The following is a 55,471-nucleotide window of genomic DNA, read 5'->3' as shown; positions in this document are numbered from 1 at the left end:
GCGGTCCGGTGGGCTCGCTGCGGCTGGCCACCGGGCCGGAGGGCGGACCGTACAACGCCTTCGGGCGCTCCTTCACCGAGGCCGTGAACGCGAGCGGGCGCCTCACCCTCACTCCGGTGAGCAGCGCGGCGAGCGTGGACAACCTCCAACAGCTCGCCGACGGCTCGGTGGACCTCGCCCTCACCACGGCGGACGTCGCGGAGGACGCGGTGCTGGGCCACGACACATTCGACCACCCGCTCGGCCTGACGGCGCTGGCCCGGGTGTACGTCAACTACCTGCACCTGCTGGCGCCCGCCGACGGCCCGGTGCGCGAACTCGCCGACCTGGCGGGGCGCCGGGTGGCGACCGGCGCGGTGGGCTCCGGGCTCCAGGTGACCGCCGGGCGGCTGCTGCGACAGGCGGCGATCGGCGTGCGGCAGCAGTCGCTCGGACTGACCGAGTCGCTGGCAGCGCTGCGCGGCGGCGCTCTGGACGCGGTGTTCTGGTCCGGCGGCGTGCCGACGCCCGCCGTGTCCGCGCTCACCCGGGAGCTGCCGCTGCGGTTCGTACCGCTGGACGCGGTCGCCGCGCAGCTGCGCGAGCGCTACGGCCCGGTCTACACGGCGGTCACCCTGCCCGCCGGCGCGTACGGCCTGGGCAGTCCGGTCGCCACCCTCGGCGTCGGCAACTACCTGACCGCCCGGCCGGGCGTGCCCGGGGACGCCGTCCGGCAGCTGCTCGGCATCCTCTTCGACCGGTGGGCCACCCTGCTGCGCTCCGTGACGGCGGGCGCCCGGTTGGAGCCCCGGTTCGCCGTCTCCACCGGGGCCGTCCCGCTCCATCCGGGGGCCGCGGCCTACTACCGCTCGGTGTACGGGTGACCGGGCCCGGTGGGGAGCGTGACGATCCGGTGACACGGAATGCGTCATTCCGTCGACTGCCCGGACTAACTTCGATCGTGCACGCCACGCCGTCGCCCACCGGCCCCCGTCCGGGCCGGCCGGGCAACGGACGTGCCCTCACCCGTACTTCGTGCAGGAGACCCGCATGCCCTTCTCGACGACCCGCCGCGCCCCCGCCGTCCGCACGCTGGCCGGCACCGTCCTGACCGCCGCCCTGCTGGTGTCCGCCACCACGGCCTGCAGCAGCTCGTCCGGCACGAACGCCTCCGCCGCGCCGACCGCCACCACCGCCGGCACCCCGACTGCCACCACCGGCGCCTCCACCACGGCCGGCGCCACCGCACCCGCTGCCGCCGCGCCGCCCGCCACCCCGGGCACCCACGGCACCACCGCCTCGGCCGCCCCGACCGCCGCGCGCCGCAGCACCCCGCCGGCGAGCACCGGCAAGGAGACCAAGAGCCAAACCCTGCCGGACGGCAGCAAGGTCGAGATCCAGCAGCTCGGCGACCAGCACTACGTCGCCAAGCTCGTCCACGACGGCCAGGTCCTCGGCACGGTCGAGGCGAACGGCCACGACGCCGGGCTCGACGCCAACGACATGTTCGTCGTGCTCGCGATGGACGGCACGGTCCACGCCTGGATGGGCGGCTCCCACCAGGGACCGGGCACCTTCAAGCTCGCGGGCGGCTGGACGGCCAAGGTCACCAAGGTCGGCGAACTCCACTACCGCGCCGACATCATCGGCAACGAAGACGCGGTGATGGGCACCATGGAGTCCGACCAGCACGACGACGGGCTCGACGCCAACGGCGTGTACATCGTGCTCGGCGCCGGCGGCGAGATCAGCGCCCACGAGTAGGGCCCTGACTACGGCAGCCGGAACTCCACGGTCAGTCCGTGCGGCAGCGCGCCCGTGACGGCGAGCGATCCGCCGCCGGCTCGCGCCAGTTCGTCGGCGATGGCCAGGCCCAGGCCGGTGCCGGGGATGTTCTGGTGCTCCAGCGCGCGGGCGAACCTCCTGACCAGCAGCGGCAGTTGGCCGACCGGGACGCCCGGGCCCGTGTCGGTGACCCGGACCACGGCTCCGCCCTCGGGCGGGGCGGCGGCCACCACCCGGACGCGCTCCCCCGCCGGGACGAACTTGCTCGCGTTGTCCAGCAGTGCGTCCAGGATCCGGCCGGTCGCGTCCGGCAGCCCGAGGGCCCGCAGTCCGGGCGCGACGTCCGCCGTCAGCGCCAGTCCGCCCGCCTCGAACACCGGCGCCCAGGCGGCCACCCGCTCGGTCACGGCCGTGGAGACGTCCTGCTCCTCGATCGGGGCGGTGGCCGCCTCCAGCCGGGCCAACGCCAGGAGGCCGTCGAGCAGTTCGCCCAGCCGGTCCGCCTCGTCCAGGGCCAGCGCGTGCGCCTGCCGCCCGGGGCCCGGCCCGAGATGCGGCTCGGCGTTCTCCAGTTGCAGCACCAGGGTGGCCAGCGGGTTGCGCAGCTGGTGGGAGGCGTCGGCGACGAAGTCCCGCTGGCGGCGCAGCGATTCGGCGACGGCCTGTGCCATGCCGTCGAAGTGCCTTCGCAGTCTCCGTAGTTCGGGCGGGCCGGCGTCGGGCGCGTCGCGCGGCTCGAAGCGTCCGCCCGCCACCGTGGCCACCGCGCGGTCGAGTTCGTGGACGGGCCGCAGCAGCCAACGGGCGATCCCGGCCGCGACCAGTGCGGCGGCGCCGAAGGCGGTGACGGCGCCGACGGCGATCAGCGCCCAGCGGACCAGTACGTCGTGGCGCGCGGCGCCGGTGGGGACGGTCAACAGGACGGCTCCGCCGACCCGTTCGTCCTGGCCGACCGGTTCGGCCAGCACCACGGTGTCCGGCCCCCAGGGGCGGACGGTGGGCAGTTCCTCGGTGGAGCGGCCGGTGAGGGCGCGGTCCTGGGCCTTCCGCGCGGCCGTGCCGCTCGGGGCGGGCCCGGCCCGGCCCACGGTGTGGCCGGCGGTGTCGACGACGGTCACGGCCGCGCCGTAGAGCTGCGCGTAGCGGGTGAGCTCGGCGTCGAGTTCGCGGCGGTCGGCGTCGGTGCGGATCCGGTCGGCGAGTTCGGCGAAGCGGACGCCGTCGGCCCGGCGCTGCAGCAGCAGGTGTTCGGTGCGGCCGCGGGCGTAGGAGTCGGCCAGCGGGAGGGCGAGCAGCAGCACGGCCGTGCCGATGAGCGCGGTGAGCACGGCCAGCAGGCGGCGCCTCACTGACCGTCCAGGGCGCCGAGCTGGTAGCCGTAGCCGCGGATGGTGCGGATCAGGCCGGCCCGGCCGGTCTTGGCGCGGATGCCGGCCACGTGCACGTCCAGCGAGCGCGAGGAGGCGAGGAAGGCGTCGCCCCAGATCCGGTCGAGGATCTCCTCGCGGGAGCGGACGTCACCGGGCTGGGCGGCGAGCAGGGCGAGGACGTCGAACTCGCGGCGGGTGAGCCGCACGGGCGTGCCGTCGACGGTCACCGTGCGAGCGGCCGGGTCGATCGTCACGTCGCCGGTGCGCACCCGCCGCTGCCCGCCGCCGGGTTCGGGGGCGGAGCCGGTGCGGCGGCGCACGGTGTCGATCCGGGCGATGAGTTCGGCCATCCGGAACGGCTTGACCACGTAGTCGTCGGCGCCGGCCCGCAGCCCCTGGAGGACGTCCCGCTCCTCGCTGCGCGCGGTCACCACGATCAGCGGCAGGCTGCACACGCTACGGAGCTTGCGCAGCAGGTCGAGGCCGTCCAGGTCGGGCAGTCCGAGGTCGAGCAGCACGAACTCGGCCTCGCGGGCGTGCCGCAGCGCCTCCGCGGCGCGGACCACCCGGCGCACTGTGTGGCCGCGCCGGGCGAGCGCGGTGGCGAGGGCCTGGGCCATGCGGTCGTCGTCCTCGACGAGGAGCATGTGCACGGACCCTCCTTCGACGTCCTCCCCACCTGTGAGGTGACTACCGTACGGCCTCGGCCGCGGCCGGCCCCGCCGGGGCCTCCTCCGGGCTGAGCACGGCGTGCCGGGTGTCCGGCATCAGCACGTAGGCGACCAGGGAGACCAGCGCGCAGCCGGAGACGTACCAGAAGAAGCCGGACTCGTGCCCGCTGTTCTTGAACCAGAGCGCGACGTACTCGGCGGTGCCGCCGAACAGTGCGTTGGCGAGGGCGTACGGGAGGGCGACGCCGAGGGCGCGGATGCGGGTGGGGAAGAGTTCGGCCTTCACTGCCGCGTTGATCGAGGTGTAGCCGGTGACGATGACCAGCGCGACCAGCGAGATTCCCAGCGCGGACCAGTAGCCGGAGGCCGAGCCGAGCGCGGTCATCAGCGGGTAGGTGCCGACGGTGCAGCCGAGCGCGAAGGTGATCAGCAGCGGTCGGCGGCCGATCCGGTCGGAGAGCAGGCCGGCCAGGGGCTGGATCGCGGCGAACACGGCGAGCGCGGTGAAGCTGACCAGGGTGGCGGTGTTCTTGGCGAGCCCGGCGCTCCCGATCAGGTACTTGGTCAGGTAGGTGGTGTACGTGTAGTAGGCGACGGTGCCGCCGAGGGTGAGGGCCATCACCAGGACGGCCTGGCGCCGGTGCTCCCACAGGCTGCGCAGGGTGCCCCGGGCGCCGTCCTGCTCCCGGCCGCCGGCCTCGGCGGTGAACGCCTCGGTCTCCGGCAGCCGTCGGCGCAGCCACAGCACCACTCCGGCGAACACTGCACCGAGCAGGAACGGCACCCGCCAGCCCCAGGAGTGCAGTTGGGCGTTGCTCAGGGTGTGCTGCATGACGATGAGGATGCCGAGGCCGAGGAGCTGGCCGCAGGTCATCGACACGTACTGGAAGGAGGAGCCGAGGCCGCGCCGGTTCGGCGCGGAGGCCTCGGTCAGGTAGGTGGCGCTGGCCGCGTACTCGCCGCCGATGCTCATCCCCTGGAGCAGCCGGGCGAGCAGCAGCACGACGGCGCCGAGGTAGCCTGCCCGGGCGTAGGTCGGGGCGGCGGCGATCAGCACGGCGGCCGCGGACATCATGGTGACGGTCAGGGTGAGGGCGCTCTTGCGGCCGTGCCGGTCGGCGGCCCGGCCGAGCAGCCAGCCGCCGACCGGGCGCATCAGGAAGCCGACCGCGAAGATGCCGGCGGTGTTCATCAGCTTCGCGGTGGAGTTGCTGCCGGGGAAGAAGTCGTCGGCGAAGTAGACGGCGAAGCTGGCGTAGACGAACCAGTCGTACCACTCCACCAGGTTGCCCAGTGACCCGCCGATCAGGGCGAGCCGCCGCCGGGCGCGCTCCTCGCCGGGCGGCTGCGGACGGACGGCGGCGGACGGGCACATGGCGGCTCCCGGGAACTGGTGCGGTGGGTGGGTGCCCAGAGCGTGCCGCCGACCGCCGCGCTGCGGCAAGGACCGCCGCGCAGATCTAACGTTCCGCTAAGGAAGCCGGGCCACGGACCGTCCTCTCCCTCCCCGCTCATCGGGGCTGGCACGGCGGCAAGCGTTACATTGGGGCGGGAAGGGGCCCGATCACCGACGAGGTGTGGCCGATGCACTCGATCACCGACTGGCTGCGCGACCTGTCCGGCCCGGTCGTGTACGCGGTCGTCGGCGGCATGGTCCTCGCCGAGGACGCCCTGTTCTTCAGCTTCTTCGTCCCCGGCGAGAGCGCCGCCGTCCTCGGCGGCTTCCTCGCCCACCAGGGCAGTGTCTCCCTCGGCTGGATGGTCCTGGTCGTGGTCTGCGCGGCCGTTCTCGGGGACTCCGCCGGCTACGAGATCGGCCGTCACCTCGGCCCGCCGATCCTGCGCACCCGCCCGTTGCGGCGCCATGCGAAGCAGGTCGACTCGGTGCAGGACCTGATCCGCCGGCGCGGGCCGGCCGCCGTCTTCGTCGGCCGTTTCATCGCCTTCGTCCGCCCGCTGGTTCCCTCGCTGGCCGGGATGTCCCGCATGTCGTACTGCCGGTTCCTGTTCTTCAACGCCCTCGGCGGGCTCGCCTGGGGCGTCGGCTTCACCCTTCTGGGCTACTTCGCCGGAGCCGCCTACACCAGGGTGGAGGGCACCGTCGGCCGGGTCACCGCCATCGTGATCGGCGTGATCATCGCCGTCGCCCTCCTGGTCTGGTACCTGCGGCGGCACCACCCGCGCGGCCGTGACCAGTCCGACGAGCCGACCAACGAGCCCTCCGACGAGCCCTCCGAGCGGTCCGACGACCGCGGCGGACGGGAGCCCTGATCAGGGCGGCCCCGACCGGCGACGGGGTCCCGCCCCCGGATCGGGTGCCGCCCTGGTCACCGACCGCTACTGGAACGGCCGCTGGTCCGGTTCGCAGACCCGGCCGCGCGGCGGCAGTTCGCCGTCCACCAGGTACCGCTCCTCGTAGCCGCCCGCGCAGCCGCTCGGGTTGCCGAGCACGGTGTGTCCCTCGCCGTCGACGGTCAGCAGCCGCCCGCGGGCGAGTGTGTCCGCCAGGGCGCGGGAGCCCTCGTAGGGCCAGACCGGGTCGCCGGTGTTGGCGACGACGAGGACGGGCGCGGCGGTGCGCCGGTCCCACGGCCCGTCGTAGCGGTCCCGTGCGGCCTCGGCGGGCCAGCCGGCGCAGCGCTGGGTCTGCCAGACCCAGTACGGGCCGAGGTCACCGGAGCGTGACCGCGCGAGGTCGGCGAGCGCCGGGTAGTCCGCGCCCGCGGGCGGGTTGGCGGTGTCGGCGCACAGCACGCCGAGGACCTGCGTCTGGCCGGGCGCCGCGCCGGTCGGCAGCGGAGCCGCCGGGGTGTCGGGGGCGGTCCACAGGCTCTGCAGTTGCCGGCCCAGTCCGGCCCAGCCGGTGGTGCCGAACTGCGGCAGCGGCTGGGCCGCGTACAGCAGTCGCGCGACGGCGGAGACGGCGGTCGCCCGGTCGTGGGTGACGGGCTGCGGCCCGGTGCCGACGGTGATCGGCCCGCGGTCCAGACGGTTCATCAGTTCGGTGAACTTGGCCCGGGTCGCCTCCGGACTGCCCGCCGAGAAGGCGCAATTCGCCGGGGCGGCGGCACCGCAGCGGTCGAGGAAGGTGTCGAGGGCGCGGGCCGAACCGAGGTCGTTGCCGGTGCGCAGGAAGGGCGGCAGCGCGCCGTCCTGCGGGGTGCGGCCGGTGGACCAGGCGACCGGGTCGGCGGCGCTGTCCAGGACCATGGCGCGCACCCTGCCCGGGAAGAGGTTGGCGTAGGTGGCGCCGAGGTACGCCCCGTACGACGTGGCGAGGTAGCTCAGCCCGCGGTCGCCGACCGCCTGGCGCAGCAGGTCCAGGTCGCGGGCGACGTCAGCGGTGGACAGGTGGGCGAGCAGGCCGGTCCGGTCGTTCTCGGCGCACTGGCGGCCCAGTCGCCGATCCGGTGCGCCCGGTCGTCGGCGGGGCGGCGGATGAGCGCCAGCTCGACGGAACGGCCGTGCGGGTCACGGTAGTCCAGCGGCACCCGGGCCGTGTCGCACTGGAAGCCGGGGGTGCAGGGCTTCGTCCAGGTCAACTTCGGCACCGGCGGGGCGGACGCGGCGGCCGAGGCCGCGGCCGGGGTGAGGCCGGCCAGCAGCAGGCCGGCAGCCGCGGCAGCGGCGCGGAGGGTGGTGGTGAGGCGGGGTCGGGGCACGGGCACTCTCTCGTCGGTCGCAGGGGTCGGATGGATCGCAGGGAGCACCGCGGTCGCGTGGCTCTGCGGAATCCCAGAAGTCATCTGATCGGGTGTCACGGAGTCTTCCGCCCGCCACTGTCAGGACGCCGTCAGCTCGCCCTCGAGCCGCTGTCAGGCGCCGGTGCGCGCCACCGACCCGGTGATCGGGAACGCCGCCCCCTGCGCCGAACTGTTGTTGACGAAAAGTCAGCAACTTGCCCGCGGCGCCTTGACGGCGGACTGACACAGCCCTAGAACGTAGTCAGCGCCCCCGGTCCCCCAACCTCCCGGGAGCAGCGAAAGGTCGTCTTCTCGCCCCCTCATCGAGGAAGAGGCTTTCCCATGCGCGCACTCCCCCGCTGGACCGTTCCGGCCGCCCTCGCGGCCCTCGCCCTGGCCGCGGCGGCCCCCGCCTCCGCACTCCCGACCGATGCCGTCGGGTCCGTGTTGACCGCCGGCGGCGCCGCCGTCGCGGCGGGCGACGCCCTCGCCGCACCGCTCGCCGCGGGCACCAGCGCCACCTTCTACTCGACCGCAACCAGCACCACCGGCGTCACCTGCGCCACCTCCCAGCTCTCCGCCACCGTGCTGACCAACCCGGCCGCTCCCGGCGTCGCGACCGAATCCCTGACCGGGCTCACCTTCGACTCCTGCACCGCCAACGTCACGGGCGTCACCTCGGTGGAGAGCCTCACCGTCGACACGCTGCCCTACGGCGTCTCGGTCGACGACGGCACCGGCCTGCCGGTCACCCTCACCGGCGGCAGCGCCGGCCCGATCCAGGCCACCGCCGTCCTCGACAGCTGGTTCGGCACCATCACCTGCACCTACCAGCTCAGCGGCGCCTTCACCGGCTCCGCCGACAACGGCGCCAACGGTCTGACCTTCACCAACGAGCACTTCGCCAGGAGCGGCGGCTCCGGCCTCTGCCCCGCCGACGGCTACTTCTCGGCCGGCTACGGCCCGCTCACCGACACCAGCCGGTCCGGCGCTCCGGCAGTCTCGGTGAACTGACCGGCGCCCCGCACCGCTCTGCCCGGGTCGGGTCGATCCGGACCGGGCAAACAATCAGACCGGGGCAGAGACGGACCGATCCGGGCGGGATGGGACGATACCTGCCATGTCTAGCAAGTCTCCATCGGTCCGGGGTGACGAAGCCCCACCGGACCCGCTCCGCCGCCTGCTGCTCGAACTGGGCGAAGCCCTGCTGGGCGGTGGCCTCCCCGTCCATGACGTCGAGGAGGAGCTCCGCGGGCTGGGACGGGCGTTGGGGGCTCCCGACGTACGGGTCGCCGCACTCACCAACGGGCTGTTCGTCACCCTCGACCCGGCGGACGCCACCACGTTCCGGCCGGTCGACGCGGCGCTGCGGTTCGAGCAGACCGCCGACGTCCTCCACCTGGTGCACCGGCTGCGCGCCGGCGCGCTGGACGGGCCCCGGGCCCTGGCCGAACTGGACGCCATCCGCCGGGCACCGGCCCGCTGGCCCGCGTGGGTAGCCGACCTGGGAGCGCTGCCGGTCGGCGTGGGCGTCTGCCTGTTCCTCCAGCCCGGGACGGCGAACGTGCTGGCCGCCGGGGCCGGCTCGCTCATCGTGGCGGGACTGACCACGCTGGCGCGCCGACTGCCGCGACTGCGCCCGCTGTTGCCCGTCACCGCCGGGTTCCTGGTGGCACTGCTCGTGCTGTCGCTCACCCGGGCCGGTCTGCTGGACGGGCCGCTGCGCACCATCGTGGCCACCCTGGCGATCCTGCTGCCCGGCGGACTGCTGGTCACCGGGCTGTCGGAGGTCGCCGCGGGCTCAGCCAGCGCCGGGACGGCCCGGCTGGTCTCCGGCTCGGTGCAGCTCGCGCTGTTCCTGGCCGGGGTGGCCGCGGCCACCACCGCGATCGGCATGCCGGCCAGCGCGCTGGCCAACGTCCAGGTGGCCAAGCCGAGTTGGTGGGTGATCGGGATCGGACTCGCGATCGCCGTCGCCGGCGTCGTGGTCAACGTCAACACCCCGCCCCCGGCCATCCCGTGGATCGTCGCGGTGATCGCGGTCAGCGTCACCGTGCAGGTCGTGGTCGGACAGGTCCACGGCGCGGCGATCGGCGGCCTGGCCGGCGCCGTCAGCGCCGCGGTCGCGGCCACCGTCGTGCACTGGTTCCCGGGCGGTCCGCTCTGGCAGGTGCTCTACCTCCCTGCGTTCTGGATCGTGGTCCCGGGCTCCTTCGGACTGCTCAACACCGCACAGATCGAGGTCGGCAACGGGGCCCAGTCGGTGTTGGCCGCCGTGTCGGCGGTGTTCGGGGTGTCGATCGGCACCCTGATCGGCTCGGTGGTCAGCCGGATCCCGCGTCCCACCCTGCCCGTGCCGCAGCTGCCGGCCTGACCGGCGGCGTCCGGAGGGCGCCGGTCACCGGCGCCCCCGATACTGAGCGGGATCCCGAGGAGGAAATCGTGGACTACGGACTCGGCGTCCGGCTCGACCGGCCGTTCCAGCAGGTGGTGGCCGACGTCACCGCCGCGCTGAAGGAGCAGGGCTTCGGCGTGCTGACCACCATCGACGTGCGGGCGACCCTGCACGAGAAGCTCGGCGAGGAGCTGGAGGACTACCTGATCCTCGGCGCCTGCAACCCGGCCCTCGCCCACCGCGCACTCCAGGCCGACCGCCGGATCGGCCTGCTGCTGCCCTGCAACGTGGTGGTCCGCAGGGACGACGGGGCCACCGTGGTCGAGGCCGTCGACCCGCAGACGCTGGTCACCCTGGCGGGATCCGGCGGCGGCCTGGCCGAGGTCGCCGACGAGGCGGCCCGGCGGCTGTCCACGGCCCTCGCCTCCCTCTCCGCCTGACGGCTGCCCCCGGACAGGCCGTACCCGCCGAACGGCTACGGCTCAGCCGGAGGCCGTACCGCACTGCGCCGGACGGCCAGCAGGGCGGTGTCGTCCGTCCGGCGCCCGCCGGTGTGCCGGACGACGGCGGCGGCGACGGTCTCCACCAGGCGCTCGGGCGTGGTGGCGCCGGGCACGCCCACCAGCTCCTCCAGTCCGCCGCCAGGTAGCGGGCCGCCGAGTCGACCCCGCCCCACCCGGGCGGCACCGGGCGCAGCACCACCTGCCGGGTGGTGCTGCGCCCTGCAGACGGCGCACGTAGGCGGCGGCCTGCGCCCGGAACACGCTCAGCGGCAGGGCGAGGAGGCAGCCGGCGAGCACCAGGAGGAAGTCCTCGACCCCCTGGGACTTCGCCCAGATGCTGTCCAGCGCGGGGTAGACGACGACCTCGAGGCAGCAGAACACCACGGTGGCCGGCGGACCGCAGAGCCCGGCGGCGACCACCGGCACCAGGGCCAGCCAGCTGACGGACGCGAACGAGCTGGGCGTGAGCGCGTCCACAACCACCACCACCGCCACCAGCAGCACCGCGGGGATCAGCCAGGAGCGGTGCCCGTACCGCACCAGCACCGGCAGACCGCCCCAGGCCCCGACGGCGGCTGCGGCAGCTGGTTCACGTCCGCGGAACGCACCCGCACGCCGCCCCTCCGCTCCTCCGGTGTTCCGCCGACGTCCGCCCGGCCCGCCGCGCCGTGGGGCGGGGCCGTCCCGCCAACGTTAGGCGGCCGGGCCGACCGGGGCAGCCGGACCGGCCTTGAGGTCTCCGGCCATCGCCCGGTCGGCCCAGCCCACCGGCCCAGCCCACCGGGTCAGCCGACCTCCTCCTCTGGATCCACCGGGGGCTAACCTGGCCCCGCACCGAAAGCCCGTACGGGTTCGCGAACGAAAGGCCTCCGCGATGAGCACCCCCAGCACCCCCGTCGTCGAGCGGGCGGACGCCCTGCACCGGTACGAGATCCGAGTCGACGGCGAACTCGCCGGCTTCGCCGAGTACCTGGACCACGACGGGCAGCGCGTCTTCTACCACACCCTGGTCGAGGACGCCTTCGCCGGCCACGGCCTGGCCGGGCAGCTCGTCCGGGCGGCGCTGACGGACGTGCGCGCCGCCGGGAAGCGGATCGTCCCGATCTGCCCGTACGTGGCCAAGTTCCTGACCAAGCATGAGGAGTTCTCCGACATCACCGACGAGGTCACCCCGGAGGTCAAGGACTGGCTGCGCACCCAGCTTCGCTAGGACGGGTCCACCCGGCCCGGGTGCTGGGGTCGTTGGGCCCTCGACAACGCCCCGGGCCTGCCGGGATCCTGGTCGCCTGTCTCGCCGGACGAACGGGGCGGGCGGCGGTGAAAGGGCCTGGGTGATGGGCGGGTTGGTGACGGTGGAGGCGTTCGAGGGCGGTCCGGCGGGTGGGGCCCCGGCCGAGGCGCGGGGGCGGATCGCGGCGGCCGTGGCGGCCGCCGGCGAGGCGGGCACGCTGGTGGAGGCGCTGCGGATCCGGCTGGCCGCCGTGGCCGGCGGGGTGCTGGCGCAGGTGAACGCCGAGGTGGACGGCCGACGGATCCGGGTCCAGCGGGCGGCGGCCGAACGGGCCGACTCGCTCGACCGGGTGGCCGAGTCCCTGCTCGCCAGGATCCGGGCCGTCACCGGCCCCTGGACGCCCCGCCCGTGGCCGGCTCGGCGGGTCCCCGCTCTCCCGGCGGGGCCCGCGGGCGGGCGGCGGATCATCCGCCGCAAGGAGCCGTCACTCGTGTGGTGCACGCCCGAAGCGGCGGCCCGGACGATGGACGCGATGGACTACGACATCCACCTCTTCACCGACCCGGCGACCGAGACCGACGCCGTGGTCTACCGGGTCGGGCCGACCGGCTACCGCCTGGCCCGCACCGTCCCGGCCGGTCCCTCCGGCCGCCGCACGGCGCCGATCACGCTCAGCCCGCACGGCGCGCCGCCGCTCACCGAGCGGCAGGCCGTCGAGCGGCTGGAGGAGGCCGAGTTGCCGTTCCTGTTCTTCGCCCACCCGACCAGCGGCCGGGGCCGGGTCCTCTACCGGCGCTTCGACGGCCACCTCGGCCTGATCAGCGGCCGGGGCTGATCACGGTCACGGCCGGGCCTGGCCGCGGACGCCGTGGACCGTGCAGGGCCCCGGCGGGCGTTCGCCGCCCACCGGGGCCCTGTCGTCACGTCGCCACGTGCCACGTCGTCAAGCGGACCCGGGTCGTCACATGTTGATCATGTGACCGGCGAGGCCGTGGATGGCCTCCTTGACCGCCTCGCCCAGGGTCGGGTGGGCGTGCACGTTGCGGGCGACCTCGTGGACGGTGAGGTCCCACTGCTGGGCCAGCGTCAGCTCGGGCAGCAGCTCGGTGACCTCGGGGCCGATCAGGTGGGCGCCGAGCAGCTCGCCGTACTTGTTGTCGCTGATGACCTTGACGAAGCCGATCGGGTGGCCGAGGCCGTGGGCCTTGCCGTTCGCGGTGAACGGGAACTTGGCGACCTTGACGTCGTAGCCCTGCTCCCGGGCCTGCGCCTCGGTGTAGCCGAAGGAGGCGATCTGCGGCTGGCAGTAGGTGGCGCGCGGGATCATGACGAAGTCCACCTCCTGGGTCTCCACCCCGCCGATCGTCTCGGCGGCGATCACGGCCATCGTCTCGGCGGCGTGGGCGAGCATGAGCTTGGCGGTCACGTCACCGATCGCGAAGATGTGGTCGACGCTGGTTCGGCCGCGGCCGTCCACCGCGATGGCGTTGCGGTCGGTGAGCTTGACCCCGGCGTTCTCCAGACCGTAGCCGTTGACCCGCGGCGCGAAGCCGATCGCCTGGAGCACCTTGTCGGCCTCCAGCACCTGCTGCTGGCCGTTCTTGGTGACGGTGACCTTGACCTTGCTGTTCGGGTCGCTGTCGTCGATCGACTCCACCCGGGTGGAGGTGAGCACCTCGATGCCCAGCTTGCGGTACTGCTTGGCGAGCTCGGTGGAGACCTCGACGTCCTCCAGCGGCACCATGCGGTCCAGGAACTCGACGATGGTGACCTTCACGCCGTAGTTGTGCAGCACGTACGCGAACTCGACGCCGATCGCGCCGGCACCCGCGATGATGATGCTCTCCGGAAGCTCCTCGGTGAGGATCTGCTCCTCATAGGTGACCACGCGCTCGCTCAGGCTGGTGCCCGGCAGCAGACGGGTGGTGGCACCGGCGGCGATGATGCAGTGGTCGAAGGTGACCATGTCGAAGCCGCCGCCGCTGAGCGCGACCTGGAGGGTGTGGTCGTCGACGAAGGTGCCCCAGCCGTCGTACTCGGTGATGCCGTTCTTCTTCATCAGGTAGTGGACGCCCTTGACCCGGCCGTCGGCCACCGTACGGCTGCGGCGGAAGGCCTCGCCGAAGTCGAAGGTCACCTGGCCCTCGACCTTGATGCCGAAGGTCTTCGCCTCCTTGGTGAAGATGTGGGCGAGCTCGGCGTTGCGCAGCAGGGCCTTGGAGGGGATGCAGCCGACGTTGAGGCAGACGCCGCCCCAGTACTTGGCCTCGATGACCGCGACCTTCAGGCCCAGCTGCGCCGAGCGGACGGCGGCGGTGTAGCCGCCGGGGCCCGCGCCGAGGACGACGACGTCGTAGTGCGTGCTCATGTTGCTGACTCCTCCGAGGGTGTCACGGTGACGTGATCTCGGTCCCATGGTGTCAGGACCGGACCCGGCGCACCCACCGGGTCTCGGTGGATGGGCTCCGCGCGGCACCGTACAGGGATCGGGCCGGATTGTCGTCAGTGCGGTCCACTACGGTGGCTCGCACCACGCTCCACCAGGGGCGATGACGGAGGGAGGAGCGCGGAGGGGAGGGCGCGGATGGCCGGCAGGTGCACGGCGGGCGGGTGGGCCCGCCGCCCGAGGACGGCAGCGGGCCCACCCGGGCGTCAGGCCGTCGCCCCGTGGGCGTCGGATCCGGCCGTACCGGCACTGCCGGGGGTGCTCATACCCGCTCCGGCCGCCGCCTGACCGGCGGGGCGCCGGGCCGGTACGGGCTGCCGCAGCGAGGAGAGGTCCCAGGCGTAGGTGCCGACGGCGTGGGCGATCACGTCGATGTTGACGTCGAAGGCCGGCATGTCGATGTTGTCCAGGTCGTCGCAGGCCTTGTGGTAGCAGGGATCGAAGGCGGTGCCCGCCGTGCCGCCGTAACGGGTCTGCTGTTCGGGTGACTTGATCACTTCGGCGCCGGTGTCGGTGCCGCCGGCCGGGATGCCCGCGTCGATGAACGGTCCGTAGTCGGAACGGCCGTTGAAGGCGGACGGGTCGTGCGGGAGGCCGCGGCCGTCCAGGTACCCGGTGAGGTCCCGCTCGATCTGGGCCGAGCCCTCGGGGCCGGCGCTTCCGCCCGCGCTTCCGGAGCCGTTGTATACGAACTGCGCGTGGTTGGGGGATGCGATCATGTCGAAGTTGAGGTAGAGCCGGATCTTCTTCCGGTCCGCCTCGGAGAGCGACTTCACGTACGCCTCGGAGCCCTTGAGGCCGAACTCCTCGGCGGACCACCAGGCGAACCTGACCTTGTTCCTCCCCGGGCGGACTCCGAGGTTCTCGGCGACTTCGAGGATGCCGGCCGCGCCGGATCCGTTGTCGTTGACCCCGGGCCCGGCGGGCACCGAGTCCAGGTGCGCGCCGATCATCACGGTCTCGGCCGGGTCCCCGCCGCGGGTCTCGGCGATGACGTTCCAGGTATTGCGCGGCTCCATGACGGTCCGGATGTCCAGGTTCACCCGGACCGGCCCGGCGGCGGCCTTCGCGGCCAGCGCCTCACCGGCCGCCCTGGTGATCCCGCCGGTCGGGACCTTCCCGGCGGTGGGCTCGCCGAGGGTTCCGCTGAGCTCGCCGTCGGCGTTGTTGTAGATCAGCGCCCCGAGGGCGCCGGCCGCCGCCGCGGCCGCCTGCTTCTCGGCGAAGCCGCACCCGCCGCGCCGGATCAGCGCGATCCTGCCGGTGACGGAGCCCGCCGGGTATTCGGCGGGCGTGCAGCCGGTGGTGGCGCCGACCGGGGCGACGCCCAGCTCGGCCGTCAGACCCGCCTCCGGACCGCTCGTCGAGTAGGTCATGGCGGTCACCGGCACCGACTCGGCCTGCGGTGACACCACGTCCAGCCGCTGGGCGCGGGCCTCGAAGAAGGTGTACTCGAACTCCTGCCGGGAGACCTTGAGCCCGGCCCGCCGCGCCCGCTCGTAGACGTAGCGCGCCGATTCGTCGTGGCCCTTCGAACCGGCGGCTCTGGTACCGCCGTTGCGGTCGGCGATCCGTTGCAGCGCGACCAGGGTGTCGTGCGCGTCATCGGCACTGGCGGCCTCGACCAACCGCTCGGCCAGCTTGGCGCCCTGGCGTGCCGGGTCCGGATCGGCGCTGGCGCTGCCGGTGCCGACCAGCAGCAGTGGGGTGACCAGCGCGGCGACGGTGGGCGCGGCGCCTGTTCGGTTCCTGGTGCGCAGCTTCAAGGCGACTCCTTCCGACGGACCGTGAACTCACGATTTGACATGACCGGGATCGCCTTGCCAAGCCCGCCGCGCGCCCGCGACATGCGCGGAATGGTCTGCCCTGTGATCCTGGAGGGGTGGGGGCTTCTCATCCAGGAGGGTGACCACATGTCCATGCTGGATAAGCTCAAGAGCATGCTGAAGGGCCACGAGGACCAGGCGGAGAAGGGCGTCGACAAGGCGGGTGACACCTTCGACGAACGCACTCAGGGCAAGTACAGCAGCCAAACCGACGTGGCCCAGGACAAGCTGAAGGACCAGTTCCGCGATCAGCCGCCGCAGTAGCGGCCGGGACCGGGTCCGCCCGCCGGGCGGGGGCCGGCGGCGTTCAGCCGTCGCCCCGGCCCGGCTCCCGCTCCGACCCTTGCTCCGTCTCCGCGACCGCTTCCTCGTCCCCGTCCCCGTCCGCGCCGCAGTTCTCGCACGGCCCCGGGCCCGGCCGCTCGCGCAGCCGTCCGCACTCCGGGCACACCCGGTCCAGCCAGCAGGCCGACTCGCCGCCTTGGTCCATGCCTCCGATTCTGTCCGGCGGACGGCCGCCGAGGCGAGTAGACAGTGTCTACCGAGATCGGGTAGACAGTGTCCATGACCGAGACCATGAGCGGGCCCCCGACCGAACAGGACGGCGACCTGCGCGCCCGGCTGGTGGCCGCCGGCGTCGAACTGGTGGCCCGGGAGGGCGTCCACGCCCTCGGACTGCGCGAGATCGCCCGGCACGCCGGGGTCTCCCACGGGGCACCGCGCCGCCACTTCCCCACCCACCGCGAACTGCTCGCCGCCATCGCCCGCCAGGGCTTCGGCAGGCTCACCGACTCCCTCGCGGGCGCCGACGCCCTCGCCGTCACCACCGGCGCCGACGCACGCACCCGGATCGAGGCGCTCGCCCGCGCCTACCTGGGCTTCGCGGCGGCGAACCCCGGCATGTTCGAGCTGATGTTCCGCCACGACCTGCTGGAGGGCAGCGGCTCCGAGCTGCGCCGCACCTCCCTGCCGCTGTTCCTGACCCTCGCCGGCCTGGTCGCCGAAGCCCACCCCCGGTCCGACGACCCGACCGGCGCCACCGCCGCCCTCTGGGCCAACCTGCACGGCCTGGCCCAGCTGCGCGCCTGGGGCAGCCTGCGCCTGGCCACCGGCAGCGACGGCCTCGAATCACTGCTGCGCACCAGCCTGGACGCCCACCTCGGCCCGTCCACCCGGTGACGAGGCCCCCGGGGTCGACCTCCGCCACCCGCCCAGAACCCTTGTCAGGCCCGACGTGACCCCGCCGTGAATCTCTTGGTTCGTCGTCAATTCATCTTCTGAGCAATGACGTTGACGACGAGGTCACACTGCTGGCGGTGGCCGTCTCGGGCCGGTTCGGCCGTCGGCCCGGTATCGGCACCGGCGCGGAGGCAGGGTGGGGACGGCGCGGGGGCGGCACGGGATGCGCGGAGGTCTCCCGCCGGATGCCGTCCCCGATGTCACGTTCCCGAGCGCTGCCCGGTCGACCCTGCGGGCGCGGACGTTCCGCACCCCCGCGATCGCGGAGCGAAGGGAGCATCACCATGAAGGCCGTCATCGTGTGCGTCTCGGTGTCCCACGGCAACACCCGGCGGATCGCCGACGCCATGGGCCAGGCCCTGGCCGCCCCGGTGGTCGAACCCGAGGAGCTGGACCCGGCCGACCTGGCCGGTTACGACCTGGTCGGCTTCGGCTCCGGCGTCTTCACCGGCCGGCTGCACCCCCGCCTGCGCGACTTCGTGCGCACCCTCCCGTCGGCCCAACGGCCCCGCCGGGCCTTCGTCTTCGCCACCAGCGGACTGCCCGAGCCCGGCTTCCGCCCCTTCACCCGCCCGCTGGCGCGGCTCCTGGAGCCGAAGGGCTTCGAGGTGGTCGGCAACTTCACGACCCGCGGGCACGACACCTGGCTCCCCTTCAAACTGGTCGGCGGCATCAACAAGCACCGCCCGGACGCCGGCGATCTGGCGGCTGCCCGCACCTTCGCCACCGGTCTGCGCGCCCGGCCCGGCAGGGCGTCCTGAAGCCCCGCACCGAGCGGTCCCCCGCGCCTGAAGGTTGCCGACGGCACCGACCCCACGCCGCGTCAGCGCCAGCAGCAACCCCAACTGCACCGCCGCCCCCACCACTTGCCCCCACCACACCCCGGCCACCCCCAGCGTCCCCGAGAGCGCGATCGCGGCCCCGAGCTGGGCACCGAGCCCGAACACCGCCGCCAGCACCAGCGCCCGCCCCGCGCCGGTCGCCTGGTGGAAGCCGCCGAGGACGACGGCCGGGGCGTACGGGAGGAGGTACAGGGCCGTCAGGTGCAGGAAGCCGACGGCCTGGGCGGACACGGCGGGGTCGTCGGTGAACCGGGCGGCCAGCGGGCCGGCGCAGCCGGCCGCCAGCAGCCCCGCGCCCGCGCCCAGTCCGACGGCGAGGCGGGCGGCGGCCCGGTGGAGCGCCCGCAGGTCGGCGGCCGCTCCGGCGCCGGTGAGGCGGGCGGACTGGATGGCGGTGGCCTGGCGCAGCGCGTAGAAGGCCATGGTGAGGAGGAGCAGGAGCCGGTAGCCGATGCCGTATCCGGCCACGGCCGCGACCCCGAAGCCCGCGACCAGGGCCAGTTGGGCCGTGCCGACGGCCATCCGGGCGGTGAAGTCCAGGCCGAACGGAGCGCCGGCCCGCAGGATGCGGAGGGCTGCCGCGCCGACGCCCCGGACCGTGCCGCCGGTTCGGGGCCGCAGCCGCAGGGTGACGGCGAGGGCGACCGCCCGGGAGGTGGTGAGGGCGAGCGCCGCCCCGGTCACGCCCAGGGCGGGCAGCGGGCCGGGGCCGAGGACCAGCAGCGGGTCGAGGACCAGGAGCAGGGCGTTGGAGAGCAGGGCGACCCGCATCGGGGTGCGGGTGTCGCCCGCCCCCTTGAAGAGTTCGTCGGCGACGCGCTGGGCGAAGAACAGGACGAACGCCGGGAAGGCGACGGTGAGGTAGTCGGCCGCCCGGGTGGCGGCCTCGCCGTCGAGGAAGGCGGCCGCGAGCCGGTCCCGGAGCAGGAAGCCGGGGACGGCGAGGGCGAGGCTGCCGAGCACGCAGAGGCGCCAGGCGGCCCGGGTGATGCGGGCGGCCTCGGGCCGGTCGCCCGCGCCGAGGGCCCGGGCGAGGCGGACGCTGATGCCGGAGGCCACCACCAGGACGAGCCCGAGCAGCAGGTTCTCGACGGTCCCGGCCAGGGTGACGGCGGCGACGGCGGAGCCGCCGAGGCTCGCCACCCAGAGCGTGCCGATCACCGTGGCGATCACCCCGGAGAGCAGTTCGGCGTAGACCGGTCCGGCCAGTGCGGCCAGCCGGGACAGCTGCTCGCGCATGGTCCCCCCTCGTTCCGCCGCCCGCACGGTGCGGCCAGCTACCTCGAATGGATATACCTCGATTAGAGACACCTCGGCAAGAGGTAACATGGCCGCGCCATGGGGCGCACTCCGACGAAAGGGCTCCGACTGTGCTGACCCTCGCGATCCTCGGCTTCCTGTACGACCAGCCGCTGCACGGCTACGAACTCAAGTCCCGGATCACGGGGTTGACCGGTCACGTCCGGCCGGTCAGCGACGGCGCGCTCTACCCCGCGATCACCCGGCTGGAGAAGGCCGGCCTGCTGCGCCGCCGCACCGAACCCGGCAGCGGGGCCGCGCCGCGACAGACCCTGGAACTGACCGGCGAGGGCCGGGCCGAGCTGCTGCGCCGACTGGCCGACCCGGAGCAGGCCGAGATCACCGACCAGATCCGGTTCTTCACCCTCGCCGCCTTCCTCCACCACCTCGCCGACCCCCTCCGGCAGGCCGCCGTGCTCCGCCGCCGACTGGCCTTCCTGGAGGCGCCGAGCAGCTTCTTCTACGACGGGGACGGCCGCCCGGTCACCGCCGAACGGGAGCCGAACCCGTTCCGGCGCGGCATGCTGCTGGTCGCCCGGGCCTCCGGCGCCGCCGAACGGGCCTGGCTGGCCGAGACCATCACCGGGCTGGCGGGCGCGAACGGTCCGGAAAGCCCCTGAAGGGCAGCCCCGACGGACCGGGCATCGCTATGATGATCGGCCTCACGACCACGGCGCCCCTCCGCGGCGTGATCCACCACCGCGCTCCGCCCGTCCTCTGGAGGCAGCCGTGCCCAGTGAAGCGATCGCCGCCGCCCGCCGCGCTCCGCAGAAGCGGGACGACATCCCCGGCTGGTTCTTCGGGCTGGACCGGGCCGCCTTCTCGCACCTGCTGTCCACCCAGACGGCAGCCGGGGTCACCGGGGACATCCTGGAGCTCGGCAGCTACCTCGGTCGCAGCGCCGTGCTGCTCGGGGACCACCTGCAGCCGGGCGAACGGCTGACCGTCTGCGACCTGTTCGACTCCGAGGCGGGCGACGCCGACAACGCCGCCGAGATGACCATGTCCTACCGCAAGACGCTCACCCGCAGCGCCTTCGAGGCCAACTACCTCGCCTTCCACGGCCAGTTGCCGGAGATCGTCCAGGCGCCCACCTCGGCGCTGGCCGACGGCCGGATCCCGGCGGGCAGCTGCCGGTTCGTCCACGTCGACGCCTCGCACCTGTACGAACACGTCAGCGGGGACATCCTGGTGGCCAGGTCCGCGCTCACCGAGGACGGCCTGGTCTCGCTGGACGACTACCGCTCCGAGCACACCCCGGGCGTCTCGGCAGCGGTGTGGGAGGCGGTCTTCACCGGCGGTCTGCGGCCGGTGCTGCTCACCCCGATGAAGTTCTACGGCACCTGGGGGGACGCCGGAGCCGCCCGCCGGACCCTGCTGGAACGCGACTGGCCGGCCGAGGGCTACACCGTCGACGAGGACACCATCGCCGGCCACCACGTGCTGCGGCTCAACTACCGGGTCAAGGCGCCCGCGCAGATCCCCCGTTCCACCCCGCGCCGCCTGGCCCTGGACCTCCTCCCGCCGGTCGCCACCCGCGCCACCCGCCGGGTCCTGCGCACCCTGCGCGAGCGCCGCGCCGTCCCTCCGGCGCGCAGCGCCTGAACCCCCGGCGCGGAGTTCCGGACCGGCGGCGATCAGCCGACCGGCCGCGCCGCCAGCGCCCGGACGATCCCCCGGCGGAGGTGGGTCGAGGCACCGGGCAGGTGGCCGAGCCAGTTCAGCCGCTCGGCCGGCAGCTCCGGCCGCCGGGCCAGTTCCAGCACCGCCGCGTACGGGCGGTCGCCCTCCCTCAGGCGCGCGGCCAGCAACGGGACCAGCCCGTCCAGATCGGCGCCGGTCAGGGCGGGGTGGGCGACGATCAGCTGGAGCAGGCAGTTGTCGTTCCAGGTGCTGTGCCGCCGAGCCGACAGCGGGACCAGCAGATCGGCGGGCGCGGCGGCGTTCCGGGCGATCGCGTGCCAGACGAACGGGTAGTCCGCCAGGGCCAGTCGGCGCAGGACGTCGGGGTCCGCGGTCCGTTCCGCCAGCCGCCGGTAGTCCCCGCCGTCGTGCAGCCGCCGCAGCGCTTCGACGTCGTCCGCCTCGCTGTTCCCGTGCTCGTCCATGTCGGCACGACAGGCTAGCAGCGGTCAGCCCCGGGCGACCGGGGGCGCTGAGGACGGTGTCCGGCAGGACGGGCAGTGGCCCGGGGATCCGGGCAAGCGGTTCCCGCCCGCCCGACGCTGCCGTACGCGCCCGGTCCCGTTCCGCTCAGCCCAGCGCGCGCACCGCCGCCAGCACGTCCAGGCCGAGCGCCTGGTCCGCGTCCTCGGGCAGGTGGACGGACAGCCGGGTGACCAGCCCCGCGTACCGGCGGTGGATCTCCCGCGCGACCTCCTCGACCGTGCCGGACACCGCGAAGGCGTCGAACACCTCGTCGGAGATCAGCGCCGTCATCTCCGCCCAGCGCCCGCGCACCGAGTGGCTGTGCAGTTCCTCCTGGAGGTCCTCCCAGCCGTGCTGCGCCAGCACCGGGCGGTAGGCCGGGGTGGAGGCGTAGAACGCGAGCCGCTCCCGCACCCCGGCCCGGTTGGCCGCCAGCTCCTCCTCGGTGCGGCCGGTGGCGGTGAGCACGTTGCCGACGATCTCGAAAGGCCGCCTCGTCCACTCGGCGCCCTCGGCCTCGGCCTGCCGGCGCGCCTCGGCCAGCCCGGGCAGCACCTGCTCGGCCAGGTAGGCGGTGGAGGAGAACGGGTGGCCGAGGAATCCGTCGGCCACCGCCCCGGCGGTGCGGGTCATCAGCGGTCCGACTCCGGCCAGCAGGATCCGGGGCACCCCGGCCGGGACCGGGTCGGGCGAGAAGACCGGTGTCATCACCGTGTGGGTGTAGAACTCGCCCCGGAAGCGCAGCCGTTCGCCGGTCTGCCAGCTGTGCCAGATCGCCCGCACCGCGTGCACGTACTCGCGCATCCGGGCGGCTGGGCGGTCCCAGGGCATCCCGAAGCGCTTCTCGATGTGCGGCTTGACCTGCGAGCCCAGCCCGATGACGGCCCGCCCGCCGGAGGCCGCGTGCAGCCCCCAGGCCTGGTAGGCGAGGGTCATCGGGGTGCGGGCGAAGGCCACCGCGATGCCGGTCGCCAGCTCGATCGACTCGGTGCGGTCGGCGGCCCGGGCGAGCTGGAGGAACGGGTCGTACGCGGTCTCGGCGACCACCAGCCGGTCCATGCCCCGGCGTTCGGCCTTCTCGGCGGCGTCGAGGATGCGCGCCGGGTGCCCGGAGGCGTTGGCGTCGAGGCGGAGGGCGGCGGGTCGGTCCATGCGGGTGCTCCTGGTCGCGGGTCTGGCGTCGTGCGGTCGGGCATCGTACCGGTCCGGCGTCGTGCGGTCGGGCGTCGTACGGAGCTGACGTCGTGCCGACCGCTGCCAGCCAGCCTGCCACGCCGTCACGGGGCGGCGGACCCGCCCTCCCCCGCGAACAGCCCGTCCAGGTGCCGGTCGACGGCGGTGAGCACGGCGGCCGGCTCGACCACGCCCAGTTCCAGCAGCGTGGTGAACCCGGTGAGCGCGAGCAGCAGGTCCGTCTCCACCACCGGGTCGCGGTCGGCCGCGATCAGTCCGTCGGCGAGCGCCTGCCGGACGACCTGTTCCACCGCGCCGCGCCCCTGCACCAGGGCGCCCCGCGCCCGCGCGTGGACCTCCTCGTCGTGCAGCGCCTCCAGCACGTAGGCGGCGCTCATCCGGCTGGTGACGCGCGAACCGGCGTGCAGGGGCAGCAGTTCGACCAGCATGGCCCGCAACACCGCCCGCGGGTGCGGCCGTTCGCCCAGCTCCGCCAGGGCCCGGCCGACCCGCCGCGCGCTCTGCTCGCCGGCCAGGTCCATCGCGAAGCCGAGCAGTTCCGCCCGGGAGCCGAAGTAGTGCTGCAACTGTCCGAGCGAGATCCCCGCCTCCCGGGCCACCTCACGCAGCGTCAGCTCCGTGGCACCGCGTCGTTCCACGACCCGCCACAGCGCCCGGGCGATGGTCTCGCGGCGCTCCTGGTGGTCCACCTGTTTGGGCATGGCCCGGCTCTCCTCGAACGACTCCCCCAGCTTTTCCAATACGCTTGACATAATACACCTGACCGATAACCCTGGGAGCATTCCGAGGGATGGAGTGTCCAGATGCCCGTACAGCCCGTCGCCCACACCACCGAGGGAGCCGTCCGCGGCACGGTGGACCGCGGACTCGCGGTCTTCCGCGGCCTGTCGTACGCCCGCCCGCCGGTCGGACCGCTCCGCTTCGCCGCCCCCGCCCCGCCCGAGCGCTGGGACGGCATCCGCGAGGCCGTCGAGTTCGGGCCCGTCGTCCCACAGTCCGGGCCGCTGCCCGCCGGGCCGAGCCGCGGCACCGACTGGCTGACGCTCAACGTCTGCACCCCGCACCCGGGCAGGGCCGGCCTGCCGGTGCTGGTCTGGCTCCACGGCGGCGGGTTCATCTCGGGCACCTCGGGCGACCCGCTGTACGACCCGGTCGAGCTCTCCCGGGCCGGGATCGTCGTGGTGACCGTCAACTACCGGGTCGGCGCGGAGGGTTTCGCGCTCATCGAGGGCACCCCAGCCAACCGCGCCTTCCTCGACCAGATCGCCGCCCTGGAATGGGTTCGGCGCAACATCGCCGCGTTCGGCGGCGACCCCGACCGGGTGACCATCGCCGGCCAATCGGCCGGGGCTTCCTCGGTCGCCGCGCTGCTGACGATGCCCCGGGCCAGCGGCCTGTTCCGGCGGGCCGTCGCCCACAGCGTCGGGGCCAACCTCTGCACCCCCGCGCTGGCCGCCGAGGTCACCGCCGCCCTGGCGGAGCAGCTCGGCACGGCCCCCACCACCGCCGCCCTCGCCGAGGTCGACCCCTGGCGCCTGGCCGCGACCGTCACCGACCTCGACAGCACGCTCCCCGGGCGCCTGGCGCGCTGGGGGCGGCTCGCCCACACGGGCGTCGCCACCGTCCCGGTGGTCGACGGCGAGGTCCTCACCGAGGCTCCCTGGGCCGCGCCGGCCGCCGGAGGGGCCCGCGGCGTCGAGCTGCTGGTCGGCCACACCCGCAACGAGTTCCGACTGTTCTCCGTCCTCGCCGGCCGGCACGGCACCTTCACCGAGGAGGACGCCCGCACCGCCCTGGAGCTGCTCGCCCCGCACCCGGACGGCCCGGACGCCTACCGCTCCGCGCTCCCCGGGGCCACACCCGAGGAACTGCTCGAAACCGTCTTCTCCGACGCCCTGTTCCGGATGCCCTCGCTCCACCTCGCCGAGCGCAACGCGGCGGCCGGCGGCACCTCGTACCTCTTCGAACTCGCCTACCCCGCCCCCGCCATGGGCGGGGTGTTCGGCCCCTGCCACGGCCTGGACCTCCCCCTGGCCTTCGGCAGCCTGGACAGCCCGATGGGCCGGCACTTCCTCGGCGACCCGCCCGCCCCGGAGGCCGTCGAACTCTCCCGCGAGCTTCAGCAGGCCTGGATCCGGTTCGTCACCACCGGCGAGCCCGGGTGGGCCGCCCACGAGCCGGAGCGGCAGCTCACCCGGGTCCTGGACGCCCGCCCGGAGACCGTCCGCTACCCCGAGCAGGCCTCTCGCACCATCTGGGCGGGGCACTCCCCCACCGCCTTCGACCTCGGCTGAGGCGAGAAGGTGAGCAGGCGAGCGACCGGCCGGAACCGCTGCGGCACCCACGAGCCCGTAGCAACAGGGCGTGTGCCCGGCCTGCACGGTGATCTCCGCCCTGGGAGCCACGGTGTCCTCGCCTGCCACCGGCGCATCCGAGCCGTGGCCGGGTCGCGGGAGCGGCTCCGGAGCGGTTGGGTGGGAGACGGAGCGGCGGGTCCGCTCCCCTCCACGGAAGGAAACCGGCTGTGGAGCAGCGATCGGAGCAGCCGCCGAGGGTGGGGTTCTTCACCGACACGTCGGTGTGCATCGGGTGCAAGGCCTGCGAGGTGGCGTGCAAGGAGTGGAACGCCGTTCCCGACCAAGGCCTCGAACTCGGACCGGTACGGGGGCTGCGGGCGGCCGTGAGTCCGCTTCATCGACCGGGCGACCGGGATCAGATCGCCAGGTCCCGTCGCTCCAGCAGCCGGAAGGCCGCCAGCAGTCCGAGCAGCCCCACCCCGAGCAGCACCGCCAGCGACGCCCAGGGCAGGCCGCCGTGCGCGAGCGCGTCGCCGGGCGCGTAGTAGTGGAACGGGCTGAGGTAGCGCAGCGGTTCGGCCGGGGACCAGGCCAGGGCGACGAAGTTGAGCGCGAAGCCGCCCGCGCCGAACACGACGGCGGCGCCCACCACGTGCGCCCGCCGCCGGCTCAGCGCGGACACCGCCAGCACCGGCCCGATCAGGCAGAACGTGAGGGCGCAGCCCAGCAGTCCGGCGGTCAGCACCCCGCCCTCCGGGACGGCGGCGCGCAGCTTCGGGGAGAACGCCACCCCGAGCGCGACGGCCAGCGTGGCGGCGGCGTTGAGCAGCACCGAGGCCGCGATCAGCGCGCCGGCCCGCTCGGCGAGCAGGCGGCGCCGGGAGACCGGACGGGTCATCAGCAGCTCGATGGTGCCGGACTCCACGTCGGCCGCGACGGCGGCGGCGCCCAGCGAGCCGATCACGGTCAGCTGGAGGGCGATCCAGACCGGGTGGGTGAGCCCGGCGCCCAGCAGTCCGGGGTAGCTGGCGATCGAGACGTCGCCGTTGGAACCGCTGAAGGCCTTGAACGCGCCCGGCGGGGTGCGGCGGGCACCGAACAGCTCACTGGTCGGCACGGTTGCGGCGATCACCACGATCAGGGTCTCGAAGACGACCACGGCGACCATCAGGGTGAGCAGCATCCGGCGCCGCCGGTGCAGGGCGAGCCAGACCAGCGGGAGGCGACGGCTGACGGTGCCCGGGGTCACGGCCGGTCCTCCTGCCCACCGGTGCGGTAGAGGTCGAGGAAGGCCTCGTCCAAGCCGGCCTCCTCCACCGTCAGGTCGGCCACCGGCAGTTCGGCCAGCAGCCCCCGCACCGCCGGGACCACCTCGTCGGGCGGCACCAGCAGCTCCACCCGCCTTCCCTCCCAGCGCGGGGACCAGCGCTCCGCGGCCCCGAGCGGCCGGGCGCCGCACCCGTCGTCGAACACCAGGCGCACCCGGCGCGCCCGGGCCCGGCGCAGCTCGGCCACCGAGCGGACGGTCACCAGCCGCCCCCGGCGCACGATCGCGACCCGGCCGCAGGTCCGCTGCACCTCGGGCAGCACGTGGCTGGAGAGCAGCACGGTGCGCCCGGCGGCGGTCTCCTCGGCGAGCAGTTCGAAGAAGGTCTCCTGGAGCAGCGGGTCCAGGCCCTCGCTGGGTTCGTCCAGCACCACCACGGGGGGCCGGTGCTGGAGCGACTGGACCAGCCCCAGCTTCTGCTTCATTCCGCGCGAGTACTGCCCCACCGGGCGGGCCAGTTCGGCCGGGGTGAGCTGCAGCCGTTCGCACAGCTCGCGCTGGCGGGGCACCGGCGCGCCCTGGAGGGCGGCGAGGAGGTCGAGGGTCTGCTGCCCGGTGAGTTCCGGGTAGAGGCGCAGCTCGCCGGGCAGGTAGCCGAGCGCGGGGGCGAGCCGGGCGTGGTCGGCCACCGGGTCCAGGCCGAGCACCCGCACCCGGCCCCCGCTGGGGCCGAGCAGGCCGACCAGGCAGCGCAGGGTGGTCGTCTTCCCGGCGCCGTTGGGACCGAGCAGGCCGAACACCTCGCCGGCCTCGACCGTGACGTCGAGGTCCTCGATGCCGGTCGTGGTGCCGTAGCGCTTGGTGAGCGCGCGCAGCTCGATCACCGGCCCGGCCGTGTTCCCCGGCATGCCCACCTCCTGTGACTGGCGCTGTGACCGGCGCTGTGACCCGCGCTGGGACCAGCGCTGTGACCGGCACGTCGGACCACCATGGCGCGCCCGGCCCGGGCGGGTCGCGGGACGCGCCCGGGCCGGGCGGCGGCTCACCCGCTCATCCCTTGCACACTCCCAGCGGCACCAGCCGGGCGACCTGCCGGGCCAGTCCGGCTGCCTCGGTGACGGCGGCCACCGCGTCCACGTCCTTGTACGCCTCGGGAACCTCCTCGGCCAGGGCCCGCATCGAGGCGGGCCGGACGGCGATGCCGCGCGCCTCCAGCTCGCCCTTGAGCTGCTCCCCGCGCACCGTGCGCAGCGCCTGGTGGCGGCTCCACACCCGGCCGGCGCCGTGGCAGGCCGAGTGGAAGGCCTCGTTGCCGGGCAGGCCGACCATGACGTACGAGGCGGTGCCCATCGTCCCCGGGACCAGCACCGGCTGCCCGGCTCCGGCCAGGTCGGCGGGCAGGTCCGGGTCGCCGGGCGGCAGGGCGCGGGTGGCGCCCTTGCGGTGGACACACAGTTTCCGTGCCTCGCCGTCCACCTCGTGGGTCTCCAGCTTGGCGAGGTTGTGCGAGACGTCGTAGACCAGCTCCAGTCCGACGCCGAGGGCGGTGGCGAAGGCCCTCCGGGCGGCTTCGGAGAGCAACTGCCGATTGGCCCGCCCGTAGTTGGCCGCGGCGGTCATGGCGCCGAGGTAGGCGCGGCCGCGCGGGGAGTCGACCGGGGTGCAGGCGAGTTGGCGATCCGGGAGGTCGATCCGGTAGCGGTGCAGCTCGCGGTCCATGGCGCGGACGTGGTCGGTGCAGATCTGGTGGCCGAGTCCGCGCGAGCCGCAGTGGATCATGACGCACACCTGGCCGGCCCGGAGTCCGAAGGCGGCGGCCGTCCGCGGGTCGTGCACCCGGTCGACGGCCTGCACCTCCAGGAAGTGGTTGGCCGAGCCGAGGCTACCGACCTGCTGGAGGCCCCGCTCGACGGCCCGGGTGCTCACCTCGCCGGGGGCCGCACCGGCCAGCACTCCACTGTCCTCGCAGCGCTCCAGGTCGCGGGGCACGCCGTGGCCGTGCTCGACGGCGTAGCGGGCGCCGCCGAGCAGCAGCTCGTCCAGTTCCTCCGGCCCGGCCAGGTGCCACAGCCCGCCGCGGCCGAGCCCGCGCGGGACGGTGCGGTCCAGCAGGTCCATCAGGTGGCGGATCCGCCCGGCGTCGAGCTCGTCCCGGCCGACGTCGGCGGCGAGCAGCCGGACCCCGCAGGAGATGTCGAAGCCGACCCCGCCCGGCGAGACCACCCCGCCCTGCTCGACGTCGGTGGCGGCGACCCCGCCGATCGGGAAGCCGTAGCCCCAGTGCACGTCGGGCATCGCGTAGGAGGCGCGGACGATACCGGGCAGCGTCGCCACGTTCGCGACCTGCTCCAGCGCGCGGTCCCCGGCGGCCTGCGGCAGCAGCGCGCCGGTCGCGAAGACCACGCCCGGTACCCGCATCGGCGGGCGCGGTTCGATCCGCCAGCGGCAGTGGCCCGCCTCGGCCAGTGCGATCTCCATCTGGCTCACCCCGCTCCCTCGGCGCGCGTCTCAGACGTCCACGGTGGCGGCGCAGGTCCAGCCGCCGGGACCTCGGCCCAGCTCCAGGCCCTGCAGCGAGACGGCCTTCGGCACGGCGCCGACCAGGGCGACGGTCGCCGTGTCCGCCATCCGGAAGCGCACCTCGACGCTGCGGGCGCCGTCCAGGCCGCGGACCGGCCCGAGGGCGAGCGCCGCGGGCAGTTCGCCGGCGGCGTCCATCCGGTAGATGACCTCCTCCAGGACGCCCGCGAGCAGGTCCGGGTCGCTGACCCCGAGCACGGTGCAGGAGCGCTCGCCGACGATCCGGGCGCCGGACAGGTCGGCGAAGCTGCCGACGACGGCGTGCACCAGCTCGCCGATGCAGCCCTGGGCCGTCGGTGCCCATGCCTCCACCCGCAGGTCCGCCGTGTGCGGCACGCTCCGGTGGCCGCGGTCGGACCGCTCTGCGGGCTCGCGACCGTTCACGAGCGACGCCTCCCGCACCCGTTGCCGTCCTCCCTCCAGCGTCGTCCCGGGGGCGGGGCGGGGGCAAGTGGGGATCTGCCGCCGGGTGCGGTCCGGCCCGTCGGTCCGCCGAGCGGGCGGTGGGAGCCCGGGGCCTCAGCTTCCGATCGAGGAGAGGTAGGCAGCGGTGAGCTCGGGCGTGGCCAGCCAGGCGGCGTGGTCGCTCGGTTCGGCGTAGGTGTTGGCGAGCCGGCGGGCGACCGCCGGATACCGGGCGGCGGCCGCGAAGACGCCCTGGACGTGGTCCGGCACGGTCAGCATGGCGGCGGTGAACTCCACGGTGTGGCGCCCGTGTTGCTGCCAGAACCGCTCGGCGGTGCGGCACATCCAGTCCGCCGTGAACGGGGCGTCGCCGTGCTCGCGGATCGCCTGCCGGTAGGCGTCCGCCGCGCGGGCGGCGCCGTTGGCGCCCTGGCCGGTGATCGGATCGTTGACCACCACCGCGTCGCCCAGGCCCAGGACGTGCACGGCGTCGACACCCGAGCCCAGTTCCGCCACCGGGCGGCGGACCGTCGGGGTGACCGCGCCCCAGAGCCCGGCCCCGGCGTCGGTCGGTTCGGCATCCCGCCAGTGCTCCGCCTCCCACGGCAGGTACTCGGCCAACAGGGCGCGGATCCGGTCGAGTTGGACGCCGACCTCGGGACCGTCACCGAACGCGTCCAGCGGGCTTCCGGGCAGCGCCTCCCAGAGCAGGATGTCGCAGGGGCCGGAGTGGGTCAGGGCCGGTTGCAGGTAGAGCTCGCCCAGGCCGGGCAGGGCGTGCATCCGGGCCCGGGGTCCGGCGGCCGGGTCGGGCGAGCCGACGCCGTGCGCGTACAGGCAGGACAGCGCACGCTGCGGCCGGTCGAAGGGCGAGCGGGCGGCGTTCCGTTCGAAGATCCCCGCCAACTCGCCGCGCCCGGCCGCGACCACGGTCAGCTCGTGCCGCCGGGCCAGCGCGTGCAGCCCGGCCCGGTCCAGCGAGCGGTACTCGACCCGGCCGCCGCGCTCGGCGAACAGCTCCGACCAGCGGGCCAGCTTGATGCGTTGGTCGACCGAGCGAGCGGGCTCGTCCAGGGTCATGGTGAACTCCAGGACGCGGGTGGCCGGCGGCGCCACGAGCGCCGCGTCGACCGAGGACACCGGCGGGGCCTGCTCCGCCCACAGGTCCAGCCCGGCCGCCGCCTCGATCCGCAGCGCCGGACCGAACATCGCCTGGGTGGACAGCACCCGCCCGCCCCGCACCTGTTCGGGGGTGCGCTCGGCGACCAGCGTCACCTCGCACCCGTCGGCCAGCAGCCCGAGCGCGAGCTGCAGGCCGGCCTGGCCCGCTCCGACGACGGCGATTCGGCGCATACGGGGTCCTCCCGGTGGTCTGCTGACGGTCTGTCGGCTGCTCGAACACGGTGCGTCAAGCAGGCACAGTAGTCGAGCCGCCGGGCCACGGGCAGGGGCCGGGACCGGGCACGAGGAAACCGGCGGGCGCCGCCCGGGCGGCCGCAGACGCCGCCTCTTGAGTTCTCCGCATATTCATGCACCAGCGATTCCGTCGCTGACGGCGATCAACCCGCCCCGTACCGCTGGGGGCCTGCATCCGGTATCAACATTGACCGTCGTGCGATGACTGATGTATTCAGAGATTCGCAAACTCATTCACGGTCCTGCGGCTCGGGTCGACCGGCGCGCCCCGGACCGGGACCCACGCGGAGAGGGAACGATCGACCATGCAGCCTGCCGTGCCCCGGGGCTTCCGGGCCATCACCACCAACATGGGCATCAAGGAAGTCGAGGACGACTTCGCGGCGGTCATCTCCGAGGTCCCGTGCCGGTCCGCGGCGGTCTTCACCCGCTCGCGCTTCGCCGGCCCCAGCGTCGTGCTCAGCCGCGAGGCGGCCGCGCTCCAGCACAGCCGCGGAATGGTCGTGCTGTCCCGCAACGCCAACGTGGCCACCGGGCGCACCGGCGCGGAGAACGCCGCGGAGGTGCGCCGCCGGGTCGCCGAGATCGCCGGCATCTCCCCGGAGGAGCTGGTCATCGGCTCCACCGGCGTGATCGGGCGCCCCTATCCCATGGAGGGCATCCGCGCCGGGCTCGACGCCATGACCTGGCCGTTCCCGGAGGCCGACTACCCGGCCGCGGCCAGGGCGATCATGACCACGGACACCCGCCCCAAGTACGTCCACGCGCGCTGCGGCGACGCCGTGCTCGTCGGCATCGCCAAGGGCGTCGGCATGATCGAACCCAACATGGCGACGCTGCTGACGTTCTTCTTCACCGACGCCGACCTGCCCGCCGCCGAACTCGACAGCCTCTTCCGCCGGGTGATGGACCGCACGTTCAACGCGCTGAGCATCGACACCGACACCTCCACCAGCGACACCGCCGCGATCTTCGCCAACGGACTCGCCGGAGCGGTGGACCTGCCCGCCTTCGAGCAGGCGCTGCACGAGTGCGCGCTGCACCTCGTACGGGACATCGCCTCGGACGGCGAGGGAGCCTCCAAGCTGATCGAGGTCCGGGTCACCGGGGCCCGCGACGCGGCGCAGGCCAAGCGCGTCGGCAAGAGCGTGGTCAACTCCCCGCTGGTCAAGGCGGCCGTGCACGGCGCCGACCCGAACTGGGGCCGCGTCACCATGGCCATCGGGAAGCTCGACGACGAGACCGACATCGACCCGGCGGCCGTCCGGATCCGCTTCGACGACCTCCCGATGTACCCCGAGGAGCCGGGCGACGCCCTGCTCGAACAGGCCCGCCGGTACCTGGAGGGCGACGAGGTGGTCATCCGGATCGACCTGGGCATCGCCGACGGCGCGTTCACGGTGTACGGCTGCGACCTCACCGAGGAGTACGTGAAGCTCAACGCCGACTACACCACCTGACCCTCCCGGGCGTCCGGCGGGGAGTCACCGCCCGCTGCCCCGGTCGGGTCACCGGGGCAGCGGGCGGGCCGGAGGCTCAGCCGCGCAGGTGCGCGGTGAGCAGCCGCACCACGGCGTCGACCTGCTCCGCCACGTAGAAGTGCCCGCCCGGGAAGACCCGGAGGCTGAAGCCGCCGCTGGTGTGCCGCTCCCACTGGGCGGCCTGCTCGACCGTGGCGTTGGCGTCCGTCTCCCCCACCAGGGCGGTGATCGGCTGCGGGACGACGGCGTCCGGCGCGGCCTGGTAGGTCTCGATGGCGGTGTAGTCGGCCCGCAGTGCCGGCATGATCAGCTCGCGCAGGGCCGACACGTCGAGGATCCGCTCGTCCGTCCCTCCCAGTCGGATGACCTCCTCGAGCATGCGGTCGTCCGACAGCTTGTGGACGGCGGTGTCCCGGGGCAGCGAGGGCGCCCGACCGGCGGACACGAACAGCCGCTCCGGACCGGCCAGGCCGTCGCGGGCGAAGCAGCGGGTGACCTCGAAGGCGACCGCCGCGCCCATGCTGTGCCCGAAGAAGACGATCGGACGGTCCACCCACGCCCGCAGCTCCCGGTAGACCTGCTCGGCCAGTTCCGGCACCGAGTCGATCGTGGGCTCCGCGAAGCGGTTCTGCCGGCCCGGGTACTGGACGGCCAGCACGTCGGCGTACGGCGCGAGCGCCTTGGCGTACTCCATGTAGTAGCTGGCCGATCCGCCGGCGTGCGGGAAGATCACGATCCGGGCGGGAGCGAAGTCGGACGGGTTGAACCGGCGGAACCACGGGTTGTCGTCGGCAGCGCTGCTGGGCATGCGGGGTGTGACCTCTCTCCCTGATGGAATCTGCTTCCCCCAGTCTCGCAGCGCGCTCGCGCCACCGGGGGCGATCACGGTGCGCTAACCGGTTTTCCGCACTCCGGCCGCCCGAGCCGGGTCACGCCCCGTCAGTCCTCCTCCGGCTCGTCCGGACCGATCCCCCACGGGTCCTCGCCCGGGTCCGGCGCCGTCACCCAGCCGGCTGCCAGGACCAGCCCGGAGAACCGGTGGACGGCCAGGAAGCCGAACGGGCGGTTGAAGTGCACACCGACGTAGCGCTGGAGGTACGGCGGTTTCCGGCTGCTGCCCGCGCCGCCGGCCGCGATCCCCACGGCCGTCACCGAGGCGGCCCGGAATCCGCGGGCGGAGAAGGACACGGTGGCCTTCTGGCGCGCGCTGTTGACGAACAGTGGCGGATCGCCGTCCGAGAGGCCGGGCAGTCGGTCCTCGATCGCGGACGGGGTGGCGAGCGTCTCCAGGCCGAAGATCCCGCGGCGGGCGAGCAGGTCGTGGTCGGCCTCGACGGTGAACTTCGGGACGCTCACGAACAGGCGGTCCTCCGGCTCGTAGCACCGCACCGCCTCGATCGTCAGCCCGGGACCGGCGGCGCCGAAGGGCAGCCGGTCGGCGGTGCTCCGGTGGTACCGCTGCGGGAGCACCCCGATCCCGGCGGACAGCACCTCGCCGGGTGCGGCGTCGGACTCGCCGAGCAGCAGGTGGACGCTGATGTCGCCGTACCCGAGCACCCGCAACTCGGTCACCGGCCCGGCGGGCGTCTCCAGCAGGGCGGCGCGGTCCACCAGGGACGTCACCCGGGTCAGCTGGTGGACGGCCCGGCCCCAACCGTCCGTCCCGTCCTGCCGGCAGGCGCCGTAGTCCGTGAACGGCTTGATCTTCCGTCCGGACGGTGAGCGCCGCGGCCAGCACCAGGCGGGTGTCCGGGTCCAGTTCGACCGGCATCTCCCGGATCCGGCCGCCCGTACGTTCGACCGCCCAGGCGTCCAGCAGCGCACGGTCCCGCTCCGCGTCACCCGTCAGCCGGCCGACCAGGTCCGCCGGGACGGAGGCCAGCCACTCCGGACTCAGCCGCAGCCGGTCGTCGCTCCAGACACCGAGCGCGGACCGCACCGCGGGGATGTCCCGGAGCAGGCCGAGCAGGCTGGACCCGCCCGTCGCCGATCCAGCGCATCACCTCGGGGTCGGCGTTGACGGCCGCCATCGCCGGTACGTCGTGTTCGCGCCAGCGTCGCAGCACCAGGCGGGGAGTCCCGATCGTCACCATGTGCTCACGCCCTCCGCACGGCCAGGACGACCGCACTGCCCGGTGCGGTCCGCACCTCGGTGGCCTCCAGGCCGGGGTGCGTCAGGTAGTGCAGGCGCAGCCGGTCGACCTCGCCGCCGAAGCGCGGGGGCCAGTGCGGCGAGGGCGTGAAGTCGTCCATCAGCAACAGGCCGCCCGGGGAGAGCAGTTCGACCACCCGGTCGGGGTCGTCGCGTTTGCCGCCGCCGTCGCAGAAGAACACGTCGAACGGCGCGTGCTCCTCCAGCAGCCGCCAGTCCCCGTGCAACACCCGCACGCGCGCATCGCCCGCGAACAACTCCGCCGAACCACGGGCAAGTTCGGCATCCCGCTCGACCGTGACCAGCCGGGCGCCCGGGCCGAGTCCACTGCGCAGCCAGGCCGTACCGACCCCCGCGCCGGTGCCGCTCTCCGCGACCGTCCCGCCCGGCTTGGCCGCCGCGGCGAACGCCAGCAGCCGGCCGACCTCCCGGGTGCAGCTCTTGCCGAACCCCAGCCGGGCGGCGGCCCGCTCGGCTGCCGACACCCCTGCGGGGACCCCGCGTTCCTCGTCGTCCGTCATCCGCTCGAAAACCCCTCCGACTCCGTACGACTCCGTGCCATCATGCCGTCATGACCGAGTGGGTCACCATCGCCGCCTGCCGGAACCTGACCGGCCGCCCGACGCCCGCGGCCGCCCTCCGCGCTTGACTGCGTGACCGGGGCATCGGCTGGACGCCCTTCCCGCCGGAGGCCGTCCGGTGGGACGCGTCCTGCGGCATCGGTCCCGACGGTCACTGGCAGTGCTGGTTCGCCGTGCGGATCGACGCCGAGGCCCTGCGCCCCCTCGGGCTCCACCCCGATCAGCCGACCTCCGCCGTCAACGGGCCCTCACCTCCGGGCTGGTGGCATGCGGAAGCGGAGCGCCTGGCCCGCCGCCACCAAGCCTCACATCACCCCACCGAAACGGACCGCCTCCGCCCGGGAGCGGGAGACCGCGTCGAGCAGCAGGACGGAGGCCGCCTCCGGGGTCGGCTCCGGTGCGCCGGAGCGCGCGTGCCGGGTGAACTCCGCCAACAGCCGCCCCAGGCCTCGGCGGTGGCGGGCGAAGACCCGGGCGGAGGCGTGCCGCCCGCGCGCCCGCTGGCCGTCGAGGGCGGTGGCGGCGCCGACGTCGAGCAGCACCAGGTGCAGTTCGCGCCCTCCTCGACCGGCTTCCCGGGCGAGCCAGCGCCGCATCCAGGCGCGGCTGCCGCAGTCGTGCACCAGCAGGGGCCCGCCCCGCCGCACCGAGGAGCGCAGCAGCCGGAAGTGCTCCAGCCGCGCCCACGGCCGGTACACCGCGTACGGCAGGCGGGCGGGCATCAGCGCCTCACAGGCCTCGTGCACCGTCCGCGGGTCCACCGTCGGAACGGCCCCGGCCGTCGCCCAGCGCCGCAGCAGCGTGCTCTTGCCCGCCCCCGGCAGACCCGACACCACCACCACGGCGTCAGCCGGGTACGCCACGACGAGCCCCGCCCCGGTCTCACCCCGCAGGTCCACCACCCCGCGCGGCACCACGACCAACGCCTCCACCCCGCCGCCCACCGCTCCCCCGTCCGTGTCCGACCGGAGACCCTAGCAAGTCCGGTCCCGACTCGGTCCGGTCCGGCCCAGGTGATGGGCGTCAGGAGGATCCGGATGTGGCCGCACAGAACTTGATCGCCTCGGTCGGCGGGACCAGATGGCAATCGTCGAGGGGCACAGTGTGTTCCCCAATCAGCTCGAGGAGCCGCTGCGGAGCCACCCGGACGTCCGCGAGGCGGTGATGTTCTCGGGTTCCGGCCCGGACCGGCTGGAGCGCGTGCACGCCGCGGTCGCCGTCCGACCGGGTGCGCGGGTGACGGCGGAGCAGCTGCGCGGCTGGGCGCGGGAGCACGGGGACGCCCGGTGCGCCCCGGACACCGTGCCGGTCCTCCCGGCGATCCCGTTGAACGGCCTCGGCGAACCCGACCTGTCGGCGCTCCGCGCCCTGGCCGGTGAGCATCGGGCGGCCGGTCACCGCACTGGGGGCGCGCGAGGTGGTGTGACGCGCCCTGCGCGTGCTTCGAGCGCCCGCGTAGACCACCTGTCGCGCGGCGGACCGCGGGAAGAGACCGAGCGTGGGCACTCGACCGTGCGGGCCGAGCTGCCGATACACCCCGGCGGCGCTCCCTCGCACCGTCCCCAGGAGGCACTACCGTGACCTGGCTCCGCATCCTGACCGCACTGGGCATCCTCGCCCTGGCGGCCGGTACCCTGCTCGTCTTCGCCCGCGTCACCGCGACCCCCCGGGGCGAGCACGCCGCCGGGGCCGCGCCGCCCGACCTCCGGAAGGACGCCGAGGGCAGCGGCCTCTTCCCGAGGACGGGCGGCGACGGCTGAGTCCGGGTCAGCCCTCCGCGACGTCGTCCGGGCGGACCTCGATGTGGTCGGCCGCGAGGTCGACCGCCACCCGGTGCTCCATGCCGAGCGCCTCCAGGAACTTGACCGGCAGCTGCACCCGACCGGTGCGGTCCAGCATCACGTACTCGCGCTCGTTCACCGACTCCTCGCCGTGCTCGTCCGTCACGGTGCGGCGCAGCACCTCGCTGCTGGTCCGCCCGTCCCGGATGGCCACCGTGCGGCGGACCTCGCCCGCGACCATCGGGTCGTGGGTGACGATCACGACGGTGGTGCCGAGCTCCCGGTTGACGGTGCGGAAGGACTCGAAGATCACTCCCGCGGTCTCGGAGTCCAGCTCACCGGTCGGCTCGTCGGCGAGCAGCACCGGCGGGTTGTTGGCCATCGCCACGGCGATCGCCACCCGCTGCTGCTGGCCGCCGGAGAGCTCGTTGGGCCGCCGGTGGGCGAGGTTCCCGATCTCCAGCGCCTCCATCAGCTCGGCCACCCGGGCGGCCCGGCCCTTGGAGCCGACCGCGCCGGCCCGGCGGCCGCGCAGCTGCATCGGCAGGGCGATGTTCTCGGCGGCGGTCAGGAACGGCAGCAGGTTGCGGGCGGTCTGCTGCCAGATGAAGCCGACCACCTCGCGCCGGTAGCGCAGCCGCTCCTTGGCGGACATCTCCAGCAGGTCGCAGCCCGCGACGGTCGCGGTGCCGGCGGTGGGCACGTCCAGCCCGGCGAGGATGGTGAGCAGGGTGGACTTGCCGCTGCCGGAGGCGCCGACCAGGGCGACCAGGTCGCCCTGCTGGATGGTCAGCTCCAGGCCCTGGAGCGCCTGGACCTCGATCCCCTCGGCACTGAAGATCCGCACCAGCCGGTCGCAGACGATGGCCGCGCCCTCTCCGTACGCCTTGGGCGAGGCGGCGGCGAGGGCCCGCTGCCGGAGCTCCTGGAGGCTGGGGGCCTCCACGGCCGGCCGCTCCTGGGGAGTGCTCTTCACCGCTGGTCTCCTGTCTCGACGGTCTGTCCGGTTCCGGCCGTGCGCCGGGTGCTGTGCGCTGTGAGGGTCCGGTTCGCTGGTGCCGCTGTCACGCCTGTTCCCCTGCCCGCAGTTCGGTGGCGATCCGGCGTCGGCCGGCGACCAGGGTCTCCAGCACGACTGCGAGGCCGACCAGCAGGGCCAGGCCCGCGGTGGGGAGCAGGACCGGCATCGGGGCGGGGGTGATGACGTCCCCGACCTGGGCGCCGACCAGGGTCGAGATGTCGAAGGCGCCGCCGAGCAGGGCGACCGCGGCGAGTGCGACCAGGCCGCCGCCGACGGCGGCCGCGAGGGTCTGGGGCAGGGCCTCGGTCATGATCAGTGCCAGTGCCTGGCGGGGTCGCAGGCCCATGGTGCGCAGTCGGGCGAGGACGGCGGTGCGCTCGGGTGCGGCGCGGAAGAGGGTCAGCAGGACGGCGAGCAGGGCGAACCCGGCCCCGGCGGCCGCCGCGTACCGGAACAGCCGTCCGGCGGCGTGCTGGAGCGGGTCGTCGGCGAGCGCGGCGGCACTCTCGCGACTGCTGTGCACCGTGTACCCGGCGGGCAGGCCGTGGGTGGCCTTGCCGGCGGCCGCGGCATCCTCGGAGATCAGCTTGGCGATGCCGCTCGGCTGGCCTCCGCTCCCGCCGTTGTTCCGCAGTGTCGCCCTGACCTGCTCGGGATCGACGTCGCCGACGGCGAACCACTTGTTGATCCGCTTGACGTCCGGCAGCCGCTCCCAGGCGGGGCCGGCGGGCACCACCACGAACGGCTTGCCCGGGTCCGGCAGCGCGGGGGTGGCCGGGACGATCCCGGCGACCGTGGTGCGCAGGCCGTTGCCGTTGGGCGTGCGCACCTCGGCCGGACCGGCAACCAGTCGCTTAGCCAGACTGCGGCTGAACAACGCGGGCACCGGGGTGTCCCGCCCGCCGGACGTCCCCGCCAGCTTCGCCGCATCGAACTCGCCGACCCCGACGGTCCGGGCGATCTCGGCGTACGCCACCGGATCGACCACCACGAGGTAGGCGTCGGTGTAGTCCTGATCGGCGCCGACGAAGCGGGCCTTGGGCTCGACCCAGGCCCCGGTCGAGGCCCGGACGCCCGGCAGTGCGGCGGCGGCCTTGGCGAAGGACTCGGGCAGGGTGGCGTAGTCGGGCAGGGAGACGCCGATGTCCCCGCCCGTGGCGATGCGCGCGGCGCGGGCGCGGACGTGGTCGACGGTGTCGAGCACGGTGGCGCCGAAGCCGGTGGTGGTGACGGCGATCAGCAGGGCGAGCAGCGGCAGCGCGGAGGGCCTGCGCCGGCCCGTGGTGTCGCGGGCGGCGCGGGCCAGGCCGAGGAAGGCGATCAGGCCGCGGCCCCGGCCGGCGAGGGCGGCCAGCCGGCCCACCAGCAGCGGTTCGAGCCTGGCCAGCAGCAGCCCGCCGGTGACGGCGAGCAGCAGCGGGGCGGCGACCAGCAGCGGATCCAGTCCGCCCCCGGTACCGACACCCCGGCGCCGGACCTCGGCCACGGCCGCGACGGTGACCACCAGGACGGCGAGTTCGCCGACCAGTCGGCGCCGGTGGCCGACCGCCCTGCGACGCGCCCACAGCAGGGCGGCGCGGGCCGGGAAGGCCAGCAGGGCCAGCAGGGCCGCGGCCAGAGCCGCCAGCACCGCCTGTCCCCACCGTGGGGTGGGCAGCAGGACCAGGGCGAGCGTGGTGGCGAGGACGGCGGCGGGCAGGACGGTGGCCGCTCCTTCCCCGATCAGCCGCAGCAGCACCCCGGTGCGGGAGCCGCCACGGGCCCGGAGCAGCTGGATCTCGCCGGTGCGCCGGTCGGTGGTCAGGGCCGCGGCCAGGCACAGCACCACGGTGGCCACGCCCGCGACCCCGGCCGGGCCGATCGTGCTGAGCGGCAGCGAGGCCTGGTAGCGCTCGTCCGCCCGGGTGAGGAGGTCGGACAGGCCGGACGAGGTGTGCAGGTCCGCGCGCCGGGTCGCGTCGATCAGGTCGGTGGCACCGGACCCGGTCTGGAAGGATCTGACGGTGTTGCGGGTCCGGTCGAGCTGGTCGGCCCGCAGCGAGGCGGGATCGACGGGCAGCCGCCAGAAGTCCTCGGCGCTCGATCCCCAGTGGGCCATCGCGGCCAGGCTGTCACCGCTGACGAATCCGCTGGTCATCCAGTGCTCGTGGGCGGAGGTGGCGTTCAGGCAGGCACGCGCCGGGCAGCCGAGGTCGTCCCAGAACGGGTCCTGGGGGCTGTTGACCTGGTAGAGACCGACCACCACGGTGGCCCGCTGGGCGCCCGAGCCCTCGACACCGTTGTCGATGACGTCACCGAGCTTGATGTGGATGGTGTCGGCGGCCTGCTTGCTGATCACGATCGGCAGCGGACCGCCGCCCGTGCCCCGGGTCGGCCATGCGCCGTCGGTGAGGGTGGCCCGGGCCTCCAGGTCGTGCAGGTAGAGCAGGCTGAGCATGGGTGGGTCCGCGTCGGAGATCCGCGCGTATCCCGGATTTCCCATGCCGCGGTCGCCCAGGGCTCGGGCACCGTAGGCCCGGCCCGGCTGGGACAGCGTCAGCTGCTGTCCGACCTTCTCGGTGAGCTGCTGCTGCACCCGGTCGAGCTCGGCGGCGTCGTCGTGGTCCCGGGTCTTGGAACTGCTCTGCAGGCTGGTCGGGTTGAGGCCCTTCTGGCTGACGAACTCCCGCAGCGCCGCGTCCGCTCCCCGGTCCGTGACGCGGGGGAAGGCCGCCGCGAGGAAGACGGTGACGAAGGCGAGCGCCGCCATGAGCACCGCGGCCGACGGACTCGCCCGCAGCCTGGTACGGACCCAGGGCGCCGGGCGGTGGGCGGTCTCACGGGTGGGCACACTGGTGCTCTCAGGGGTGGGCACACTCGTGCCGGCCTGGGTGGTCACATCTCCTCCACGTGGCGCAGCCGGTCGGCCACGTCTCGACGGCGGCGTCCGATGAGGAAGGCCGACAGCAGCGGGGCGACGGCGATCGCGGCCGCGAACAGCAGGGCCTCGCCGACCGGCAGCTCGATCAGTGCCTCGGGCATCGGTTGGCGGGCGGCGGGCGTCAGGACGACGAAGGGCACGATCAGGTGGACGAGCAGGGCGCCCAGGGCGAGCCCGACCGTCCCGCCGAGCCCCACCAGCAGCGCCTGTTCGGCCGCGACCGTGCGGCCGACCTGCTTGCGCGGCGCGCCCAGCGCCAGCAGCAGCGCCGAGTCCCGGGCCCGCTCGTGGGCGGAGCCGGCCACCGCGGCGACGAAACCGATCGCGGCCAGCAGCGCCGTGACGATCGCGATCGCCATCAGCGCGTTCTGCGGGGCCGCGCCCACCGGGTCGCTGAGCATGCCCTCGGCGACCTCCGAGTAGAGCCGGACGTCCTGGGAGCCGGGGGCGGCCCGCAGCGCGGCGGCGGCCTCTGCCGGAGCCCGGTCATCCGGCCCGGTCGCGGGCAGCCACCACTCGGCGTGGCTGGGCAGGGAACGCCCCTGCGCGGCCAACAGCCGTGCCACGGTACCCAGATCGATGACCAGTGCATTGCGACCGGCCACCGGCACGGCCTCGACCACCCCGGTGACCTTGACCGGAAGGGTGATCCCGGCGAACGGCACCCGCATGGTTTCGCCCACCGAGCCACCGGTGAGCTTCAGGTAGTCCTGGGTGGCGACGCCGGACACCGCCGTCGGGGCGCTCGCCCCGACCGGGGTGAGGACGGCTCGGAAGGTGTCTCCGGTGCCGTTCGCTGCGCTGTACCCGACGGTGAACAGCCGCTCGGCGCCGGCCGGTTCGGACCGGACGGCGGCCGGCTGCCGGGACTGGCTGCTCCCGACCGTCCAGGAGAGCCCGGTCGGCAGCGGGACGTCGGCCGCCGGACCGTCGGCGCTGTCGGACACGGCCAACCCGCGCACGGTGACCTCTCCGTCGGCGCGGTCGCTGTAGGACACGGTCGCCCCGACCAGGGTCAGCGGGGCGGCGGCGGAGCCCATCGGGGCGTCGACCAGCGTGCTCAGCGGGGCGGAGGCGCGGAGCTCGCCGGCGACCGGCAGGCCCGCGAACGGCACCTTGTGGATGTAGCCGAAGCGGTCCCGCAGCAGCAGCGCCACTTCCGGAGGAGCGTCGGCCATCATGTGCACGGTGCCGGGCAGCTGGACCTGTCCTCGGAAGGTCTGGCGGATGGTCAGGTCGGCATCGATCCGCAGCGGGCGGCCGGGCAGGGGCACCCCTGCCGCCGCCCCGGCCGGAGCGGGCTCGGCGAGCGGGCGGAACAGGTCCCCGGCGGAGTGCCCGTCGAGCAGGTCGCTGCGGACCGGCACGCGGTCGACGAGGGCGGCGGTGTCGACGGCGAGCAGCTGTCCGGTGCCGTTCGGGAGGGCCTGCACCTCGCGGGCCACGGGGACCATCCGGTCGCCGCCGGGCAGTGCGCCGTAGCGGCCGCCCTGGCCCATCAGGGCGCTGTGTGAGGCGGAGATCCGCAGACCGCCACCGGTGTCGAACGCGGCCTGGTCACGCTGCGAGGCCGTCCAGGTCGCGTGCTGGCCCAGTGCGAGCACCCCGGTGGCCACGGCCATGACCAGCAGCAGGACGGGCCCGGTGGCCCGGGCGGGCTGACGGGCCAGCTGCCAGCCGACCATGGCCGGGCCCAGGCCCCGGCCCCGGGCGGCGACCCGGGCGCCGAGCCGTGCGACCAGCGGCAGCAGCCGCAGCACCACCAGGGTTCCCGCACACAGCGCCAGGGTGGGGGTGGCGACCAGCAGCAGGTCGACGCCGAGCTTGCCGGAGGAGTCGGTGGACAGGCCGCCGCCGTACTGGTCGAGCTGCTGGTAGGCGAGCACGGCCAGGGCCAGGACCGCGAGGTCGCCGCCGTTGCGGGCGATGCCGGAGACCACCGCCTGACGGCGGCCGGCCCTGCGGCGCAGGGCCGCTCCGGCGCCGCGCAGCAGGCTGGGCACGGTGGCCAGCACGGTGCACACCAGGGCGCAGAGCACGGCCACCGGCCACAGCGTCCAGCGCAGTTGGGTGTCCAGGGCGACCTGGTGGGCGCGGCCGAGACCGGCCAGGACGTGGACCAGGAACGGAGTGAGCAGCGGCGCGAACACCGCCGCCGGAAGGGCGAGCAGGACCGACTCCACAGCGGTGAAACCGCCCAGTCGGGCGCCGGAGGCGCCGCGGGCGGCGAGCAGTTCGTTCTCCCGCTCCTGGCGGGTCGAGATCAGCCGGACGACCAGCAGCAGGGCCGCAGCGGCGAGCACGGCCAGCTGGAGCGCGCCGATCAGCAGGGTGGAGCGGGCGACCATCAGACTGGCCGACAGCTCGCGCACCACGTCCGGCAGTTGCGTGGTCGCGCTGAGCGAGGACGTCTTCCGCAGCTCGTCGGCCAGGCTGGGGGCCCGGTCGCCGATGGCCTCGGCCGTGCTCTGGTCGACGCCCGCGAAGTCGGCGTCCAGCAGCCAGCCGCGGCTGCTCTGCGCCAGGCCGCCCGAGGTGAAGGCGCTCCGGTCGACCAACATCGGGCCGTACGTGGTGAACCCGCCGACCTCGATCTCGTGACCGCCGACCGGATCGATGCGCCAGTACGGGGCGAACGGGTCGACGGCCCGGTAGGTACCGGTGATCCGCACGCTCAGCGGCTTGCCATCCAGCCGGTCGGCCAGCTCGATGTCCGCCGGCAGCGCCTGGGTGGTCAGCCCGAGCCGGGCCAGCATGGTCTGCGGCACCGCCACCTGCGGGGCGGAGGACCGAACGGGCCCGGTGACGCCGTCCGGCCAGGCACCGGCGGTCAGCCGGACCTGGTTGCGGTCGAGGTCGGCGAGGACGGTCAGATCGACCCGTGCCGTGCTGCTCTGACCGCTCGCCGGGGCTCCGTCCGCCGCGGCGCCGCCGCCCGGCAGGCCGTACGAACGGCTGCGCAGCAGGCTGTCGGTGCGTACGGGCAGATCACCGAAGAGCTTGTGCCGGTAGGAGGCGAGCGCCTCCTCGTCCTTCTGCCGCTGGTCCAGGCCGTGTTCGGCGGTCACCATCACCGTGGTGCGGGCATGGCCCGGGCCCTGTAGCGCCTGCCGCAGACCGGCCTGACCGACGCCGCGGTTGAAGGTCACCAGGGCGGTCAGCACCGCCGTGGTGATCAGCACCGTCAACAGGACGGCAGCAGCCAGCGGCAGTCGCCCGCGCTGCCTGCGCACGACGAAGCCGAGCATCAAGTTCCTCCCCCGGTCTCGTCCCCGGTCGCAGCCCAGCCCCACCCGTCGATCCGGCACCATCCGGGCACATTTCAGCCACAGATGGACACTTCACGGGCACACCGGCACAGTGATCACCGGCAATCGGTCGCCGGATAGCGGACGACTCTGTCAGATTCGATCCGGGAACGGAAGGGACTTGCGCGAATCAAGTAAGCAATGAGCAAATTCCTTGATTGATAGGATCCGCGCCGGCGGCAAGCCGTTGAAATGCCATGCACACTTCACAACTCCGGCTTCACCACCAGCCCTTGACCAGGGAACTCCTCTTTCTCGAATTCTCTGCCCGGGCGGTGAACCCACGAACCCACCTCAACCGTTGACCCGGGCAGGACCGGGTATCCACCGCCCAACAGGGGGACGCCGCATGACGCAGCACCAAGCCGCCGACACCGCCCTGACGACCAACGGCCCGATGGTGGCCGTGACCGATCTCCGGCGCAGCTTCGGCACCGGCGAGCGAACCGTCCATGCCCTGCGCGGCATCAGCTTCTCGGTCGAGCGCGGTGAACTCACCGCGCTCAAGGGCCGTTCCGGCTCCGGAAAGACCACCCTGCTCAACCTGGTCGGCGGCCTGGACGCGCCGACCAGCGGTCGCATCGCGCTGGACGGCATCGACCTCGGCGGGCTGGACGAGGACGGCCGGCTCGCCCTGCGGCGGGAGCGGATCGGCTTCGTGTTCCAGTCCTTCGGACTGATCCCGATGCTCACCGCCGCCGAGAACGTCGGCGTGCCGATGCGACTGCGCAAGGTCCCGCCGGCCGAGCGCGAGGAGCGCGCCCACACCCTGCTGGCACTGGTCGGCCTGGCCGACCACGCCAACCAGCGGCCTGGTGAGCTCTCCGGTGGCCAGCAGCAGCGCGTCGCGATCGCCCGTGCGCTGGCCAACGACCCGGGCCTGATCATCGCCGACGAACCGACCGGCCAACTGGACTCCGAGACCGGCCGGTCGATCATGGAGCTGCTGCGCGCCGTGGTCCGCAGCGAGGGCGTCACGGTCCTCGTCGCCACCCACGACCCGACGCTGATGGGGCTCGCCGACCGGGTGATCGAACTCCACGACGGGCGGATCGTCGAGGAGGGCGCGGAGCAGGCCGCGTAGCGACGGCGGGGCTGTGCGGGCAGCGGGGCCGTGCGGGCGGCGGGGACTGGAGGCAGGGAAGACTGGGGGCGAAGGAGGCTGGGGCGGCTGGCCGGTCGGGACTTCTGGCGGTGCCGCCGCCCCGCCCGGACCACGGGTGAAGTTCCACCCTGATCTTGGACACGGGTTCTTGCGCTGCGGGGGTGAAGTCGTGCTGCAGCCTGGCTCGGGCTTCGAGGGGTGTGAGGTATCCGAACTCAGGGTGCTTGCGGAGCCTGGTGCGGTTGTATTCGACTTCGATGAAGTGGAATACGTCGGCTCGGGCGGCCTCGCGGCTCTCCCAGACGGTGGTGCCGATCTCCGCCTTCAGCAAGCCGAAGAAGCTCTCGGCTGCGGCGTTGTCGCAGCATATGCCGGTTCGTCCCATGCTCTGCCGCAGATTCAATTTCCTTATTCCCCGCGGAATTCGCCACTCGTATACTCACTTCCACGGTCGGTGTGCATGATGCAGCCGCTCTGCAGGCCGCCGCGGCCGGCGGCCATCTTCAGGGCGTCGGCCACCGGCAGCTCGGCGCGGTGGTGGTCGGCCATCGCGTAGCCGACCACCTCGCGGGTTGCCAGGTCGATGACGGTGGCCAGGTACCACCAGCCCTCAATCGTCGGCAGATACGTGATGTCGCCGACGAGTTTCGTTCCGGGCCGCGTCGCGGTGAAATCGCGGCCCACCAGGCCCGGGGCCGGGGCAGCCTTGGAGTCCTGCTTCGTCAGGTGGCGGCGCCTGCGGGACGCCTCGGATGTCGCGCTCACGCATGATCCGCTCCACCTTCTTCCGGTTGATCACGTGGCCCTTGCGCCGCAGTGCGGCGTGCACGCGCGGGACGCCGTAGGCTCCGCGCGAGGAGGCATGGATCTCCCTTATCTCCTCCGCCAGTTCCTCCTCTGCCCGTTGACGCACGGCTGCCGCCGGCCGACCGGCGAGCCAGGCGTAGTAGGTGGAGCGGTCGACGCCCATGACACGGCACATCAGGGCGACGCTGTAGCCGCCGGGGTTGTCCTCGGTGGCCTTCTCCGCATCGATGAAACGGCACACGGTGCCTACTTCATCGTCTCCTTCGCGAAGAAGGCGAGGGTGAGCTCAAGACCTCGATGGTCTGCTGCTGTTCCCGGTCCCTCTTGCGCAGTCGCACGAGCTCCTCCCGCTCGGCCGTCGTGAGCGCGCCCGTGGAGCCGTCCCCTTCGTCGATCTTCGCCTGCTTGACCCAGCCCCGCAGGCCCTCGGGGCTGACCCCCAGCTCCCGGGCGATCTCGGTGACGTTCCGATGCGGCGAGGACCGTACCAGCGCGATCGCGTCCCGCTTGAACTCAGCCGTGTACCGCTTGCTCATGTCGCTCTTGCCACTCACTACCTGGACTGCTTCCTCCGGGACCATCCGTCCCGGTATCAAGCTGTCCAACCGCAGGGTGGAACTTCAGGGCGGGAGATGGCCGCGGCCCTGGACGGCGAACTGCGCGGGGACCACGAGAACCGGCGCACCACAGTCGCCGGCTTCTTGCAGGAGCGGCTGATCCTGCAAGAAAGCGCGGTCGGCGCCGGAGACCCACGAGGGCTGTGCGACGTGCATGGAGCGCGACCTGATCCCGGCTCTCGGCCACCGCCAACTCCCGGACCTGCGGCCCGAGCACAATCACTGCCCGACTCGACGCCGGATGGGCAGGGGGCCGGGCTCGATCCCGAGAGGAAGGCTCACTTCACCGTGGCCGCCCCTGCACCAACGGAGTCCCCGACGCGAACGGCCGTGCCCCGGTTCATGCGGTGGTGGGTGGTTTCGACGCGCATCGGTGAGTCGGTCGCATCGCGTCGGACCACGCGGTCGGGTGGCGGCTACGGGGCGCGGAGCGCTTCCCGACAGCTCCTGGTCTCCCGCATCTGTCGAGCTCAGGGGGGCGTGACATGATTCGAGCGTGGCTCTTGTGACTGGCGCTGAGTATTTTCCGCCCACCGACCGCGTCGCTCTTGTCGAGCTGTTCGCTGCCGCGCGAGCGGGGCGCGGTGGCGCGGCGGTCGTTCGCGGGGAGGCGGGCATCGGCAAAACCACGTTGTTGCGCCACGTCACCGAGGAGTTGGAGGGTGTGCGGCTGCTGTGGGTGAACGGGGCCGAGTTCGAAGCGGACTTCGCCTACGCAGCGGTGCACCAGCTCACTCGCTCGTTGCACGACCGGATCGAACGGTTGCCCTCCGCCCACCGGGAGGATCTGGCCGTGGCCATGGGGCTGCGGGAGGGCGGCACACCGAGCCGCTTCACCGTCGGCCTCGGTCTGTTGGGTTTGCTGTCCGACGCCGCGGGCGAGGAGCCCGTGGTGTGCGTCGTGGACGACGCGCAATGGCTGGACCGGGCATCGGCACAGGTACTGGCGTTCATGGCCCGGCGGATCGCGGACGAGCCGGTGGCGGTCGTTTTCGGGGTCCGCGACCCGCACGTGGCCCGGGAGCTCGAAGGGCTGACGGCGCTGACGTTGTCCAGGTTGCCCGACCGGGCGGCCCGCGTCCTGCTCTCCTCCGGTCTTCCGGGCCCCTTGGACGAGCGGGTCCGCGAACGGATCCTCGCCGAGGCACGCGGAAACCCGCTGGCGTTGCTGGAGCTGCCGCGGCGGCTCGGTCCCGCCGGTCTGGCCGGCGGGTTCGGGCTGCCGACCCCGGTCTCGCCGGCCAACCGCATCGAACGGAGCTACCAGGAGCAAGTCTCCCGACTCTCTCGGGGCGCACGTACTCTGCTCCTCGTCGCCGCCGCGGAGCCGACGGGCGATCCGGGTCTGCTGTGGCAAGCGGCCGACTTGCTGGACGTGGGGCCGGAAGCCGGGCCCGAAGCCGAGGCGACGGATCTGATCGAGTTGGGCGGGCAGTCCCGGTTCCGGCACCCGCTGGTGCGCTCGGCGGTGTACACCTCCGCGTCGTCGGCCGAGCGACGCCGTGTCCACGGGGCACTCGCCGACGTCACCGATCCGCTCACGGCGCCCGACCGGCGTTCGTGGCACCGGGCGCAGGCCGCGTCCCGGCCCGACGAGGAGGTCGCGGCCGATCTGCTGCGCTGCGCGGAGCGCGCACGGAGCAGGGGCGGTGCCGCGGCCGAGGCCGCGTTCCTGGAACAGGCCGCAGCCCTCACGGCCGATCCCCGGCTGCGGGCCGGGCGCAGCCTCGCCGCGGCGCGGGCCGCGCTGGAGGCCGGCTCCTTCGAGAATGCGGTCACCCTGGTCGAGGCGGCCGAAGGCGGTCCGATTGACGACACGGGCCGGGTGGAGGCCGAACTCGTGCGCGGCCAGGCGGCGTTCTTCCGCGACGGTGCGGCCGACGCGGTCGGTCATCTCGTCAAGGCCGCAGGCCTCGACCCCCGCCGGGCCCGGCTCCACCTGCTGGACGCCCTGCAGGCGGGCCTGGTCGTCGGCCGCGCCTCCCCCGCCGCACGCGAGGCACTAGAAGCGGCCCGGCGGGCACCCGCCGCGCTGGGGGAGCGCTCCACCGGCGACGAACTGCTCGACGCGCTCGTCGCCTACCTCGACGGTGACCTCGCCGTGGTGCCCGGGCTGTTGGAGCTGCTGTCGGACGTCACCGATCCGCTCTGGGCGCGCCGCCTGTCGCTCGCGGCCCTGCTCGCCGTCGAACTGTGGGACGTCGCCCTGGAGGAGCAGCTCGCCACCCGGGCCGTCGAGGCCGCCCGCATCGGCGGAGCGCTGGTGATCCTCCCGGTCGGGCTCTGGATGCAGGCGATGGCGGCCGTCCAACGCGGTGACCTGGTCGCCGCCTCGGCCCTGAACAGCGAGGCCGACGGCATAGCCGAGGCGACCGGAGTCCCTCCCCACTGGTACGGCCGGCTTTACGCCGCCGCGCTACGGGGGAAGGCCGCCGAGGCGCAGCCTCTGATCGACCGGGTCCTGGCCGAGTCGCACGCGCGGCGCAAGGGCATGCTGACGGCGACCGCCCATGCGGCGGCGGCGCTCTACGCCAACGGGGTCGCCGACCACCGGGCGGCGCTGGCATCGGCCCGGTTGGCCCTCGCGGACGGCGAACTGGGGGTCTCCAGCCTCGCGCTGCCCGAGCTGGTCGAGGCGGCCGTGCGGTGCGGCGAGGACGGCATCGCCCGCGAGGCGTTCGCGCGGCTGTCGGACCACGCGTCTGCCACGGGCACCGACTGGGCGCTGGGCGTGCGTGCGGGCCTCGCCGCCCTGCTGTCGGACGACCCGGAGGCGCTGCACGCCGAGGCGGTGGCCAGGCTGGGCGCCGCCGGTCTGCGGACGTGGCACGGCCGGGCCCTCCTGCACCAGGGGGCGTGGCTGCGCCGTGACGGCCGCCGTCCGGAGGCGCGTGACGCGCTGCGCGCAGCCCACGAGTCGTTCACCGCGATCGGGGCGGAGGGGTTCGCCGAACGGGCCCGGGTCGAGCTGGCCGCCGCGGGTGAACAGGCCAGGTCCTCCGTGCTCGGTGTCATGGAGGTGCTGACGGGCCAGGAGTTGAACATCGCCAGGCTCGTGGCGACCGGAGCGACCTCCCGGGAGGTGGCGGACCGTCTGTTCCTCAGCCCCCGCACCATCGACGCCCATCTGCGGAGCGTCTTCAGGAAGCTCGACATCACCTCCCGCCGCCAGCTCGCCGACGTGCTCGGCCGGGCGGCCTAGCGTTCCGGCCGTCTCCCCCGTTCCGCCGGTAAGCGGCCGGGAAGCGGGGAGGTGGGAGGGCCCGGGTGCCTACGGCGGCAGGTGCCGACGTCCGGCGGGTCGGCCGCCCGGTGCGCGCAGTCGGCTTCCGCCGCATCCGGGCCCTGTTCGACCTGACCCGGCAGGACATGGCCACGCCGGGCCACCGCGGCTGCGCCACCCTCGACACCACCAACGAATTCCCCGACGCCGACCACCCCGCCAACCTCACAGCCGTCGCGCACAAGAGCGAGGTGCAGTCCTGGCTCGCGGAGTAGCCGCGCGAAGCGCAGGACCCCACCCCGGAGGACACGGCGGGCAAGCTGCTCGTCGTCCTCGGCGGAGGGCAGGTCCTTGCCGCCGCCATGGGGACCGCCGCCCCCGGCGACCACGTGCTCCAATTCGCCGACCAGTTCCTCGACTCCGCCCTGCCCACCACCGCGGAGGCGGACGGGCAGTGACCCCGGGCCGCGGGCCGGGGGGTCGGCCGGGCGCGCTGCCTGACCGGCGGGTGCACGGTTCGGCCCTGTCCGGGGCCCGCCCGGCGCCGTCGACGACGGGGCGGTCGACGGCGGCACCGGTGAACGCCCCCGTGTCGGCGACCCCAGGGCATCGGTCCTGACGTTCCGACCGCCCCGGACGACCGTCTGCCCGGGCAACGCACAGACCTGCCCGACCTCGCGCAGCGCAACGCCCCGGGGGTCCGCCGCAGTCACGTCCAGGCGTGCGGCGCAAAGGCCCCGGGCACCGTCCCCGCCTCGGCAGTCCGGTGCGAGCACCCGGTCCAGCGCGGCTCAGGGCCCTTCGGCGCGGCACCGCCCGGGCTCTCGGCACCGTCGCCGAGCGACTTAGGCAACCGTCTAGGCGACTTTCGCCGAAGAGGGACCGAGGCCCCCGGACGAGACTCGACCCCATGGACAACACGCCCTCGGGCATCGACCGGGCCGCTCCCGTCGTCGCCCGTCGTGAACTGCCGATCAGCGCCCCGGCCACCGCCGTCTGGGATCTGCTGACTGACGTGCCCGACTGGCCGTGTTGGCAACCGGACATCGCCGAGGCCCGGGCGCTGACCCCGTTGACGAGGGGCGCGGTGTTGCACTGGCGGACCGCCGGACTGGACATCACCTCCACCGTGTACGCGGTCGACGCGCCCCGACTGATCCTGTGGGGCGGACCGACCCAGGGCATCACCGCGATCCACCAGTGGACGTTCACGCCCGGTGGAACTTCACTCAGCGACTGGGTCTGTCGTGATGGTGTGGGGTGTCGGGCGGTGGTTTGCGGGTGTCGCGGGGTTCGGGGTGGGGCTCTTCCTCGGGTGGGTGACCGGCTTCGATCGCGCGTCCGCGTTCCAGCTCGAAGTTGAACTCGAGGCCCAGCAGGATCGCGAGGTTGGAGACCCACAGCCAGAGGAGGAAGAGGATCACGGCTCCGATGCTGCCGTAGGTGCTGTTGAGGCTGCTGAAGTTGGCGACGTAGAGGGCGAACGCGCCGGATGCGATGATCCACAGGGCCACGGCGACCAGGCTTCCGGGGAGGATCCAGCGCAGCTTGGGTCGTTTGGCGTTGGGAGCGGCCCAGTAGAGCAGGGTGACCATCGCGATGACGATGATGATGAGGACGGGCCATTTGGGGCTCTTCTGACGCACCTGTGGGTGTGATCATACGGGTTGGCGGCGTGGCAGGGTGGGTCGGTTGCCGCCGAGGCAGAGCATGACGAGGGCGATGACGGCGTCGGCGGTGCGGAAGCCGAAGCCGCGGCGGATGATCTGCCAGCTGTTCTTGCGACCCACCGGACCCAGCAGGCCCCGCACGTAGTCCCGCATCCGGCGCCGGGGCTCGACCCGGGTGAAGCGAGCCCCGATCCGAAGGAACAGCTCGTTGAGGTTCCGGTCCCACATGTCCGTTGTCAGATCGTCCGTCACAATGCCGGACTGTCCTCACCGCTGCCACTCCATGCGGCGCGGGCACGCGTTCTCGCGACATCCACGCCAAGACGACTCCGCCTCCGCCGCAGCCCCGCTACACTCCCCACCCTCAAGCCGCTGACCAGGGCACATGGAGAACTCTCACTGGAGTATTAGGCCGTTGTCGACTCGGTGTAACTGGACGGAGGGCGATCGCCAAGCATATCTATTTGATTATGTGATCATAAGTCGCAATTCATTCGGAAATCACTCGTATGGATCGCGTGCAGATCTTTGATGTCGGCTAATATAAGGCCGAACCTCTTCCCTAGGGGAATGAGGGATGGGTCGTCGAAATCTACGATTCCTGTCGACGGGAAGGGGGTGTCAGGTCGTCGGAGATCGACGATCGCGAACCTGCCATATTTCCCCAAAGAAATAGGCCTTTAGATGACACTGAACATCTCTGGCGCGCTTAACTGGCGCGCAATTTCGACTTGGGTCGCGACGGTCGTGTTCATCGTCGCTGCCGCAATCACGACATCGCTGCTGCCGGCTCATGCCGTTGCCACGGCCGTTCCCTTGGGGACGGCGAGCAGCTTCGCGGTTCTGGGTGGCCAGTCCGTCACCAACACCGGTCCCTCCGCCATCACCGGAGACCTCGGAGTGAGCCCGGGTTCGTCAATCACCGGGTTTCCGCCTGGCTTGGTGAGCGGGGCCATTCACCAGACGGATGCGGTCGCACTTCAGGCCCAGACCGATCTGACCACGGCGTACAACAACGCCGCGAGCCAGGCCACGAATGTCACCCTCACCTCCCCTGGAGACCTCGGTGGCCTGACGCTTGTTCCGGGTGTCTATACCGCCTCGTCTTCCATCGACCTCACGGGCACCCTCACGCTTGACGCGCAGGGCAATCCCAACGCCGTCTGGGTCTTCCAGGTCGGATCGACCCTGACGACGGCATCCGCCAGCCGTGTGCTCCTGATCAACGGTGCTGCGCCGTGCAACGTCTACTGGCAGATCGGAAGTTCTGCCACGCTGGGCACCAACACCACCTTCGTGGGCAACATTCTGGCACTGACCTCGATCGGGCTTAACACCAGCGCGAGCATCGACGGCCGCGCGCTGGCCCGCAACGGCTCCGTGACGCTGGACACCAACCGGATCACCCTGCCCAGCTGCCCAGCGACCACCACTGGCGGTACAACTGCCGGTACTACCACTGGCGGTACAACTGTCGGTACCACCACTGTCGGTACCACAGGCAGCACCACGGGCGGTCTCCTGGGCGGTGTGCTCGGCGGTGTGCTGACAACTGGTGGCACGACAAGCGGCCTCCTGGGTGGCGCGGTCGCTGGCAACACCACTGGTAGTACCACGACGGGTGGCATCACCGGCGCTACCACTGGCGGGATCCATGGCGAGCACGGCGAGCACGGCGAGCACGGCGAGCACGGCGAGCACGGCGACCATGGCGAGCACGGCGAGCACGGCGAGCACGGCGACCATGGCGAGCACGGCGAGCACGGCGAGCACGGCGACCATGGCGAGCACGGCGAGCACGGCGAGCACGGCGACCATGGCGAGCACGGCGAGCACGGGTGTTCTCCGTGCGACGACAAGTGGGGCGAGTCCATGAACTCGTAGCTGATTCAGGAAGCCAGATGGGCACCACGCAAGGCGGGCCATGAGCAGGGCCCTCGCGCGTGAATGCGGCTCGGGCGTCCGGCCTTCGGGGGCTGTCCGAGGCGGGAGCCCGCTTGAGGAACGCAGGACTGGTGGCGCGCGGCGGATCGTTATCGATCCTGTCGCGCGCCCCAAGACGTTCAAGGCATGCGGAGTCGAGGGAGCGGTCACAGTGGTAAGGACGGGGCCCGGCCGTGCGATGGGCGGTACAGAGTCCGTGAAGACGAAGGAAGCGGGCCGCCAACCGGCCGACGGCGGCATCCCCGTTGACGCAGTGCAGGGCGCCCAGCCGTCCGTCACCGAGCCCGGCGAGCAGCTTGCCGGTCTGTCAGGACTTTCACGCCCGTTGGGGGCGGCCGCGGTCGTCGCTGTGGCTCTGTGCCTGGCAACGTCCCTCGTCCACGTGTTTCTGGTATTTCTTTATGTAGCTCCCCCGAACCAATTGTCCCAGTACTACGACAGGCAGCTCAATGCGTGGATCTTCCCGTTGTTCGAGCAGAACTGGCGGCTGTTCGCACCGGACCCGGAGTCCGTGACCCGGCAGATTTCCGTGAGAACCGAGCGGACCTCAGCGGATGGTAACCGTGAGGTCAGTGACTGGTTCGACCTGACCGCCGTCGACGACTCCGACGTCGAGCACAACGTCTTCCCGAGTCATACAACGCAGAACATGCTGCGTCGATCCTGGATCGCTTATCTCGAAGCGTATGGAAGCGACGACCAGCCGCACTCCGAGCGGGCTGTGATGTTGCGGACATACCTTCGCAACATCGCGGTGGAGCGACTCGCCGTCCATCAGAACGTTGCGTATGAGGCCGTCCAGTTGCGGGTGATTACTACGCCCATCGCGGCGCCCATCACGCCGGGCGGTCCGCGCCCGGCTGCACCAGCCTCGGCCGACACCAGGTATCTGCCCTGGTGGAAGGTGGAATCCAATGGAAACTGAGCAGGCTCCAGTTCCGACGCTCCCTCCGCGCCACACGGCCCTGCCGAACGGTGACGCAGACGGCCAACGGATGTTCCGCCGAATCGGCGCGCTCAGCAGCGCCGTGACCGATCGACCGATGTCCCTGTACGCGGCGGCAGTGCTGCGCATCGGGTACGGCCTGCTCTACCTGGCCTTTCTGCTGAGGGAGTTCCCGCACCGCGACGAGATCTGGGGTCCTGGTTCGCCGTGGACGCCCGCCCTGGCGAGGCAACTGTTCGATCAGACCGGCTGGTTCAGCATTCTTACCCTATCTGACAGTCAGGCGTACTTCGAGATCTGCTATGCGACGGCTGTCGTCACGTCCGTACTGTTCGCCCTGGGCTGGCGAACCAGGATGGTGTCGATCCTGTTCGCGCTCGTGGTGACCTCGTTCCATGCGCGGGCCATCTTCATGACGGACGGGGGAGACAACCTCATCCTCCTCATGGCCATGTACCTCTCCTTGACTGCTTGCGGCCGCCGCTGCTCCCTCGACGCGCGGAGGACACGCCTCGTGGCCTCAAGCAAGGCAGAGCACTCGGTGGCAGGTCCGAGAACGCCCAGCTTCCGGTATCAACTCAGCGTCACACGCAAGCTATTGAGCACTGTGCTGCACAACTGTGCCATGGTCGTCATCGCGGCTCAGGTCTGCATCGTCTACGGATCCGCGGGCTTGTACAAGGCGCAGGGCGGCTCCTGGGAAAACGGGACTGCCCTCCACTACGTCATGAACCTCGACCTGTTCCGGCCCTGGCCCGCGTTGTCACTCATGGTGGACAGCCACCCCATCCTGATCGCCGTCACCACCTACATGACGGTGCTGTTGCAGGTGGCCTTCCCGTTCGTGCTGTTCGGCAGGCTGAAGTACATCGTCCTGACAATGCTGCTCGGGATGCACGTGGGCATTGCCGTTCTGATGGGTCTTCCGCTCTTCTCCGGAGCCATGATCGTCGCTGATGCCGTATTCCTGCCGGACCGCTTCTACACATTCCTGGGACAACTGTGGCGGCGCACCTTTCAACGGGCAGCTGCCGCGGGAGCAGGGGAACCATCCCAGAGGGAGAGCCCAGTCGTACCGGCGCAGCCCGGAACGGCCGGCTGAGGCCAAGATGTGCGAGGAACTGCTCCAGCCGTGGACGGAGACGAGATGAGCGGCGGCGGCGGTTGCCTCGCGGGAGAGGAAGGAGCCGAGTCGGGCGTCCAGCAGGGTGGTCACCAGCCGCGGCTGCCGTGTAGCGGCCCCTCGGCCAAGCCCGTCCGGCTCCCTGTGCCCGACCCCGTTCACGTACCGGCACCCAACGGGGCAACCGGGACCCCGTAGACATCGCTGTCCCTTCCG

General features: G+C 73.2%; 52 protein-coding genes and 4 pseudogenes (1 of these 56 cut by a window edge). 24 read left to right on the top strand and 32 right to left on the bottom strand.

Going from position 1 to position 55,471, the window contains the following annotated elements; translation table 11 throughout:
• On the top strand, positions 1-863 hold the 3' portion of the coding sequence (locus ACH4J0_RS30250; protein WP_396243821.1) for a TAXI family TRAP transporter solute-binding subunit. Its footprint begins 82 nt before the window's first position; 863 of the gene's 945 nt are visible here — the last part of the coding sequence; the start codon falls outside the window, past its left edge; the stop codon is at positions 861-863.
• A gap of 166 nt (positions 864-1,029) precedes the next feature.
• Positions 1,030-1,743, top strand: a complete 714-nt coding sequence (locus tag ACH4J0_RS30245) for a hypothetical protein (protein ID WP_396243820.1) — start codon at positions 1,030-1,032, stop codon at positions 1,741-1,743.
• Positions 1,744-1,751: 8 nt separating this feature from the next.
• On the opposite strand, the gene ACH4J0_RS30240 is transcribed toward ACH4J0_RS30245, so the two are convergent.
• The 3 genes from ACH4J0_RS30240 to ACH4J0_RS30230 are packed head-to-tail and all read right to left on the bottom strand — an operon-like array spanning position 1,752 to position 5,180.
• On the bottom strand, positions 1,752-3,113 hold the full coding sequence (locus ACH4J0_RS30240; RefSeq protein WP_396243819.1) for a sensor histidine kinase: 1,362 nt from the start codon (positions 3,111-3,113) through the stop codon (positions 1,752-1,754).
• The gene (locus ACH4J0_RS30235) at positions 3,110-3,787 is read right to left on the bottom strand and encodes a response regulator transcription factor (protein ID WP_396243817.1); all 678 of its coding nucleotides are present in this window, start codon (positions 3,785-3,787) and stop codon (positions 3,110-3,112) included. The genes ACH4J0_RS30240 and ACH4J0_RS30235 overlap by 4 nt, the downstream gene beginning before the upstream one ends.
• A 37-nt stretch (positions 3,788-3,824) precedes the next feature.
• Positions 3,825-5,180, bottom strand: coding sequence for an MFS transporter (locus ACH4J0_RS30230; RefSeq protein ID WP_396243816.1), 1,356 nt, complete (start codon positions 5,178-5,180; stop codon positions 3,825-3,827).
• A gap of 209 nt (positions 5,181-5,389) precedes the next feature.
• Here ACH4J0_RS30230 and ACH4J0_RS30225 point away from each other — a divergent pair, with 209 nt between their 5' ends.
• Positions 5,390-6,076, top strand: coding sequence for a DedA family protein (locus ACH4J0_RS30225; protein ID WP_396243814.1), 687 nt, complete (start codon positions 5,390-5,392; stop codon positions 6,074-6,076).
• Between the two features lie 66 nt (positions 6,077-6,142).
• On the opposite strand, the gene ACH4J0_RS30220 is transcribed toward ACH4J0_RS30225, so the two are convergent.
• On the bottom strand, positions 6,143-7,129 hold the full coding sequence (locus ACH4J0_RS30220; RefSeq protein WP_396243870.1) for an alpha/beta hydrolase: 987 nt from the start codon (positions 7,127-7,129) through the stop codon (positions 6,143-6,145).
• Positions 7,090-7,467 (bottom strand): hypothetical protein, encoded by a 378-nt coding sequence (locus ACH4J0_RS30215; protein ID WP_396243813.1) that lies wholly within the window; start codon positions 7,465-7,467, stop codon positions 7,090-7,092. Before ACH4J0_RS30215 ends, ACH4J0_RS30220 begins: the two co-directional genes overlap by 40 nt.
• A 363-nt stretch (positions 7,468-7,830) precedes the next feature.
• Here ACH4J0_RS30215 and ACH4J0_RS30210 point away from each other — a divergent pair, with 363 nt between their 5' ends.
• The 3 genes from ACH4J0_RS30210 to ACH4J0_RS30200 all read left to right on the top strand — a co-directional run bounded on the left by ACH4J0_RS30210 (position 7,831) and on the right by ACH4J0_RS30200 (position 10,323).
• Positions 7,831-8,502, top strand: coding sequence for a Tat pathway signal sequence domain protein (locus ACH4J0_RS30210; RefSeq protein ID WP_396243811.1), 672 nt, complete (start codon positions 7,831-7,833; stop codon positions 8,500-8,502).
• 106 nt (positions 8,503-8,608) lie between these two features.
• Positions 8,609-9,862: a threonine/serine exporter family protein gene (locus tag ACH4J0_RS30205; protein ID WP_396243809.1), complete on the top strand. Its 1,254-nt coding sequence runs from the start codon at positions 8,609-8,611 to the stop codon at positions 9,860-9,862.
• A 68-nt stretch (positions 9,863-9,930) separates the two neighbouring features.
• Positions 9,931-10,323: a DUF302 domain-containing protein gene (locus ACH4J0_RS30200; protein ID WP_396243807.1), complete on the top strand. Its 393-nt coding sequence runs from the start codon at positions 9,931-9,933 to the stop codon at positions 10,321-10,323.
• A gap of 35 nt (positions 10,324-10,358) precedes the next feature.
• Here ACH4J0_RS30200 and ACH4J0_RS30195 read toward each other — a convergent pair whose 3' ends face one another.
• Entirely contained in the window at positions 10,359-10,499 is a 141-nt protein-coding gene (locus ACH4J0_RS30195) for a hypothetical protein (protein WP_396243804.1), read from the bottom strand.
• A 761-nt stretch (positions 10,500-11,260) separates the two neighbouring features.
• Here ACH4J0_RS30195 and ACH4J0_RS30190 point away from each other — a divergent pair.
• Both ACH4J0_RS30190 and ACH4J0_RS30185 read left to right on the top strand, forming a co-directional pair.
• Positions 11,261-11,596, top strand: a complete 336-nt coding sequence (locus ACH4J0_RS30190) for a GNAT family N-acetyltransferase (protein ID WP_396243803.1) — start codon at positions 11,261-11,263, stop codon at positions 11,594-11,596.
• A 124-nt stretch (positions 11,597-11,720) separates the two neighbouring features.
• On the top strand, positions 11,721-12,452 hold the full coding sequence (locus ACH4J0_RS30185; RefSeq protein WP_396243801.1) for a sigma 54 modulation/S30EA ribosomal C-terminal domain-containing protein: 732 nt from the start codon (positions 11,721-11,723) through the stop codon (positions 12,450-12,452).
• Positions 12,453-12,578: 126 nt separating this feature from the next.
• On the opposite strand, the gene lpdA is transcribed toward ACH4J0_RS30185, so the two are convergent.
• Together lpdA and ACH4J0_RS30175 are read right to left on the bottom strand one after the other, a co-directional pair.
• Positions 12,579-13,985, bottom strand: a complete 1,407-nt coding sequence (lpdA, locus tag ACH4J0_RS30180) for a dihydrolipoyl dehydrogenase (RefSeq protein ID WP_396243800.1) — start codon at positions 13,983-13,985, stop codon at positions 12,579-12,581.
• A gap of 284 nt (positions 13,986-14,269) precedes the next feature.
• Positions 14,270-15,829 (bottom strand): M28 family peptidase, encoded by a 1,560-nt coding sequence (locus tag ACH4J0_RS30175; RefSeq protein ID WP_396243798.1) that lies wholly within the window; start codon positions 15,827-15,829, stop codon positions 14,270-14,272.
• A 147-nt stretch (positions 15,830-15,976) separates the two neighbouring features.
• Here ACH4J0_RS30175 and ACH4J0_RS30170 point away from each other — a divergent pair, with 147 nt between their 5' ends.
• Positions 15,977-16,153 carry an antitoxin gene (locus ACH4J0_RS30170; protein WP_396243868.1) on the top strand — a complete coding sequence of 59 codons (177 nt, stop codon included), beginning with the start codon at positions 15,977-15,979 and terminating at the stop codon, positions 16,151-16,153.
• Positions 16,154-16,196: 43 nt separating this feature from the next.
• Here ACH4J0_RS30170 and ACH4J0_RS30165 read toward each other — a convergent pair whose 3' ends face one another.
• Positions 16,197-16,379, bottom strand: coding sequence for a hypothetical protein (locus ACH4J0_RS30165; RefSeq protein ID WP_396243795.1), 183 nt, complete (start codon positions 16,377-16,379; stop codon positions 16,197-16,199).
• A 74-nt stretch (positions 16,380-16,453) separates the two neighbouring features.
• Between ACH4J0_RS30165 and ACH4J0_RS30160 the strand changes: the two genes are divergently transcribed.
• Complete coding sequence (locus ACH4J0_RS30160) at positions 16,454-17,068, top strand: TetR/AcrR family transcriptional regulator (RefSeq protein WP_396243793.1); 615 nt, start codon at positions 16,454-16,456, stop codon at positions 17,066-17,068.
• A 245-nt stretch (positions 17,069-17,313) separates the two neighbouring features.
• Positions 17,314-17,889, top strand: a complete 576-nt coding sequence (locus ACH4J0_RS30155) for a flavodoxin family protein (protein WP_396243867.1) — start codon at positions 17,314-17,316, stop codon at positions 17,887-17,889.
• A gap of 183 nt (positions 17,890-18,072) precedes the next feature.
• Here the strand turns inward: ACH4J0_RS30155 and ACH4J0_RS30150 are convergent.
• Positions 18,073-19,209: pseudogene (locus tag ACH4J0_RS30150) on the bottom strand (MATE family efflux transporter); the annotation flags it as partial.
• Between the two features lie 131 nt (positions 19,210-19,340).
• Between ACH4J0_RS30150 and ACH4J0_RS30145 the strand changes: the two are divergent.
• Positions 19,341-19,889, top strand: coding sequence for a PadR family transcriptional regulator (locus ACH4J0_RS30145; RefSeq protein WP_396243790.1), 549 nt, complete (start codon positions 19,341-19,343; stop codon positions 19,887-19,889).
• A 109-nt stretch (positions 19,890-19,998) separates the two neighbouring features.
• Positions 19,999-20,874: a class I SAM-dependent methyltransferase gene (locus tag ACH4J0_RS30140; protein ID WP_396243788.1), complete on the top strand. Its 876-nt coding sequence runs from the start codon at positions 19,999-20,001 to the stop codon at positions 20,872-20,874.
• 32 nt (positions 20,875-20,906) lie between these two features.
• Here ACH4J0_RS30140 and ACH4J0_RS30135 read toward each other — a convergent pair whose 3' ends face one another.
• The 3 genes from ACH4J0_RS30135 to ACH4J0_RS30125 form a co-directional block, all read right to left on the bottom strand.
• On the bottom strand, positions 20,907-21,377 hold the full coding sequence (locus tag ACH4J0_RS30135; RefSeq protein WP_396243786.1) for a hypothetical protein: 471 nt from the start codon (positions 21,375-21,377) through the stop codon (positions 20,907-20,909).
• Between the two features lie 145 nt (positions 21,378-21,522).
• Positions 21,523-22,569, bottom strand: a complete 1,047-nt coding sequence (locus ACH4J0_RS30130) for a TIGR03617 family F420-dependent LLM class oxidoreductase (protein ID WP_396243784.1) — start codon at positions 22,567-22,569, stop codon at positions 21,523-21,525.
• Between the two features lie 125 nt (positions 22,570-22,694).
• A complete protein-coding gene (locus ACH4J0_RS30125; protein WP_396243782.1) occupies positions 22,695-23,312 on the bottom strand; it encodes a TetR/AcrR family transcriptional regulator in 618 nt (205 codons plus the stop codon).
• 102 nt (positions 23,313-23,414) lie between these two features.
• Between ACH4J0_RS30125 and ACH4J0_RS30120 the strand changes: the two genes are divergently transcribed.
• Positions 23,415-24,905: a carboxylesterase/lipase family protein gene (locus ACH4J0_RS30120; protein WP_396243780.1), complete on the top strand. Its 1,491-nt coding sequence runs from the start codon at positions 23,415-23,417 to the stop codon at positions 24,903-24,905.
• A gap of 418 nt (positions 24,906-25,323) precedes the next feature.
• Here ACH4J0_RS30120 and ACH4J0_RS30115 read toward each other — a convergent pair whose 3' ends face one another.
• The 5 genes from ACH4J0_RS30115 to ACH4J0_RS30095 form a co-directional block, all read right to left on the bottom strand.
• On the bottom strand, positions 25,324-26,157 hold the full coding sequence (locus ACH4J0_RS30115) for an ABC transporter permease subunit (RefSeq protein ID WP_396243778.1): 834 nt from the start codon (positions 26,155-26,157) through the stop codon (positions 25,324-25,326).
• Positions 26,154-27,083, bottom strand: a complete 930-nt coding sequence (locus tag ACH4J0_RS30110) for an ABC transporter ATP-binding protein (RefSeq protein ID WP_396243776.1) — start codon at positions 27,081-27,083, stop codon at positions 26,154-26,156. Before ACH4J0_RS30110 ends, ACH4J0_RS30115 begins: the two co-directional genes overlap by 4 nt.
• A gap of 142 nt (positions 27,084-27,225) precedes the next feature.
• Complete coding sequence (locus tag ACH4J0_RS30105) at positions 27,226-28,653, bottom strand: RtcB family protein (RefSeq protein WP_396243775.1); 1,428 nt, start codon at positions 28,651-28,653, stop codon at positions 27,226-27,228.
• Positions 28,654-28,683: 30 nt separating this feature from the next.
• Positions 28,684-29,139, bottom strand: coding sequence for an archease (locus tag ACH4J0_RS30100; RefSeq protein ID WP_396243772.1), 456 nt, complete (start codon positions 29,137-29,139; stop codon positions 28,684-28,686).
• A gap of 135 nt (positions 29,140-29,274) precedes the next feature.
• Positions 29,275-30,513 (bottom strand): styrene monooxygenase/indole monooxygenase family protein, encoded by a 1,239-nt coding sequence (locus ACH4J0_RS30095; protein ID WP_396243770.1) that lies wholly within the window; start codon positions 30,511-30,513, stop codon positions 29,275-29,277.
• A 368-nt stretch (positions 30,514-30,881) separates the two neighbouring features.
• On the opposite strand from ACH4J0_RS30095, the gene argJ reads away from it, so the two are divergent.
• Positions 30,882-32,036 (top strand): bifunctional glutamate N-acetyltransferase/amino-acid acetyltransferase ArgJ, encoded by a 1,155-nt coding sequence (argJ, locus tag ACH4J0_RS30090; RefSeq protein ID WP_396243768.1) that lies wholly within the window; start codon positions 30,882-30,884, stop codon positions 32,034-32,036.
• Positions 32,037-32,112: 76 nt separating this feature from the next.
• Here the strand turns inward: argJ and ACH4J0_RS30085 are convergent, their stop codons facing one another.
• The 5 genes from ACH4J0_RS30085 to ACH4J0_RS30065 form a co-directional block, all read right to left on the bottom strand.
• Complete coding sequence (locus ACH4J0_RS30085; protein ID WP_396243767.1) at positions 32,113-32,865, bottom strand: thioesterase II family protein; 753 nt, start codon at positions 32,863-32,865, stop codon at positions 32,113-32,115.
• Positions 32,866-32,996: 131 nt separating this feature from the next.
• Complete coding sequence (locus ACH4J0_RS30080) at positions 32,997-33,680, bottom strand: serpin family protein (protein ID WP_396243765.1); 684 nt, start codon at positions 33,678-33,680, stop codon at positions 32,997-32,999.
• A gap of 215 nt (positions 33,681-33,895) precedes the next feature.
• Positions 33,896-34,150 carry a GNAT family N-acetyltransferase gene (locus ACH4J0_RS30075; protein WP_396243763.1) on the bottom strand — a complete coding sequence of 85 codons (255 nt, stop codon included), beginning with the start codon at positions 34,148-34,150 and terminating at the stop codon, positions 33,896-33,898.
• Between the two features lie 4 nt (positions 34,151-34,154).
• The gene (locus ACH4J0_RS30070) at positions 34,155-34,730 is read right to left on the bottom strand and encodes an O-methyltransferase (RefSeq protein ID WP_396243761.1); all 576 of its coding nucleotides are present in this window, start codon (positions 34,728-34,730) and stop codon (positions 34,155-34,157) included.
• Positions 34,731-35,095: 365 nt separating this feature from the next.
• Positions 35,096-35,734: an AAA family ATPase gene (locus ACH4J0_RS30065; protein ID WP_396243758.1), complete on the bottom strand. Its 639-nt coding sequence runs from the start codon at positions 35,732-35,734 to the stop codon at positions 35,096-35,098.
• A 160-nt stretch (positions 35,735-35,894) separates the two neighbouring features.
• On the opposite strand from ACH4J0_RS30065, the gene ACH4J0_RS30060 reads away from it, so the two are divergent.
• Both ACH4J0_RS30060 and ACH4J0_RS30055 read left to right on the top strand, forming a co-directional pair.
• The gene (locus tag ACH4J0_RS30060) at positions 35,895-36,371 is read left to right on the top strand and encodes a hypothetical protein (RefSeq protein WP_396243757.1); all 477 of its coding nucleotides are present in this window, start codon (positions 35,895-35,897) and stop codon (positions 36,369-36,371) included.
• A complete protein-coding gene (locus ACH4J0_RS30055; RefSeq protein ID WP_396243756.1) occupies positions 36,368-36,550 on the top strand; it encodes a hypothetical protein in 183 nt (60 codons plus the stop codon). The genes ACH4J0_RS30060 and ACH4J0_RS30055 overlap by 4 nt, the downstream gene beginning before the upstream one ends.
• Before the next feature lie 7 nt (positions 36,551-36,557).
• Here ACH4J0_RS30055 and ACH4J0_RS30050 read toward each other — a convergent pair whose 3' ends face one another.
• The 3 genes from ACH4J0_RS30050 to ACH4J0_RS30040 all read right to left on the bottom strand — a co-directional run bounded on the left by ACH4J0_RS30050 (position 36,558) and on the right by ACH4J0_RS30040 (position 43,760).
• On the bottom strand, positions 36,558-37,547 hold the full coding sequence (locus ACH4J0_RS30050) for an ABC transporter ATP-binding protein (protein WP_396243755.1): 990 nt from the start codon (positions 37,545-37,547) through the stop codon (positions 36,558-36,560).
• 88 nt (positions 37,548-37,635) lie between these two features.
• Positions 37,636-40,470, bottom strand: coding sequence for an FtsX-like permease family protein (locus ACH4J0_RS30045; protein ID WP_396243753.1), 2,835 nt, complete (start codon positions 40,468-40,470; stop codon positions 37,636-37,638).
• Complete coding sequence (locus ACH4J0_RS30040; RefSeq protein WP_396243752.1) at positions 40,467-43,760, bottom strand: FtsX-like permease family protein; 3,294 nt, start codon at positions 43,758-43,760, stop codon at positions 40,467-40,469. The genes ACH4J0_RS30045 and ACH4J0_RS30040 overlap by 4 nt, the downstream gene beginning before the upstream one ends.
• Positions 43,761-44,169: 409 nt before the next feature.
• Here ACH4J0_RS30040 and ACH4J0_RS30035 point away from each other — a divergent pair, with 409 nt between their 5' ends.
• Positions 44,170-44,904: an ABC transporter ATP-binding protein gene (locus ACH4J0_RS30035; RefSeq protein WP_396243751.1), complete on the top strand. Its 735-nt coding sequence runs from the start codon at positions 44,170-44,172 to the stop codon at positions 44,902-44,904.
• On the opposite strand, the gene ACH4J0_RS30030 is transcribed toward ACH4J0_RS30035, so the two are convergent.
• The 4 genes and pseudogenes from ACH4J0_RS30030 to ACH4J0_RS30015 form a co-directional block, all read right to left on the bottom strand.
• The gene (locus tag ACH4J0_RS30030; RefSeq protein WP_396243865.1) at positions 44,795-45,310 is read right to left on the bottom strand and encodes an IS3 family transposase; all 516 of its coding nucleotides are present in this window, start codon (positions 45,308-45,310) and stop codon (positions 44,795-44,797) included. The two genes, ACH4J0_RS30035 and ACH4J0_RS30030, sit on opposite strands and share 110 nt — an antisense overlap.
• A gap of 23 nt (positions 45,311-45,333) precedes the next feature.
• The gene (locus ACH4J0_RS30025; RefSeq protein WP_396243750.1) at positions 45,334-45,690 is read right to left on the bottom strand and encodes a DDE-type integrase/transposase/recombinase; all 357 of its coding nucleotides are present in this window, start codon (positions 45,688-45,690) and stop codon (positions 45,334-45,336) included.
• Positions 45,691-45,724: 34 nt separating this feature from the next.
• A pseudogene (locus ACH4J0_RS30020) lies at positions 45,725-45,895 on the bottom strand (IS3 family transposase); the annotation flags it as partial.
• Between the two features lie 88 nt (positions 45,896-45,983).
• Positions 45,984-46,286 (bottom strand): transposase, encoded by a 303-nt coding sequence (locus tag ACH4J0_RS30015; RefSeq protein ID WP_396243748.1) that lies wholly within the window; start codon positions 46,284-46,286, stop codon positions 45,984-45,986.
• Between the two features lie 559 nt (positions 46,287-46,845).
• On the opposite strand from ACH4J0_RS30015, the gene ACH4J0_RS30010 reads away from it, so the two are divergent.
• The 3 genes and pseudogenes from ACH4J0_RS30010 to ACH4J0_RS30000 all read left to right on the top strand — a co-directional run.
• A complete protein-coding gene (locus ACH4J0_RS30010) occupies positions 46,846-49,551 on the top strand; it encodes an AAA family ATPase (RefSeq protein WP_396243746.1) in 2,706 nt (901 codons plus the stop codon).
• Positions 49,552-49,616: 65 nt separating this feature from the next.
• Positions 49,617-49,847, top strand: coding sequence for a hypothetical protein (locus ACH4J0_RS30005; protein ID WP_396243745.1), 231 nt, complete (start codon positions 49,617-49,619; stop codon positions 49,845-49,847).
• 635 nt (positions 49,848-50,482) lie between these two features.
• Positions 50,483-50,788 (top strand): annotated as a pseudogene (locus ACH4J0_RS30000) (SRPBCC family protein); the annotation flags it as partial.
• 13 nt (positions 50,789-50,801) lie between these two features.
• Here the strand turns inward: ACH4J0_RS30000 and ACH4J0_RS29995 are convergent.
• Complete coding sequence (locus ACH4J0_RS29995; protein WP_396243744.1) at positions 50,802-51,218, bottom strand: YihY/virulence factor BrkB family protein; 417 nt, start codon at positions 51,216-51,218, stop codon at positions 50,802-50,804.
• Positions 51,219-51,335: 117 nt separating this feature from the next.
• Positions 51,336-51,470 (bottom strand): annotated as a pseudogene (locus tag ACH4J0_RS29990) (IS701 family transposase); the annotation flags it as partial.
• Between the two features lie 456 nt (positions 51,471-51,926).
• On the opposite strand from ACH4J0_RS29990, the gene ACH4J0_RS29985 reads away from it, so the two are divergent.
• From ACH4J0_RS29985 to ACH4J0_RS29975, 3 genes are all read left to right on the top strand, one after another.
• The gene (locus ACH4J0_RS29985) at positions 51,927-53,126 is read left to right on the top strand and encodes an ice-binding family protein (RefSeq protein ID WP_396243743.1); all 1,200 of its coding nucleotides are present in this window, start codon (positions 51,927-51,929) and stop codon (positions 53,124-53,126) included.
• 256 nt (positions 53,127-53,382) lie between these two features.
• Positions 53,383-54,111 carry a DUF5819 family protein gene (locus ACH4J0_RS29980; protein ID WP_396243742.1) on the top strand — a complete coding sequence of 243 codons (729 nt, stop codon included), beginning with the start codon at positions 53,383-53,385 and terminating at the stop codon, positions 54,109-54,111.
• 70 nt (positions 54,112-54,181) lie between these two features.
• Entirely contained in the window at positions 54,182-55,234 is a 1,053-nt protein-coding gene (locus ACH4J0_RS29975; protein WP_396243864.1) for an HTTM domain-containing protein, read from the top strand.
• Positions 55,235-55,471 lie beyond the last annotated feature (237 nt).

Origin of the sequence: Kitasatospora sp. NPDC017646, from assembly GCF_044329365.1 — a bacterium.
Classification (GTDB): Bacteria; Actinomycetota; Actinomycetes; order Streptomycetales; family Streptomycetaceae; genus Kitasatospora.
Note: the sequence above shows the minus strand (reverse complement) of the source record. Positions and strands in the feature narration are given on the sequence as shown.

Excerpts from the sequence above, each read along its gene's own strand:
- ACH4J0_RS30170 (WP_396243868.1), top strand. The coding sequence starts at position 15,977 with ATGTCCATGCTGGATAAGCTCAAGAGCATGCTGAAGGGCCACGAGGAC.
- ACH4J0_RS30245 (WP_396243820.1), top strand. The coding sequence starts at position 1,030 with ATGCCCTTCTCGACGACCCGCCGCGCCCCCGCCGTCCGCACGCTGGCC.
- ACH4J0_RS30120 (WP_396243780.1), top strand. The coding sequence starts at position 23,415 with ATGCCCGTACAGCCCGTCGCCCACACCACCGAGGGAGCCGTCCGCGGC.
- ACH4J0_RS30105 (WP_396243775.1), bottom strand. The coding sequence starts at position 28,653 with ATGGAGATCGCACTGGCCGAGGCGGGCCACTGCCGCTGGCGGATCGAA.
- ACH4J0_RS30125 (WP_396243782.1), bottom strand. The coding sequence starts at position 23,312 with ATGCCCAAACAGGTGGACCACCAGGAGCGCCGCGAGACCATCGCCCGG.
- ACH4J0_RS30070 (WP_396243761.1), bottom strand. The coding sequence starts at position 34,730 with ATGACGGACGACGAGGAACGCGGGGTCCCCGCAGGGGTGTCGGCAGCC.
- ACH4J0_RS30095 (WP_396243770.1), bottom strand. The coding sequence starts at position 30,513 with ATGCGCCGAATCGCCGTCGTCGGAGCGGGCCAGGCCGGCCTGCAGCTC.
- ACH4J0_RS30165 (WP_396243795.1), bottom strand. The coding sequence starts at position 16,379 with ATGGACCAAGGCGGCGAGTCGGCCTGCTGGCTGGACCGGGTGTGCCCG.
- ACH4J0_RS30185 (WP_396243801.1), top strand. The coding sequence starts at position 11,721 with ATGGGCGGGTTGGTGACGGTGGAGGCGTTCGAGGGCGGTCCGGCGGGT.
- ACH4J0_RS30030 (WP_396243865.1), bottom strand. The coding sequence starts at position 45,310 with ATGGGACGAACCGGCATATGCTGCGACAACGCCGCAGCCGAGAGCTTC.
- ACH4J0_RS30075 (WP_396243763.1), bottom strand. The coding sequence starts at position 34,150 with ATGGTGACGATCGGGACTCCCCGCCTGGTGCTGCGACGCTGGCGCGAA.
- ACH4J0_RS30225 (WP_396243814.1), top strand. The coding sequence starts at position 5,390 with ATGCACTCGATCACCGACTGGCTGCGCGACCTGTCCGGCCCGGTCGTG.
- ACH4J0_RS30035 (WP_396243751.1), top strand. The coding sequence starts at position 44,170 with ATGACGCAGCACCAAGCCGCCGACACCGCCCTGACGACCAACGGCCCG.
- ACH4J0_RS29985 (WP_396243743.1), top strand. The coding sequence starts at position 51,927 with ATGACACTGAACATCTCTGGCGCGCTTAACTGGCGCGCAATTTCGACT.
- ACH4J0_RS30160 (WP_396243793.1), top strand. The coding sequence starts at position 16,454 with ATGACCGAGACCATGAGCGGGCCCCCGACCGAACAGGACGGCGACCTG.
- ACH4J0_RS30230 (WP_396243816.1), bottom strand. The coding sequence starts at position 5,180 with ATGTGCCCGTCCGCCGCCGTCCGTCCGCAGCCGCCCGGCGAGGAGCGC.
- lpdA (WP_396243800.1), bottom strand. The coding sequence starts at position 13,985 with ATGAGCACGCACTACGACGTCGTCGTCCTCGGCGCGGGCCCCGGCGGC.
- ACH4J0_RS30190 (WP_396243803.1), top strand. The coding sequence starts at position 11,261 with ATGAGCACCCCCAGCACCCCCGTCGTCGAGCGGGCGGACGCCCTGCAC.
- ACH4J0_RS30155 (WP_396243867.1), top strand. The coding sequence starts at position 17,314 with ATGCCGTCCCCGATGTCACGTTCCCGAGCGCTGCCCGGTCGACCCTGC.
- ACH4J0_RS30040 (WP_396243752.1), bottom strand. The coding sequence starts at position 43,760 with ATGCTCGGCTTCGTCGTGCGCAGGCAGCGCGGGCGACTGCCGCTGGCT.
- ACH4J0_RS30135 (WP_396243786.1), bottom strand. The coding sequence starts at position 21,377 with ATGGACGAGCACGGGAACAGCGAGGCGGACGACGTCGAAGCGCTGCGG.
- ACH4J0_RS30210 (WP_396243811.1), top strand. The coding sequence starts at position 7,831 with ATGCGCGCACTCCCCCGCTGGACCGTTCCGGCCGCCCTCGCGGCCCTC.
- ACH4J0_RS30130 (WP_396243784.1), bottom strand. The coding sequence starts at position 22,569 with ATGGACCGACCCGCCGCCCTCCGCCTCGACGCCAACGCCTCCGGGCAC.
- ACH4J0_RS29975 (WP_396243864.1), top strand. The coding sequence starts at position 54,182 with ATGTTCCGCCGAATCGGCGCGCTCAGCAGCGCCGTGACCGATCGACCG.
- ACH4J0_RS30205 (WP_396243809.1), top strand. The coding sequence starts at position 8,609 with ATGTCTAGCAAGTCTCCATCGGTCCGGGGTGACGAAGCCCCACCGGAC.
- argJ (WP_396243768.1), top strand. The coding sequence starts at position 30,882 with ATGCAGCCTGCCGTGCCCCGGGGCTTCCGGGCCATCACCACCAACATG.
- ACH4J0_RS30110 (WP_396243776.1), bottom strand. The coding sequence starts at position 27,083 with ATGCCGGGGAACACGGCCGGGCCGGTGATCGAGCTGCGCGCGCTCACC.
- ACH4J0_RS30085 (WP_396243767.1), bottom strand. The coding sequence starts at position 32,865 with ATGCCCAGCAGCGCTGCCGACGACAACCCGTGGTTCCGCCGGTTCAAC.